This window comes from Brevibacterium luteolum (genome assembly GCF_013004595.1).
GTDB lineage: Bacteria > Actinomycetota > Actinomycetes > Actinomycetales > Brevibacteriaceae > Brevibacterium > Brevibacterium luteolum.
In genome coordinates, this window is record NZ_JABEMC010000013.1 from 1 (window position 1) to 46,988 (window position 46,988).

The following is a 46,988-nucleotide window of genomic DNA, read 5'->3' on the forward strand; positions in this document are numbered from 1 at the left end:
ATCACCGCAAGCGTCGGCAACGGCGTTTGGGTAAACTGACCCCGGTTGAATACGAGCTTGTTCATCACAAGGCCGTCGCTCTGGCGGCGTAAACCCCGGAGTCAACCAAACCTTCAGCAGTCCCAACGGCTGCATTCAGCGATTGACTACCGACCGCCTATCGAGGTCCATTCCGAATGGATCAACCAGTCTGCGACAGAGTCCGCTGCTGCTTAGGAAATCAAGAAAAGGAGCCTCTACAAAACCCGGGGCTTGACACCGTGGTTAGTACAGCTAGCCCGCATCCCGGTGCCAACCCCGACGCGACCGGCCGGTCCGTGCTGTATGGCGTCCTGCAACACGTTGTGGCCGAGCTGTCCGCGCACGAGACCATCACCGCCGAACAGGAGCACTGGGGCTCGATCGCCCAACTTGCCGCCGAGTACGAGACCATCGCCGCCGCAGCCCAACACGACCGCTGGGCCACCCTCATCCGGTCCTCCGGACTCACCGCCGAACAAGCCGACGCCGCGATCGAGTCTGACGCGTTCGGGGCGCTCACCGCCGAGCTGCGCCGGGCTGAGGCCAACCACCACGACGTAGACCGCTTGTTCCCGCGCCTGGTCGCCGCGCGCGGGTTCGCCGATGCTGACGAGATCGCCTCCGTCCTGCACTACCGCGTAGCCCGCGCCACCGCCCACCCGGCCGGCTCAGGCCGCACCCGCAAGACGCCACGGCTCATCGCCGGACTGATCCCATCCGTGGATGGTCCGATGGCAGGCGAGATGCGCAAGGCGCTCGATGAACGTCGCCAGCTCATCGAGCAGCGCACCAGCACCGTCCTGGATAGCGCCCTCACTGACCAAGAGCCCTGGACTGCCGCGCTCGGCCCGGTGCCCGAGGGCGAGAAAGAAGCGAAGGCGTGGCGGCGCGATGCCAGAGTGGTGGCGACCTACCGCGACCGCTATCAGGTCACCAGCAGCCGCGCTCTCGGTCCCGAACCAGAGAGCGCGGCGCAGAAGATTGACCATGCCCGCGCCGATGCCGCTCTCCTCCGCGCACAGGCCATCACCAAGCCTCAACAGGACGGACCGGGACGGCGTCCAATCGCAAATCAGCCGATCGGCCCGCGACTGTGAGCCCTTCAAGACGTCAGAACTCGGGCGTATCGTAGAAGCGAGGCAGGTTTCTCCTCACCACTCGGCCACACGCGGTCGGCCCGACTTCGGGCCCTTCTCAACGCACTGCCTCCTCAGGTGAAACGTGCGATTGAGAGGAGCCGAACATGTTCCGCCTCCTGATAGTGGTCAGCATCCACATCCGGAACTTCCTGCGCCGCTACATGCCCACCAACATCCTCGCTGACCTCATACGGACCAGACGCGGCATGAAGTGGGGGCTATCAGCGATGATGCTGGCCATCCCGTACTTTGCCGCCGCCGTCTGGCTCGTCGGCCTGATCGATCAGGGAGCGCCAGGCTGGCTGCACCTACTCGTCCTGCTGACGATCTGGAACGGGTTCAAGATGCTCTGGCTCGGACCTGCAAGCGTCGCTTGGCTCACCCGAGCCCGCCTCCGTGAGGCCGCTGCACGTCGACGACAGCAGCGAGCCGCCCCGCTGTCAGGCTCGACCGTCTAGCCAGACGATCCCGAGGACCTTCACGCTGCGTCGCTCAGACGCCCGAGAACCGCAGTCATGTCGGGCACCTGCCGTAGAATTTCACCTATGTCATCTGATCGACCGGCGCGGCAACCAGCACCGAGTTCTGCCGTGCCCGTCCTTCGGAGTCTCGGACCCGCGTACGAAGAGGACCTCCACGGACGCAACGCTGCTATCCTCCTCGACGTCCTAACTGACAAGTCCGCAACAGCTGCGAAGAACATCGCTCTTGCGGGTCACTACGGCAGTGGCAAGAGCAGCGTCATCCTTGGTGTCCAGGAGGGTTTAGACGAACGCAGTACCAAGTGGGTCAACTTGTCGTTGTCGAGCCTGGGAATCGATGACACGAAGCGGGCACGCATCCAGCAGGACGGGTCGCTTGCGCCCTTGACGAACCTCATCCAGAAGGAGATCGTCAAGCAGCTCCTCTATCGGAAGCCGCCTTCGGACATGCCGGGGTCAAGGTACTTTCGCATCGACTCATTCAAACCTTGGCCAGCCTTGATGTGGGGCGGTGTCGTAGCAGTCGGATTCTTCGTAGTGGCCGTTCTTCTTGGGCTGGTCAATCGCATCGAAGACGTGGCACCCGCGAGCGTGGTCAACAGTCATTCGTGGGTAGCTTGGGCCACTGTCGGCGCCCTCGGCGCGTTCGTGGGCGGAGTCTGGTTCTTAGGCCTCCGCGTCCTTCAGAACCGGATACGAGTGGAGAGCGTCTCCGCCGGCGGGGCAGCGGTCAAGCTGAGCGCGAAAGAAAACTCGTACTTCGACGAGTACCTGGACGAGATTGTCTACTTCTTCCAGCGGACGAAGACCAAGGTCGCGATCTTTGAGGATCTAGACCGGTTCAAGGACCCGCACATCTTCGAGACCCTGCGGGAGCTAAACACCGTCTTGAACAACTCCGAGCAGATCAAGTCACGGCCGATTCAGTTCGTCTACGCAGTCCGGGACAGCATCTTCGAGGAAATTCAAGTAGACACAGAATCCGACGGTGAAGATACCAAGACTTCGGCCCGCCATGCGTCTGCGTTGGAGTCTGCACCTTCGGCGAACAGGACGAAGTTTTTCGACCTGGTAGTGCCGATGGTTCCGTTCATCACCCACCGTTCGGCACGGGACCTGCTCGCGGCCGAGTTCTCCAAAGCGGACCACCAGCCGTCTACCGCATTGGTCAACCTTGTCGGCGCCCATCTGACCGACATGCGCGTAATCCGCAACATCAGAAACGAGTACGAGATCTATCGCGCATCCGTGCTCGGCGAGAATGGGCTCAAAGGACTTACCGCAGACCGCCTGTTCGCGATGATGGTTTACAAGAACCTCCACCTGGAAGACTTCGAAGCCATCCGGCTCGGCACAAGCAAGATCGACGAGGCACACCGGGCCTTCCACAAGATGGTCGAGTATCAAACTCGACGTCAAGCGGTGCGCAGCAAGACGGCGCAGAACCGAGTGAGGACAAAAGCTCTCTGGGACAAGCATGCGCAGACAGCCGGGGAGCGGCTACAAGAGGTGCTGCCGATCGTCTACCGAGCGACAGGGCGCGGAGGTAAGCCGGTCCTTCGATACCAGTCGCAGGACTACCAACTGTCAGACCTGACATCAGGTGACTTCTGGAGGTCATTGTACGAGAATCGCGACTCGGTACATCTCCTTCGCTCAGGATACAGCGGCATCGAACTGTCATTCGACGAACTGATCTCGCTGACCGGGACTGGCACGGATGGGTTGAACGACGCCGTGGACGCTGATGTTGCCCGCCTTCAGCGCGACTCCCGGGTGGCACTTGAGACTAAAGACTTCGTCACGAAGTCCACGATGGCGGACCTTATCGCTAGGACGGACCTCGTCATGCCAACCACGGATGGCGACGAACGCAATTTGGACTCCATCATCAGCGAACTTGTATCTCCTTTGGGGCGCGATCTGCTGGCTAAGGGCTACATCGACGAGAACTTCACTCTGTACTGCTCGGACTACCATGACATCGCGATCAGCGTGAGTGCGATGAACTTCATCCTTCACTGCGTCCAAGCCGATCGCGCAGCTCCCCACTTTCACTTCGATGAGGCTAGCTCGATCGAAGCAGTTGAGAAGGAGATGGGTTCCCGCTTCCTCGACGGCGAAAGTGTCTTTAACGTCGAAGTGTTTGACTACTACTTGCCTGCACGTCCCGAACACCTCGACAAGGCCATCGATAAGCTCGCCGCGCGTTCGGGGGATGACTCCTCTTTCCTCGACGCCTACCTGATAGACGGCGAATCTCGTGATGGGCTCATAAGTCGATTGGCGCCGCGCTGGGACGGTGTTTTCATTTATCTGGTCGAGAAGGCACCGCTAGAACTCGAAGTAGTCGTGGCCCTCGTTGATGCGGCTATCACGAGCGCCGCGCAGGACACAGACTACGAAGCGTCTGACCAGGTCGCGGAGTTCGTGTCGGAGCACTACGCCCAGATGCAGGCATTTGTTGGCGAGACGGACGCGGTGAAGGCGACCGACCTGATTGCTCTTCTGCGTCGTCTCGGCGCGCAGATAAGCGATCTCGGTGTGCTCGGAGAGACACAGCGCAAGGCAGCGGTGGCCGCAGGCCTTTACCCGGTCGCGCGGATGAACCTGTCGGTCGCTCTCGGCGAAAGCACCGGTCTAGCGCTTGACGTCATGAACGCTGCCGATGACTCGGTCTACAGGCATGTGCTCGCGAACCTGGACGACTACCTTGACATCCTCCAAGACGACGAGGTGACCGTCGAGAGTCCAGACGCATTCGTTGCTGTGCTCGGTGACGTCGCAGATGCAGCCGAGTTTGCGGTGCGCCTCGTCGCGGCACGTGCGGCGGACTCCTGCGAAGTTGCCGACCTGACGGACCTCGACGACGGAGCATGGGGACAAGTGGTGTCGGCAGGTCGGTTCGCGCCGACTGTCTGGAACGTGAGCCACTTCGTCAGCAAGTTCGGAGTCAACGATGAACTGATCGAGAACCTCGGCACGGTCAACCTCACCAAGGCCGAGGAAGTAGAAGAAGAGCCCAGGCTGGGGCTTGCATATGCACTGGCCAACTCCGGTGCGTTGGAGTCGACAGCAGCCGTCCGCCTACTCGGGCAGCTCGACCTGGCCGATGGCTTGGACCCCGAACACTTGTCCGATGTCGGCCTCGCCCTCCTTCCAGCGCTGCTAGAGAAGGACCTGGTGTTTGATACCGCCGACACGTACGCCCTCGTGAGTGACCGCCCGTTCGCATTCCGCGAGGAGTACTTCGCAGCGTCCAAGCAACTGGCGTCGTACGTATGCGAGTTGGAGTTGTCGAGCGACGATCTGGCTCAAGTGATGCGGAGTCGACGCCTGACACCAGCTGTGAAGCGCGCGATCGCCGACGACGTAGATTTCGTCACTGATCGTCTGTCCCGGCAGAGCGTGATCGCGTTTTGCCAGTGGGCAAGCAAAGGCAACAACGTCTCTATTGAACTACTAGTCAAGCTTGCCGAGGCTGGTGCGCCGGCCGAGCACGTTCTGGGTCTGCTAGAGCCGCATCTCCCCGACATAGAACTCGGGCTACTAGATCAAATCCTGCTCGGATTGGGCGACGACTATGAGCCTCTGACCAGAACCGGTTACCATCGTCCGCGCTTGAAGGACCGCGACGGAACTGAGGAACTGCTCAAAGCGTTGCAGAGTCGCAACAGAGTCAGTTCCTTCGGTCCAGCAAAACTACTCGGCGGAATCCGAGTCAACATGCGGCACTGATGATGACAGCCATTTTGACCGTAGTTTAGATAGACCCGGGTAGCTTGCTTGGCTAAAGACCTCGATGATGCCAGAGGGCTGAGAAGGATATCGGTATGCGCCTTGTTGATTTCACTGACCTGGCGCAACGATGTCGCGAGAGCGGTTACGGCATCACAGAGTTCCAACGACAAGACATGGTCGCCGACCTGCGCTGGCCGGCCGATGTCATCGAGCAGTGGATCTACGACCACGCAGGCAATGCTTCCTTCCTCCGAGATTATGAGAACGTCGATCTCGCACAGGTCGACTGGCAGGTTGAAGCGCTGCCAGTTGACACGTTCATGACGATGCAAACTGGACCATCCGACCGGAATGCTATTGAGGCCGTCGCGGACGATCCGGATCATTGGATCTCCGTGCGTAACCAAGGCCAGCACCTGGGCGTGGGACTCGCCTGGGAGGTTCACGGCACTTGGAAGCGTTGGCCGATCGTCATAGATCAGGCGCTGCTTCACCCCGCATCGAGCGGCGTTCAACTTGTGGAAGGACGCACTCGCGTCGGCATCCTGCGCGGTCGTCAGCGGCAAGGAAAGCTCGTCGCCAACATGCATCTGGCTTGGGTCGGTCGCCAACGTGGATGACATCGTCCCTCTCCGAACTTGACTAGAGAGACGGACGGCGGCCACGTTGGCGAATCGTCCCGCCAGAAGTGACGACCGCAGAGCGCACCGTCTCGTCACCGACACCCAACTTGGCAGCGACCTCTTCGAGCGTCATGCCCTTCTCGTACAGCCGCGCAGCTTCTCGACGCCCGCGCTCATCCAGACCACGACGACGCACCGCGACACCTGCCTGTGCGGCGAGCCGATGCACAGTCGTGCGATGTATCCCGAACCGCCGCACCAGCTCGTCGACCGGTACTCCCTTGGCGTACTGCTCCGCCAGCGCAGCCCGATTCGGGACGCTCAAACGGGTTTGAGGACGAGGCGAATTCTTCGTGACCGGGCCGCGCACATCCTCGACAGGCTGACGCTCAGGACGCGACACCGAGCGCCGCGTTCCCCTCAGAACCCGGCGAATCAGCGTCATGAGGGGCTTGCGCGGGTTTGAGAACCACCCAGCGAGGTGCACCAGCAATACCAGCACAAAACGCCTGGTCAGCCGCTCAAACCAGCACCGTGAACCGTCCTGGGTTTCATTCCTAGATAGTGGTCAAAGACGGCTCACCCCAGACAGCGCGCTACTTCATCCGTAGTAAGTGCGCTACTTCAATCTGTAGTAAGTGCGCTACTTCATCTGTAGCATAGGAACGAGACCCAGGACGGTTCAGGTCTGAAAGTCACCACACAACGATTGGAGATTCGCCATGAAGGCTGTTGTCTATCAGGGCCCCAGAGATGTCGCGGTCACGGATGTTCCGGACGCCAAGATCGAGCGGCCGACTGATGTGCTGGTCAAGGTGACAGCAACCAACATCTGCGGCTCGGACCTGCACATGTACGAGGGCCGGACCTCCTTCGAGCAGGGCCGGACCTTCGGTCACGAGAACATGGGAGAGGTGGTGGAGGTCGGCCAGGGAGTGGAGAAGGTCAAGGTGGGCGACCGGGTCGTGCTGCCGTTCAATATCTCGTGCGGTTTCTGCAAGAACTGCGAGCGCGGGCTCACGAACTACTGCCTGACGACGCAGCCTGACCCGTCGGCCGCCGGCGCGGCCTACGGTTTCGCCGAAATGGGCTCGTACGGCGGCGGGCAGGCAGAACTGCTCCGGGTGCCCTTCGGCGACCACAACGCGCTGCGCCTGGGTGAGGACGCGGAGGAGAAGGAGAACGACTACGTCATGCTCTCCGACATCTTCCCCACCGGCTACCATGCCACTGAGATGGCCGGCGTGGTTCCGGGCGACAGCGTCGTCATCGCCGGGGCCGGTCCCGTGGGACTGATGGCCGCCTTGTCCGCGACGATCAAGGGCGCCGCGAAGGTGATGGTGGTCGATCGCCACCCCGACCGGCTCGCGCTGGCCGAGCAGATCGGCGCGATTGCCATCGACGACTCCAAGACCGACCCTGTGCAGGCCGTGCTGGACGAGACAATGGGACTCGGAGCCGACCGCGGCTGCGAGTGCGTGGGCTACCAGGCTCACGATCCCCAGGGCAACGAAGATCCGGCTGCCACCCTGAACATGCTCATCAACTCGGTCCGTTTCACCGGCGGGATCGGAACCGTCGGCGTGTTCGTCCCTCAGGATCCTGGGGCCAAGGACGACCTGGCCAAACAGGGCAAGGCGGCTGTCGACTTCGGCTTGCACTGGTTCAAGGGGCAGACCATGGGCAACGGTCAATGCCCAGTCAAGAAGTACAACCGCCAGCTGCGCGACCTGATTGCGGCTGGGAAGGCGAAGCCGTCATGGATCGTCTCCCACGAGATTTCGCTGGAGCAGGCAGCCGACGCCTACAAGAACTTCGACTCCAGGGCCGAGGGCTGGACCAAGGTCGTCATCAAGCCCGGGATGTCGAGCGGAGAGAAGGCGAGCTGATATGGCCGCGGATCTGGCGGGCACGTTCACCGTCGACGGGGTGGACGCCGACGCCTCGGTGGGCGACCACGACGCCCTGCTGCTTCCCGGCGGCACGGTAAACCCCGACCAGCTCCGGGTCGATAAGGACGGCGTTTCCTTCGTCCGCGACTTCGTTCGGAGCGGCAGGCCAGTGGCGGCGATCTGTCACGGGCCGTGGACGCTGATCGAGGCTGGCGTGGCCGCCGGTCGCACCCTGACCTCGTTCCCGAACATCCGCACCGACCTGTGCAACGCCGGCGCCGACGTCGTCGACCAGGACGTGGTGGTCGACAAGAATCTCATCACCAGCCGCTCGCCGGAGGACCTACCGGCGTTCTCCGAGGCGATAGTGTCCCGACTCGCGGGCACCACGACAAAGGAAGAGGAGAAGCCATGAGTGTGACCAAGGGATTGCTGGTCAGGTTTGACGCGTTACCCGGGAAGGAGGACGACGTGAAGGAGTTCCTTGACAGCGGCCGTGCGCTTGTTGAAGACGAGCAGGCGACCACCGCGTGGTTCGCGATCCGCCTCGGGCCGACCTCGTTCGGGATCTTCGACGTGTTCCCGGATGACGCCGGACGTGATACCCACCTGTCCGGCCCTGTTGCGGCAGCTCTCGGCGAGCAGACCGGCACGTTGTTCTCCGAACCCACGATCGAAAAGCTCGACGTACTGGGCTCCAAACTCCCCGCCTGACACCACAGACCGGGAGTACTGGCCCAGAGAGGAGGGGTCGCTGCGCGCGGTGACTTCGGGCTTACACAGCCCGCTGACGTCGTTGCAGCGGCCCCTTCTCCTGCGGCCCACCGCTAATCACCAACAGATCAAGGAACCGCGATGACACGAACTGACGACGGCGTTGCCACGACGCGTTCACCCGAGGTAGCAGTGATCGGGGGCGGGATCGTCGGTCTGTCGACAGCGTACGCGCTGCGGGAGCAGGGCGTGCCGGTGCGCTTGTACGAGGCGGGTCTGCCCGGGACAGGTCAGTCCGCAGGCGAATCGCGGATCTTCCGGCATGCCCACGACGACCCGCGACTCGTCGCATTCGCGCGCGAAAGCCGCGGCGTATGGGATGAGTGGGCCGAACACTTCGGCGTTGAGCTGGTCTCATCAGACGGTGTCGTCGCGATCGGCGACAGCGCCCTGGCGCGGCTGCGGGTGCTCGACCAGGTCGGCGGCGTGGAAGCGCACGAGATCGACGCGGCCGACGTCGCCCAGCGGATGCCGCTGCTCGCTGGGTACTCGGGGCCAGCAGTGCTCGACGAGTCGGGCGGCGCGATCCGCACCCGCGCGGCGATCACGGCACTCACAGGTGCCCTGGCAGATGCGGTCACTACCGGTGAGGTCATCTCCATCGATCCCCGCGCCGACGGGACGGTCGAGGTGCGCAGCGTCACCGACCGGGCTGTCTACTCCAAGGTGGTCGTGTGCGCCGGCCGCGAAACCGCCCGCCTGGCACGCAGCGTCGGCCTGTCGCTGCCGGTTCGCCTTGCCGCACACGTTCGGCTGACCTTCGACGTGAAAGCCGCCGCCCCGGCACGAGTCGCGTGCCTGCAGGACAGCAGCGGCGTCTTCGGCGAAGTCGGCGTCTACGCGACGCCGCTACCGGGCAACAGCAGCTATTCGGTCGGACTCAGCGACACCGTCGGCGTCCGCGACGACGGAACGTTCATCGACCCGGCGGCGATTCGATCGCTGGACGAACGCGCACGCGATTACGTGACACGGGCGCTGCCCGGTCTCCGCCCAGAGCCGCGCGACTTCGTCCACTGCTGGGTGACCGACCTCCCGTGGAGTGAGGACGGCGTGGCCGTGTGGGAGGCAGGCTCGGTCTTCTTCGTGGCCGGTCACAATCTATTCAAGCAGGCACCATCGCTGGGTCGCGCCCTCGCCCGGGCTGCGACCGGCGGCGGTCTCCGCGCCGAGCTCAGGCCCGAAGCGCGCCTCGGCGAGGCTCAGGCCTAGCTGACGGTGGTCAACGGTTGCGGCCCTGCGCCAGCTGGGGTGAATTATATGATCTTTCAACGTGAACGGACCGACCACGCCCGGTTCGAATCCTGAACGCTGAACCACGCCGGGGATGTTCAGAAGACGAGCCTCCAGCGGGACCATGGGGTCAAGTCCCCGGACGTGGTGCAACGGACCATCCTTCGGTGTGGGGTTAGAAGGGCTGCGCGCCGTCGGTGGGCTGGGTGTCGTGGCTGTTGGGCCTCCAATCGCTGTCGGGGTCGAAGAAGTCCTCGGGGAAGGGTTCGGGCTGGCCCGCTGCGGTCAGCCCTTCCTGGCGCCCGAGGCCATCCGCGTGGCCCGCGCCTGGAGCTCAACGCTGTACTTCCTCGGTGCTGCCATGCTCCTCATCCGCCCGTGGGATCAGAGCCTCCACCAGACCCGGGGCGAATCAGGATGAACGACACAGAAGCCGTCCCAGGCAAAGCGGCGCCCGGACGAAAGCGGCATCACCTTTGAGTGATACCATCGTTCTATGGCGATGAAAGCTGACGTGATATCAATCGACGAAGCGGCCACGACCGCGTACGCCCATCTATTCCAGGCGCTGGCCGAACCGACCCGCCTGGCGATCGTCCAGCACCTGGCCTCCGGCCCGCACCGGGTGCGCGACCTGGTGGCGCACATGGGCCTGGCGCAGTCGACGGTGAGCAAGCACATCGCCTTCCTGCACGAATGCCGGCTGCTCACCGCCCGGCCCGAAGGCCGCGCCACCTGGTACGCACTGGCCGAACCCGAGCTGCTGCGCGGGCTCATCACCGCAGCCGAACGCGTACTGACTGCGACCGGCGCCCACGCGGTGCTCTGTCAGCACCTGCACGCAACCGAACCGCACCAGCCGGCCGCCGGCTGAACCGAGCGCCAGCCACAGCACCAAGGGAGGAGGAGACCATGGGAGCACACCACAACCACAGCCACGCACCCAGCGCCGCCGAAGCCTCACACGCTCCGGGCATGCGCCGCCGACTGCTCATCGCCTTCAGCTTCGTCGCCTCCATCGTCGTCGTCCAGCTCATCGGCGCCTGGCTGTCGGGCAGCCTTGCCCTGCTCGTCGACCTCGTCCACTCCTTCGTCGACTCCTCCGGTCTGCTCATCGCCGTCGTCGCCGTCACCCTCATCGCCCGCCCGCCGTCGAATGAGCGCACCTGGGGTTACCGGCGGCTTGAGAGCCTCGCGGCACTCGCCCAGGGCCTGCTGCTGGTCGGTGTGAGCATCTACGCAATCATCGACGGCATCCGCCGCTGGGCCGCCCCGCCCGAGGTCGCCGCCGGTCCGCTGCTCATCGTCGCCGCACTCAGCCTGGTCCTCAATGTCGCAGCGATGCTCGCCCTGGCAGCCGGGCGGAAGGCGAGCCTGAACATGCGGGCCGCGTTCCTCGAAGTCCTCGTCGACGCCCTCGGCACGCTGGCGGTCATGGTCTCGGCGATCCTCATCCTCACCACGGGCTACACCCGCGCCGACACGCTGGCCGCCTTCCTCATCGCCGCCCTCATCATCCCGCGCGCGGTCATCCTGCTGCGCGATGCCGTCCGGATCCTCATGGACTTCACCCCGGCAGGCCTCGACCTCGATGAGGTCCGCCGCCACATGCTCGCCGTCGATCACGTCATCGACGTCCACGACCTGCACGCCTCGACCGTCGCCTCCGGGCTGCCGACACTCAGCGCCCATGTCGTGCTCGACGACTCCTGCTTCAGCGACGGCCACGCGATCGAGATCCTCGACGGGCTGCGCCGCTGCATCGCTGAGGACTTCGAGGTCTCGATCGAGCACACGACGTTCCAGCTCGAAACCGAGGACATCCGCCGGCGTGAGAGCCACGACACAGTCCATCCGTAACGAGAAGGCCCCGCGCAGCATCACAATTCGGTAACGTCGGCCGAGCGGAGAAGTTGCGCACGCCACACTCAGTCCTCCTGCCAGCGGCGGGGCGTTGAGGGTATGTCTCAATCCCGTCATGTGCGGCACGAGACGATAACACCGGCTGATTCGCAGAGTTCACTCAGCTAGCCTTGTCACTGAAGCGGCATGCGAAACGCCGCACCAGGCCCACTGACTCCCATGCACAACTGCGAACCTGCCGAAGCCGAAAGAAGCACGATGCTCAAAGAGCTCATCATCCGGTTCCTTCTCGTGGCCGCCCCCGCCTGCGCCGTCCTCTGGATGTTCGCCTTCACCTCTGGGGAGCTGCGCACGCCCGCCGGACTCACCGACCACCTGACGATGACCGCCACCCTGCTCGGCATCATGGCAGCACTCTTCGGCATCATCTTCCTCATCGCAGCCCTCATGAGCCGTCTCGCACCACGCCCGGTGCGCGTCGAATCCCAGCCCCTTGAAGCCCCGGCGACCCCCGCCCCGGCGACCCCCGCCCCGGCGCCGGCACCGGCGGCCTCGGAGACCGCCGCACCCGCCGAACCGCGGCTCATGTCCGGCGCCCAGCAGTAGCCGACACGACCGCCGGCAGACGGCACGCACCCCCCTCGCACCTGCGCATATGCGACACTGACATCAGCATGAGCGAGGCGAGACAGACCACACAGACACGAGACACCGCGGTACCGCAGAGTCGCTACCAGCGGTGGCAGCAGCTGACCGAATGGCCTATGGCCATCGCCGCCGTCATCTTCTTAGCCGCCTACGCCTACGTCGTGATCGGCAACCTGCGGCCCTCGGAGATCATGTGGCCCGAACGCGTCATGCTCGCCATGTGGGTCGTCTTCGCCATCGACTACATCGTCAGCTTCATCCTCGTCCGGCGCCGCTTCCTGTGGTTCTGGACGCACCTGCACGAACTCGCCCTCGTCATTTTCCCGTTCCTCAGGCCGCTGTACCTGCTGCGCCTCATCACCCTCATCGGGTTCATCCACCGCACCGCCGGCGCCCGCCTGCGCGGCAAAGTCACCCTCTTCATCTGCACCGCCTCAGTCGTGCTCGTCTTCGTCGCAGCACTGGCCGTCCTCGACGCCGAGCAGAACTACCCGGGGGCGAACATCACAAGCTTCGTCGATGCGCTGTGGTGGGCGGTCGTGACGATCACGACGGTCGGCTACGGCGATCACTTCCCGATCACCGCACTCGGCCGGTTCATCGCCGTCGGGCTCATGATCTGCGGCATCGCCCTCATCGGCTCGGTGACCGCAACCCTGGCCTCGTGGATCGTCGACGTCGTCTCCGAAGACGAGGAGGCCGAGGCCCGGCACTTGAGCGAACAGACCGCCGAGCTGCACGAACGCCACCACGGCGCCCACGCAGGCGAGCTGGCCGATGAACCGGCCGGCGTGCTGCGCCCGCGTCGCGAACGCCTCGACTTATAAGAGTTCGACCCGAGTGGCAGGGGAAACAGCCACTCGGGTCGATGGGGGAAGGATCTGTGGGGACGCGTCAGCTGCGCGTCGTGCCGGCCGGGTCCTCCGGCTGCTACGGGCGGACCGTGACCGGGCGGGTGGTCTCCTCCGGCGCCGAGGCGGTACCCGCCTCGCGTGGGCCGCTCGCCTGGGTGGCCGGGTCGGGCAGCTCGCCGCGGTCGCTGCGGCGCTCGGCCTTCTTCTCAGCCTTGTTCCTGCGGCGTTCGTGGGAGCGCTCCTTGCGCTCAGCACGCCGGCAGCCGATGAACGACAGTGCGAGGATGAGCGCGGAGATGAGCAGCACGATCGCTGCTGCGGCGATGCCGGCGTCAACCCAGAACTGGCCGGGGAAGAGGCGGATGAGGGCGTCGTCGACGTAGAACTCCCAGGTGCCGGCGTCGAAGAACATCGCGTGGAACTGGGTGAAGAACCGGTCCCAGCCCAGCATCGCCAGCGCCCCGAGGGCGAGGAAGGCGATGATCGTCAGCAGTGCGCCGAAGCGCAGCGCGTGGCGCAGGCCCGGCCCGTTGGCCCGTGACATGTACAGGCCGAAGAGCAGCATGCCGATCGCGCCGATGACGGCGATCAGGTAGAGCAGGGACACGAGGTCCTTGACGTCTTCCATATGCGCGATCTCTTCGGGTTGGAAGAGCGGCACCCCGTTGGGCAGCACGACATCGGAGAGGTAGCGGCTGGAGTCGAAGTTGTTGAGATAGTCGACGACGTAGGAGCCGTAGTGCAGCCGGTCGTCGTTGGTGAAGCCGTAGGCATCGGCCGGGAAGCCGGGCCGCCAGAAGTATGCGAATTTCAGAAACAGGCCCGAGGCGATGAGTCTGACGGCCAGGCCCGCGAGCACGAAGGGGGTGGCCAGCGCAATCCAGATTCCGCCGATGATGTCGAGGGCGTTCACGCGCGTTCTGGCCGGCTCGTCGAGATCGTCATGGGCGTCGTGGTGGCCGCGGGTGCGGATCTGGTGGGAAGGGGCCACGGCCGCGCCCGAGGTGGTGGCACCGGCGGCAGCGCCGGTGCCGGTGGCTGTGCTGGTGCCGGCGTCGATGGGGCGGTGTTCGGCGGTGGCGTGAGGGTCGGGGGTGCTCTGGGCGAAGGCGCGGTCGCGCAGCTCCCGGTTGCGGTCGGCGATCGGGTCGAACTCGGCAGTCTCCTCACTCAGCGGCGAACCGGACGACTCATCAGTGGCGGACGCATCAATCGAGAAGGTCTGCTCATCTGCGACGTGCTCGCCGATGTGCGCCTCGCGGTCGTGGCGGCGGGAGCCGGAGGCACCGTCGCTCAACTCGGCCGATGAGTCCGGCTCGCTGCCGGAGCTCATCCGCCGCGAGAGCAGGTCGTCGGTGTTTGTCGAGTCGTCAATAGCCACTCTCCCATTGTTCGCCGGATGACCGCTGCGCCAGTGGAGCGACACGCACAAACCGGCAAGTCAGGCCGGGCTCGCGAAGTCTGCCGGCCCACGGCCAGCCATGGGGCTCAGCTCCTGGCCCTGGGATTCAGCTCCCGGCCTCGGGTCTCAGATCCGGGAGCCGGGCTCAGACTCCGAACAGCAGCGCTGCAACCACCACGGCAGGAACCGAGAGGATCGTGGTGATGAACACGGCGTCACGGGCCAGCTGAGCCGAGGCCTTGTACTCCATGGCGTAGATGTAGACGTTCTGCGCCGTCGGCAGGGTCGAGGTCACGACGATGCCCATGAGCATGAGACCGTCATAGCCGAGCAGCACCCCGCCGATGAGCCAGGCGATCAGCGGCTGGATGACGAGTTTGGTGACCGTGATGAGGACAAGCTGGCGGCGCGAACCGGCCGGCGGGAGCTTCCAGCCGTCCTTGAGTGAGATGCCGAAGGCCAGCAGCATGCCCGGCACCGACATCGCCGCGAGCATGCTCACCGGCTCGTGCACCACCTCGGGCAGCCGCCACCCGGTCAGCGAGCCGGCCACGCCGAGGGCAGCGCCGATGACGATCGGGTTGCGCAGCACCATGAGCAGCGGACGCCACCACTGACTGTCGGCCTGTGCCCGGGTGGAGTCGAGCAGCACCATGATGATGGGGCTGAGCAGGATGAGCTGGAAGAGCAGCACCGGGGCGACGAAGCTCAGGTCCTTCAGCACATAGGTGGCGATCGGGATGCCGAGATTGCCGATGTTGACATAGCCCGAGGCCATGGCGCTGATCGTCGCCTCACCCAAGCTGCGCCGCCGGGACCACAGCGTGAAGGCGAAGATCCCGGTGAACACGAGCACCGCCGAGCCGCCGGTGGCCAGCAGGGCAGGCGAGAAGATCGCATCGATGTCCGTCGAGGAGATCGTGACATAGAGCAGCGCGGGGGTGGCGACGTAGAAGACGACACGGGCGAGCACCTGCTGGCCGGTCGGGCCGAGCACCCCAGAACGGCCGAGCATGAGGCCGGCGAAGATGACAACGGCGATGACGCCGAAGCCTTCGAGCACATCGAGCACGGTGCGGCCATCTCCTTTACGTCTTCGCAGCGGTGACCGGGAATCCCGGCGGTGCCCACTTTAGACCTGAGGCTGAGCTGGTGGGCCGCCGGTGTCGCGAAGCGGACGGGTTAACCTGGTGGGGTTATGTCTGATTCCCGGCCCGGCCGCCGGCGCCGCGGCGCGCGCTCGCGCAGCGACCGCCCGCATCGCCCCTCCAAACGACAGCACGCCGAACGCGCTGCTGCCCGCCAGGCTGCCCGCGCCGGTCTCGACATCGCCATCACCTATCCGGCCGAACTGCCCGTCAGCGAACACCGCGACGAGATCGCCGAGGCGATCCGTGAGAATCAGGTTGTCATCATCGCCGGTGAGACCGGCTCGGGAAAGACCACCCAGATACCGAAGATCTGCCTCGAACTCGGGTACGGCATCACCGGGCTCATCGGCCACACCCAGCCCCGCCGCATCGCCGCTCGCGCAGTCGCCTCCCGCCTGGCCGACGAACTCGACCAGGAACTCGGCACCGGCATCGGCTACCAGGTCCGGTTCACCTCCCAGGTCGCCGACGCCACCCGCGTCAAAGTCATGACCGATGGCATCCTGCTCGCCGAACTCCAGCACGATCGGCAACTGCGCGACTACGAAGTCATCATCATCGACGAGGCCCACGAACGCAGCCTCAACATCGACTTCCTGCTCGGCTCGCTCGCCCGGCTGCTGCCGACCCGCCCGGATCTCAAGGTCATCATCACCTCGGCGACGATCGACCCGGAATCCTTCGCCGAGCACTTCGCCTCGCCGGACGGCCCGGCACCGATCATCAGCGTCTCCGGACGCACCTACCCCGTCGAGGTCCGCTACCGGCCGCTGGCCGATGACACCGCCAGCGACGACGATCCCGACGGGCCCGGCGCCGACGGCGACTACGAAGCAGGTGCTGCCGACCAGACGGAGGGGATCCTCACCGCCGTCGACGAACTCGCCCGCGAAGCCCCCGGCGACATCCTCGTCTTCCTCTCCGGCGAACGCGAGATCCGCGACACCGCAGACGCACTCGGCGCCCACCTGCAGAAGAAGGGTCCGAGGTTCGCTCAGTGGGAGGTCATCCCGCTGTTCGCCCGGCTGTCGTCTGCCGAACAGCAGCGGGTGTTCGCACCCCATGACCGGCCGCGGATCGTGCTGGCCACCAATGTCGCCGAGACCTCGCTGACGGTGCCCGGCATCAAATACGTCATCGACGCCGGCACTGCCCGCATCTCGCGGTATTCCAACCGCACGAAGGTCCAGCGGCTGCCGATCGAACGCGTCTCCCAGGCCTCAGCCAACCAGCGCATGGGCCGCTGCGGGCGCACGAGCGACGGCATCTGCATCCGCCTGTACTCCGAAGACGATTTCGAGGCCCGCCCCGAGTTCACCGACCCGGAGATCCTGCGCACCAACCTCGCCAGCGTCATCCTGCAGATGATCTCGCTGGGCTTCGCGTACACCGAAGCCGATATCACCTCATTCCCCTTCCTCACCCCACCCGAGTCGAAGGCCGTGCGCGACGGCCGCGTGCTGCTCGGCGAACTCGGGGCGACGCGCACCGATGAGACCGGGCGGATCCGGCTGACGAAGATCGGCCGGCTGCTCGCCAAACTGCCGATCGACCCGAGGCTTGCCCGCATGGTGCTCGCCGGCGCCGAGGCCGGGTGCGGCGGCGAAGTCGCCGTCATCGTCGCGGGCCTGTCCATCCAGGACCCGCGCGAACGCCCGGCTGAGGTGCGCGCCCAAGCCGATGAGCTCCACGCCCGCTTCACCGACCCGCACAGCGACTTCCTCACCCTGCTCAACCTGTGGAACCACCTGGCCGACAACGCCGCCGCCCTGTCGTCATCGAAGTTCCGCAAACTGTGCAAGGCCGAGTTCATCAACTTCGTGCGCGTGCGCGAATGGCAGGACCTCGTCACCCAGCTGCGCCACCTCCTCGGGGGTGTGGGCGTCAAGATCGACCGCTCCCGCTGGCGGCCCGGCAGTGGCGATGACACCAACACGCGTGCTGGCGGCCGGTCCCGAGGCGGCGGCCGCGACGGCAGGAAGGGCGCGCCGAGTGCCCCGGAGGGGATGGATCCGCATGCCGTGGCCATCCACCGGGCGCTGCTGACCGGCCTGCTGTCGATGATCGGGGCCCGGGCACCGGAACCCAAGCCCCGGCCCGGTGAGCGCCGGCCCAAGCGCCGCGGCTACGACTACCAGGGCGCACGCGGCACGAAGTTCCAGATCTTCCCCGGTTCCGGGCTGTTCAAGTCCGCGCCCGAGGTCGTCGTCGCCGCCGAACTGGTTGAAACCTCCCGGCTGTGGGCCCGGACGGTCGCCGCTGTCGAACCGGAGTGGATCGTCGAGGCCGCAGGCGAGCTCGTCACCCGCCAGCACTCCGAACCGCACTGGTCGAAGAAGGGCGGGCAGGCGATGGCCTATGAGCGGATCTCGCTCTACGGCGTCACCCTCATCTCCGATCAGCGCATCGGCTACGGGCGCATCGACCCGGAAGCCGCCCGCGACATGTTCATCCGGCGCGCCCTCATCGACGGGGAGTGGAATGACCGCCACCCGTTCCTGGGCCGCAACGCCCAGGCCATCGACGAGGCCGAGCGACTCGCCTCCCGGATGCGCGACCACCGCCTGCTGGCCGAAGACGATGTGCTCTTCGACTTCTACGACAACCGGCTGCCAACCACCATCATCTCCGGAGCTCACTTCAACTCCTGGTGGAAGAAGAAGCGCCGCAGCGAACCCGAGTTCCTCGACATCGACCCCGAGGCGCTGCTCGCCGACGATTCGGCCGATATGTCCGCCAGGGCCGCCAGCGACTTCCCGCTCACCTGGGCGCTGCCGGACGGTTCGGAGGCGAAGCTGCACTACGCCTACGCTCCTGGTCAGGCGACCGACGGCGTGACCGTCGAACTTCCCGCCGCTGCGCTCGCCGACGTCGACACCGACGTGTTCACCTGGCAGGTGCCGGGCCTGCGGCATGAGCTCGTCACCGCGCTCATCCGCTCCCTGCCGAAGGCCAAGCGCCGCTACTTCGTGCCCGCCCCCGATGTCGCCACCGACATTCTTAACGTGCTCGAACCCTACGCCGGCCGGCTGCCTGAGGTGCTCGCCGCCGAACTCACCGCCCGCGCCGGCGGGGGAGAGCTCACCGACCTCGTCCCGATCACCGTCAATGCCAGTGATTTCGATACCGGCCGGCTGCCGGCCCACCTCGTCATGGAGTTCACCACCCGTCACGGGGGGAAGACGAGCCAGCCGACCCGCGATCCCCGCCAGCTCACCGCCTCGGCCGCGGCACCGAAACCGGCCGAGAAGGCTGCACAGAAGACGACTTTCACAGAGCGAACCGGGATCCGCACCTGGGATTTCACCCTCGACACCCGGCCAGTGCCCACCGGAAAGGAGACCGAGGTCCACCCCGGCCTGCGCGATGATCGCGACGCCGTTGCCATCACCGCGTTCTCAACCGCTGAAGAGGCCGCCCGCCGCACCCGGGCCGGGCTCATCCGGCTGCTCGTCATCGCCTTGAAATCGCGCATCGACTACATCGCCGAGCACCTGTCGACGAACGAAAAGCTCGTGCTCGCCGGGCATGCGAAGACCGGATTCGGGGCAGCGACTCCACAGGCACGGCCCGACCTGCTCGGCTCGTGCGCCCGGATCGCCGCCGACCGGCTGCTCGGCTCCGATACGACCGTGCGCACCCGCGAGGAGTTCGACACCGTGTTCCGGCGGGTCGATGCCGGGTTTATCACCGAGGCAACCCGAGCTGTCGGCCTCGTCGTCGACATCCTCACCCGTGCGACCGCTGTCGACAAGGCGATCAGTGCGGCCTCCTCGCTCACGCTTGTCCAACAGCTGGCCGATGTGCGCAGTTGGCTCATCGACCTCATGACCGCCGATGTCTTCGAGATCACCGACGCGGCAGCACTCGCCCGCTTCCCGGTGTACCTGCAGGCAGCCGAACACCGGGTGGCGAAGATGCAGGAGAGTCCCGCCCGTGACCGGCAGCTCATGGACCGCATCAGCGTGGTGGCGGGCAAGGTCGAACAGGCGCTGACCAAGGCGTTCCCGAACCTGGCGGATCTGCCGGTTCCGGTCCAGGCGGCCGGCGTGCCCGCTGACTGGGCTGCGGTGCTGTGGTCAGTTGAGGAGCTGCGCATCTCCTACTTCGCCCAGCACCTGCCGACCGCCCACCCAGTCAGCGACACCCGGATCCACAAGGCGCTCGCGGCGCTGTAGGTCTGGACGGGGTCCGATCGCATCAGGCAGGATCAGACCGGCGGAATCAGACACGCGAGATCAGAGGGGCGGGCCGGAGGTGTAGCCGAGCAGCACCCAGCTCAGCGGCAGCGCACCAGCACAGGCGATCGCCCCGAGCGCCCAGCCGATCCGCCACTTCCAGGTGCGGTGTTTGAACCCGCGCCACAGGCACACGATCGCGCCGATGAGACCGGCTGCGCCCAGCAGCGTCATGATGCCCAGGCCCAGGATGTTCAGCGCCGAGGTGCCCATGAGGATGACGTAGTAGGCGATCTGGCCGACCATGAGCGAGAACCGCAGTGACAGCCACACGAGCGGAAATGAGACGATTGCAGCGATGAGAAGCGGGAGTGCTTTGATGAGTCTGTCCCGACGCTCGGGGTCGCGGGCGACCTGCGAGTACTCGGAGTGCTGGTTCATGGAGTCCTCAGCGTCATCGGGAGAGAAACAGGTCATTGGGAGAGACAAGGAGTGAGCGCCGACCGACGTGCCGGCATCATCCCCACGGTATCGGCGCCACCCTCAAGGTACTAGACTCTCTTGGGTGACTTCCACCGGTGACTACAGCTCGAAGACCATCCGCGAACAGGCCGCCCGCAGGCGCACCTTCGCGGTCATCTCCCACCCTGACGCCGGTAAGTCGACCCTGACTGAGGCGCTGGCCCTGCACGCCCGGGTCATCGGGCAGGCCGGCGCCACCCACGGCAAGGCCGGCCGCCGGGCGACCGTGTCGGACTGGCAGAAGATGGAGCAGGAGCGCGGCATCTCGATCTCCTCAGCCGCCCTGCAGTTCGAGTACCGCGACGCCGTCCTCAACCTCATCGACACCCCCGGCCACGCCGACTTCTCCGAAGACACCTACCGGGTGCTCTCCTCGGTCGACTGCACGATCATGCTCGTCGACGCCGCCAAGGGCCTGGAGACACAGACGATGAAGCTCTTCGAAGTCTGTGCGCACCGCAACATCCCGATCATCACCGTCATCAACAAGTGGGACCGGCCCGGTCTCGAACCGCTTGAGCTGATGGACGAGATCCGCGAACGCACCGGCATGCTGCCGACCCCGCTGACCTGGCCGGTCGGCGTCTCCGGTGACTTCCGCGGCGTGCTCAACCGGGAGGACGGCACCTACACGAAGTACACCCGCTCCGACGGCGGTGCCTCGATCGCCGGTGAGGAGACAATGGACGCCGAGGCCGCCGCAGCCCTCGAAGGCGAAGCCTTCACCACCGCCGTCGATGAGTCTGAGCTGCTGGAGATGGAGGAACAGAACCACGACCAGGCCTCCTTCCTCGCAGCGAAGTCGACACCGGTGATGTTCGCTGCCGCGGTGCTCAACTTCGGTGTGCACAAGATCCTCGACACCCTCGTCGACCTCGCTCCCGCTGCCGAGGCGCGGGCGGACAAGGATGGGACGGACCGGCCGGTCGACGCGCCGTTCTCCGGCTTTGTGTTCAAGGTGCAGGCCGGCATGGACGCCAACCACCGCGACCGGCTGGCCTATATCCGCGTGTGCTCCGGCGTGTTCGAACGCGGCATGGTCGTCACCCATGCCTCGACCGGCAAGCCGTTCGCCACAAAGTACGCCCAGCAGGTCTTCGGCCGCGACCGTGCCGTCATCGACGAAGCCTTCCCCGGTGACGTCGTCGGCCTCGTCAACGCCTCCGCCTTGCGGGTCGGCGACTCGCTGTACCTGGATCAGCCTGTCGAGTTCCCCGGCATCCCGACCTTCTCGCCAGAGCACTTCATGGTCATCCGCGCCAAGGACTCTTCGAAGTACAAACAGTTCCGCCGCGGCATCGAACAGCTTGACCACGAAGGCGTCGTCCAAGTGCTGCGCTCCGACCTGCGCGGCGACCAAGCGCCCGTGCTCGGCGCGGTCGGCCCGATGCAGTTCGAGGTCGCCGAAGACCGCATGGTCCAGGAGTTCAACGCCCCCTGCCGGCTCGAGCCGCTGCCCTACACGATCGCCCGCCGCACGACTGCGGAATGTGTGCCGACCCTGGCCCGGGAGCGCTCCGTCGAGGTGCTCTCGCGCTCCGACGGCGAACTGCTGGCACTGTTCTCCGACCGATGGCGGCTCCAGGGTGTCGAACGACAGCACCCCGAACTCGTCCTCGAACCCCTCGTCGTCTCCTGAACCACGACCTCGGCGCCGGCACGTCGCACACGCTGGTGAACATGTGACGATCTCGTCTCTCAGGAATAGAAGATCATGCAGCTTTGAACCGGTCCAGGAGAGGACTAAGATGGTCATCTGTGCCTTCACAAGGGCTGTCACATCATGAACCCGCTGGGCAGGCATACCTCTTCACAATACGAAGGCGATCATCAGGAAAGGTCGACAACAGTGACAACTCAACCGATTCGCGTCGCAATCGCCGGACTGGGCAACTGCGCAACGTCCCTCGTCGAAGGCGTCACGTACTACGCGGACGCTTCCCCCGAGGACACCATCCCCGGTCTCATGCACGTGAACTTCGGTGACTACCATGTCAGCGACCTCGAGTTCGTCGCCGCCTTCGACGTCGACGAGGCCAAGGTCGGCCTCGACATCGCCGAGGCGATGCGCGCCGGACAGAACAACACCATCAAGATCTGCGACGTCGAGAACACCGGTGTGAAGGTGCAGCGCGGCCCGACGCTCGACGGTCTCGGCCGCTACTACCGCGAAACGATCACCGAATCCGCCGCCGAACCCGTCGACGTCGCCCAGGCGCTGCGCGATGCTCAGGCCGATGTGCTCGTGTGCTACCTGCCGGTCGGCTCCCAGGAGGCCACCGAGTACTACGCCCAGGCCTCGATCGATGCCGGCGTCGCCTTCGTCAACGCCCTGCCGGTGTTCATCGCCGGCACCAAGGAATGGGACGACAAGTTCCGTGCGGCCGGGGTGCCGATCGTCGGTGACGACATCAAGAGCCAGATCGGCGCGACGATCACCCACCGCGTCATGGCCCGCCTGTTCGAAGACCGCGGCGTCGTCCTCGACCGCACCTATCAGCTCAACGTCGGCGGCAACATGGACTTCAAGAACATGCTCGAACGCGACCGGCTGGAATCGAAGAAGATCTCCAAGACCCAGGCGGTGACCTCGAATACGTCTGCCGAGCTGACCGACAAGGATGTCCACATCGGCCCCAGCGACTACGTGCAGTGGCTCGATGACCGCAAGTGGGCCTACGTCCGCCTCGAAGGTCGCAACTTCGGCGACGCACCCGTGTCGCTGGAGTACAAGCTGGAGGTGTGGGACTCCCCGAACTCCGCAGGCGTCATCATCGACGCGATCCGGGCCGCCAAGATCGGCCTCGACCGCGGTGTCGGCGGTGCGCTCATCTCCGCCTCGTCCTTCTTCATGAAGTCCCCACCCGAGCAGCAGAACGACGAACTGGCCCGCCAGGCCGTCGAGGACTTCATCGCCGGGCGCATCGAGCGCTGAACCGGGCGCATCGAACGCTGGAGCGGTCGCGCGACGCGCCGCTGACCGCCATCAACGGGCCCTGCTCGACGGCAGGGCCCGTCGTGGCATCCGGAGACCCGTCGGCTGGAGTGCGGACCCGGCAGTGGGGAGGGCATCGTCTGCGAATGCATCCCATGGCTGTCATTCCTGTGCTGTAGTAGGCTACAAGCCGCGCGTCGAACCGTCGTTGTCTCCGAGTGAAAGATCCCCGCTATGTCCACTGCAGCAGCACATCCGGGAAAGCAGAAGTCCGATGAGGACCTCAGCTGGCTGATGAAGTCGCTGGTCCTCATCGAGAAGGCCGGCAACAAGCTCCCGCACCCCTTCTGGCTGTTCCTCAGTCTTGCCGCCATCGTCATGCTGCTGTCCTGGTGGCTTGCCAGCGCCGGCGTCTCCGCCGTCAATCCGGCAGATGACGAGGAAGTCGCCGTCGTCAACCTGCTCTCGACCGAGAGCCTGCGCGAGATCGTCTCCGGCATCACCGAAAGCTACGTCACCTTCCCTGCGCTGGGACTCGTGCTCGTCGTGCTCTTCGGTGTGGCGGTCGCTGAGCAGTCGGGTCTGTTTCCCACCATGATGCGCGCGGCCCTGTCGAACGTCTCCCCGCGGCTGGTCACCCCGGTCGTCGCTCTCGTCGGTGCGGCCGCCTCGATCGCCTCCGACGCCTCCTACATGATCGTCATCCCGCTCGGCGGGCTGGCGTTCAAGGCCGTCGGCCGCAACCCGGTCATCGGCTGCGCGGTCGCCTACGCCGCAGTCTCCGGTGGCTACTCCGCCGCCCCGTTCGTCAACAGTCTCGATGCGATCCTCGGCGGCATCTCGACCTCTGCCTCCCACATCATCGACGAAAACTACACCGTCACCCCGGTGGCGAACCTGTACTTCAACTTCGTCTCCATGTTCGCCGTGGCGCTGGCGATCACGCTGGTGACCGAATTGCTGCTCAACAAGCGCGGTGAGCAGATGGAGCTCACCGAAGTGAACGGCACCAGCACCACCAGCGGAGGCAACGGCTCCGGCGCCGCCGCGACCGCCGCCTCGGCAACGGCCGGCAGCGACGACGGCACCGCCGGCCGCGACGTCCAGGACCAGGACCTCTCCGCACCGGTTACCGCGTTGGAGAAGCGCGGCATACTCATCACCCTCGTCGTCGCGATCATCGGTGTGGCCGCCTGTGTCGCGATCGCGTGGCCTGAGAACTCCTTCCTGCGCGATGCCGACGGCGGCTTCACGATGGAATCCGGGCTGATGGCCGGCATCGCCCCGATCATCGGCATGGGCTTCTTCGTCCTCGGCATCGTCTACGGCGTCGTCACCGGCAGCATCAAGCACCCCAACGATGTCCCGGAGATGATGGTCAAGGGTGTGGCCCCTTTTGTGCAGGTCCTTGTGCTGTTCTTCGCCGCCTCCCAGTTCCTGGCGCTGTTCGCGATGTCGAACCTGGGTGTCATCCTCGCGATCCGCGGTGCCGAGTTCTTCCAGAACATCGGCGCAACCACCTTCCTCATCCTCATCGGCGGCTACCTGCTCACCGCGCTCGGCGCGATGTTCATCACCTCCGGTTCAGGCCTGTGGACGCTCATGGCCCCGGTGCTTATCCCGATGTTCATGCTGCTGGGCATCGCCCCGGAGATCACCCAGGCCGTCTACCGCATCGGCGATTCGACGACGAACATCATCTCGCCGATGAGCCCGTACTTCGTCATGATCCTCGGGTTCATCCAGCGCTATAAGAAGGACGCCGGCATCGGCACGCTGCTGTCGCTGACGATCCCGCTGTCCTTTGCGATGTTCATCGTGTGGGGCATCCTGTTCTTCCTCTGGTGGGCCACCGGCATCCCGATGGGTCCCGGCGCGCAGACGCACTACCAGATGTGACCCAGCGCCCGGTCTGCGAGGCAGTCGGTACCCGGGCCGGGGTGCACCCGTTGCCGAGGCGTCGGTAACGGGTGCATAACGGCTGGCCAGAGCACACTCGGCCACAGCGGCCGTACAGCTTCCTTCGGTAGACTGGCAGACAGTCGCGGACCGTGACGACAAACCAGCGATACCCGGAGGTAACACGGATGTCCAACCCGCTCGTTCGACGCGGCCTTGAACAGGGAATCAAGGCTGGCCACCAGCCGGCCACCCCAAGCGCCGAAGAGCTCAACTCGATGTACATGCAGCCCTCGGCCGAGCCGCAGCGCCCGGTCGATGAGCGTGTCATGACCTATGACGACGTCCTCATCAAGACCGGCATCTGCTTCGCCGTGCTGCTCGCCGGTGCGGTGCTCGGCTGGTTCATGCCCGTCCTCGCCCTGCCGGCGATGCTGCTAGGTCTCGTCCTCGGCCTCGTCAACGCCATCAAACGCGAGCCGAACAAGGGACTCATCCTCCTCTATGCCGGTGTCGAGGGCGTGTTCCTTGGCGGCATCTCCGGTATGTTCAACGCCGCCTACGAGGGCATCGTCGTTCAGGCTGTGCTCGCCACGCTGTGCGTCTTCGGCCTGATGTTCGCTCTCTTCCGCTTCCGCATTGTGCGCATGAGCGGCAAGATGACGAAGTTCCTCATGCTCGCCGTTGGCGGGTATGCGATCTTCGCGCTCGTGAATTTCGCTTTCGCAATGTTCACCGGTGGTGCGATGAACGCCCGCAACGTCGAGATCACCATCATGGGCATGACGATGCCGCTCGGCGTCGTCATCGGCATCGTCGCTGTCATTCTCGCTTCGCTCACCCTCGTGGCTGACTTCCAGATGATCGAAGAGGGCGTCAAGCACCGCATCCCGGAGAAGTACTCCTGGACCTGCGCGTTCTCGCTCATGGTGACCCTCATCTGGCTCTACGTTGAGATCCTGCGCCTGCTGTCGTACTTCAGGCAGAACTGACCTAAGGGGCTTCCCCTGAGATGAATACCCACGCAGCGGCGGACCTCCACGAGGAGGTCCGCCGCCTTCGCATCCGCATCACATCCCTGGCCGCCTCACCGCACCGCGAACACTCCCTTGATGCTCTGAGTGCCGACGGCCGCACCCGCCGCCAGCACATCCGTGCCGCGCTTGCGCAGCTGGCCGACCTCAGCCTCCGCGGGCGCCGTGCCGGTGCTGTGTCCGCCGTGCCCGATCTGGGGGACCGGGTGCTCGCCGATCAGCTCGTCGTCCTGCTGCTCGACTGCGCACCCGAATACGGCGCCAGCGCCGCCGTCACCGAACAGGTCCACGACCTCGCCGTCGATCTGCGCCGCGCGCTGGCCTGAGAGGTCCAGATTTCACGAAAAACGTAGAATCTGCATATCTGGGTGTGCTACTGTCCAGATATGCTCTTCCTCAGCTTCACCGTACGCAATCACGGCAGCATCCGTGACGAGGTCACTCTCGACTTCACGAAGCCTGCGCTCAGAACCCTCTCGCCGAAAAGCGGCAGCTGGGAAGATGCGACCTACACGATGGCCGGTGTCTTCGGCGGAAACGCAACCGGAAAGTCCGCGCTCCTCGACGCCGTCATCTATTTCTTCAGTGCCATTGCTGAATCAGCGACGACCTGGCAGGCGTCGAAGCATATGCGTCGCAAGCCCTTCCGGCTTGATTCTCATTCGCGGGCCGCGTCCAGTCTGTATGAGATGCACTTCGTCTATGACGGCCGTCGCCACGTCTACGGTTTCGAAGTCGATGCCGACGGCATTCGCGCTGAGTGGCTGCGGGATGTGCCGCGAACCCGCTGGCGCACACTCCTGGATCGCCGACGCGAAGGACGCGCGCTGGCAGCTGGCGCCGGGTCGCGAGGCCAGGTGGCCGTCACCCCGCGGGAACTCGCCATCAGCCGCGCACGGCTCCTTCCCGAATCTCCCCTGCATGGCATTGCCGAAGCCCTTGTGTCGAGCTTTGATGCGGTCTCGGTGAAGGACTCCCACCGTGAAGCCCGGCTCATCGACATCGCCGATGCGCTTGCTGACGGCGCGATCAGCTTCGCAGACCTGCTCCTGCTGCTGCAGGCAGCCGATATCGGTGTCACCAACGTCGAGATCGAGGAGGCGGATCTTCCTGAGCACGTCCGCAGGGCCGTGATGCGCTTCATGTCAGACATCCGCGGCGATGAAACTGAGGAAGCAGTCGAAGACGGAGAGCTGGATCTTGACGAGGAGAACCTGGCGCAGGTCGTGCGGCGGCTCGTGTTCAGTCACCGCGGAGCTGAGCCCGAGAGTCCGCGCTTCACCATCCACGATGAGAGCGACGGAACCATAGCCTGGTTGGCGATCGCTGTGCCTGCGCTGGAGGTCCTGCGCCGCGGTGGGCTGCTGGTGGTCGACGAGATCGACGCCAGCCTCCACCCGCATCTCCTCGAGGTGATGCTGGGTGTCTTCGCCGACCCTGAGGTCAATGTCCACCATGCCCAGCTCATCTTCACCAGCCACGAGTCGTACATTCTCTCCTCGCTCAGCGATCTGAGCCTCGAACCTGAGCAGGTGTGGCTGACGGATAAGACGGATGAGGGCGTGACTGAGCTGACGTGCCTGGCGGACTTCCCCAAGCACCCAGATGCGAATGTCGCGCGCCGCTACCTCACCGGCAGATACGGCGGCATCCCGCGTCTGTCTCCCAGTTCCTTCGCGGCCCTCGTGACAGCTGGAGAGTCCTGACGTGGCTCGCCACCACAAGCGTACGAAGTCGCGCCGACCCCGACGGCAGGAAGCGCGGAGGATCCTCGTCGTCACGGAGGGCAGAGCGACAGAGCCGCAGTACGTGGAACGCCTCAACAGCCATCTGCGCAGCAGGAACGTGACGGCGTCAGTGCGAACCGTCGGCGTCGGCAAAGATCCGCTGCGGGTGGTGCAGAAGTGCATTGAGATCCGCGAGAAGGAAGCGGCGAAGCAAAAGGGTTTCGACTCCAGCGTCTGCCTTGTCGACGTGGATGAGCACGCGAGCCTTCCGTAGGGAATCAAGCTGGCAGACGATGAAGGCATCATGATTCTGGTGTCGAATGTGAAGTTTGAGATCTGGCTCTACTGGCACGTCGAGAACAAGCGCCCCAAGCTCTCTGCCAAGCAGCTCGATGAGCTCATGGCTAAGCATGGATTGGTGCAGAAGAAGGCCCTGGCGACCAGCTTCCCTTTCGAAAACGTCGACAGTGCCTGCGAGACGGCACGTGCAGCAGACCCGGACTTGAGCTCCGGCAGAATCGGGCCGGTGTCCTCATCGGCGCTTCCGCTGCTCGTCCGTCTTCTCGCCCCCGAGTAGGCGCTCGCCGCGCGCTGGCCTGAGCCCCGTCTCTCACATCAACACGCCCTGCCTCGGCCGCCGCACACATGACAGACTGGCCCCATGACACGGGTGCTGATCGTCGGAGCAGGAATCATCGGACTGGCCACGGCCTACCAGCTCGCCCAGCGCGGAGCCGAGGTCACCGTCCTCGAACGCAGCCACACTGCTGTCGGAGCCAGCTGGGGCAATGCCGGCTGGGTGTGTCCGGGGCTCGCGACACCGCTGGCCGTGCCCGGCGGCTGGAAGCACGGCATCGACGCGGTGACGAAGCCGCATGCCCCGCTCACCTTCTCCCGCATCACCCCAGCGCTGACGGTGTTCTTAGCGAAGTTCGCCTCCCAGATGACCGAAGGCCGCTACCAGGCAGCTCTGCGCGCCAACGCCCCGCTGGCCCGCGAGGCGCTGCCGGCCTTCGACCGCCTCGCCGAGGCCGGGGTCACGAGCCCCGTGAATCGTGCCGACTACACCATCGGCGCTGAGGACAATGACACGATCGTCAGCTTCGCCGGCGAGCTGGCGAAGATCTCCGACCTCGGCGTCGAGGTCGGCAGCTGCCGCCTCGACCCGCGCACCGTGCCGTACTTCACCGACCGCGTCACCGCGGCTCTCCGGGTCACCGGCCAGGCGTACATCGACCCGGGGGAGTACTGCCGGTCGCTGGCCGCGCTGGCCGAACGGGCCGGCGTGCAGATCATCACCGGCGCCGAGGTGGTGGCCGGGCATGCCGGTTCCGAATCCGTCAGCGTCGTTGACCAGTCCGGAGCCGCCCACACCGCCGATGAGCTCGTGGTCGCCGCTGGTGCCTGGTCCGATGATGTGCTGCGCGCTGTCGCCGGCCGCAGCGCCATGACCGGGCAGGCCGCCGGCCGCGGCTACTCCTTCACCGTCGATGCCGATCGCGGGCACTTGCCCGAAGGGCCGGTCTACCTGCCGGCACAGCGCGTCGTACTCACCCCGTATCAGGGTGCCATCCGGGTCGCCGGCACCATGGAGTTCGCCCACCCGGACGCACCGCCGCGGCACGGGCGCATCGAGGCGATCGTCTCCCAGATCGCGCCGCTGCTCGATGGGATCGAACTGTCAGACACCCGCGACCACTGGGTGGGCCCGCGACCGGTCAGCACCGACGGCCGGCCCGTCATGCGCCGCGTCGCCCAGCGCATCACCGCCGCCACCGGCCACGGCATGTGGGGCATCGTCTTCGGCCCCATCACCGGTGAGCGCATCGCCGAACAGCTGCTCCGTCACTGACGGCCACGACAACAGAAGCTCAAGGAGGAGTCCCCATGTCTCAGCGCAGCATCTCACGCGACGGCGGTCGCCTGTTCGCAGATCCAGGCCAGGACGGGCTGCTGCACCGCGCCTTCCTGCGCGGCGGCGGCTTCAGCGCCGAGGACGTGCGACGCTCACCGGTCATCGGCATCGCCAGCAGCGCCAGCGAGCTCAACCCGTGCAATGCAGGGCTCGGAGACCTGGCCGCCGAGGTGAAGGCAGGGGTGCGCGAGGCCGGTGGCCTGCCGCTGGAGTTCCCGACCATCTCGATCTCCGAACCCTACACTCGGCCTACGAGTCTGTACCTGCGCAACCTCATGTCCATGGACGTCGAGGAGATGATCCTCGCCTCACCGATCGACGGGGTCATCCTGCTCGGCGGCTGCGACAAGACGATCCCGGCCCAGCTCATGGGCGCCATCAGCGCAGACATCCCCGCGCTGGTGCTGGCCGCCGGCCCGCGCCCGGTGTCCTGCTTCCAGGACAATGACGCCTTCACCGTCGGCGATGTCTGGCCGGTCTGCGAGAAGCGGCGCCTCGGCCAGCTCGACGACGAGGAGTGGTTCGCCTTCGAAGGCCGCACGAACATCGGCGTGGGCACCTGCAATGTCATGGGCACCGCCACGACGATGGCGGCCATCGCCGAGGTGTTGGGCTTCGCTCCGCCCGGCTCCACCCTGCCGGCTGCCGCCAGCAGCGCCCGGCGCGAGATCGCTCGGCTCACCGGCGCGGTCCTCACCGCAGCAGACAATCCCTGGCCGCGACCGAGCGAGCTCGTGACGATGGCCTCCCTGGAGAACGCCTTCCGCGTCATCACGGCGCTCGGCGGCTCGACGAATGCGCTCATCCACCTGGAGGCGATCGCCGGCCGCGCCGGGCTGCGCATCGGCATCGAACGCTTCGAACAGTGGTCGCGCACCACCCCGGTGCTGGCAGATGTGCGACCAGCAGGCAGCTTCTTGCTCGACGACCTGGACGCCGCCGGCGGCATTCCCGAGGTGATGCGCCGGCTCAGCGATCGCATCGACACCGACGCGCTCGCCGGGGACGGCCGACGCTGGTCAGAGGTGCTGGCCGAACGCGCCCCGGCCGCAGCACATCCGGCGCTGCGGGACACTCAGAACCCGATCGCCGAGCGCGGCGCACTGCGGATGATGCGCGGCAGCCTCGCCCCGGGCGGCTGCGTCATGAAGCTCGCCGCCGGTGCACCAGCGGTCAGGCGCGCCCCTGTGGTCGTCTTCGACGGCCTCGACGATCTCTACGCCCGCATCGACGATCCCGATCTCGACGTCACCCCGGAGACGATCCTCGTCCTCCGCGGCCTCGGCGTCATCGGCGCGCCTGGGATGCCGGAGGTCGGGCACCTGCCGATACCCCGGAAGCTCATGGAGCAGGGTGTGGAGGACATGACCCGGATCTCCGATGCCCGCATGAGCGGCACCTCCACCGGCTCCGTCATCCTGCATGTCACGCCCGAATCCGCGGTCGGCGGCCCGCTGGCCAAGCTGCGCACAGGAGACATCGTCGAGATCGACGCCGATGCCGGGACGATCGACCACTGCGTGCCCGCCGCGGGGTTCGCCGCGCGCGAACCGATCATGCAGCCGATGACGGCCGAGCGCGGATACGCCCGCCTGCACCGCGAACATGTGCTCCAGCCCGATGCCGGCTGCGACTTCGACTTCCTCACCGCCGCCGAGCTCAGAACCGACGCGCGCTGACCCACCCCGCCGGCCCGGTCGCTCCTCCACGCCAGCCCGCACAATGACAGCCGGCCCGGTGCAGTCACCGGGCCGGCTGTCAGGCCGTCTCAGCAGCCGCTCACATCACCTCAGTCAGCGGCCGGAGCCGCCTTCTTCGACTTGGTGAAGTAGCGGGCGAGGGTCTCGTCCGAGGCCGGCTTCGTCAGCAGCGAGATGATGACGAAGCACGGGATGTTGACGGCGAAGCCCCAGATGCCGGCATGGATGCCGAGCGGGTGCACGAACACGAAGGAGAACAGGATCGTCACGATCGACCCGGCGGTGAGCCCGACGAGCGCACCGACCTTCGTCGCCCGCGGCCAGTAGAAGATGCCGATCATGATCGGGAACGCCTGTCCGGTGAACCCGTAGCCGATGAGCAGGATGTAGACGAGGCTCGCCGGCTCCATGATCGAGATCGGGGCGATGATGAGCGCCATGAGCGGGAAGATGAGCCACCGGGTCATCCGGCCGGTCCGCTCATTCGACAGCTTGAACAGCGGCTGCAGCACGTCCTTGCTGTAGGTCAGCGCGGTGGCGTGGATGTTCGGCTCACTCGACGACATCGAGGCCGCTAGCGTTCCCGCACCCAGCAGACCGGCGACGATGACCGGCATATTGTCGACAGCCAGCTGGATTGCAACCTTGTCGGAGGCGGCGATGTCCGGGTACTCGAAGATGCCGATGAAGCCGACGATGATCATCGGAATGAGCACCAGGTAGTACAGCGGCAGGTACGTCGTGGCGACCTTGAGGCTGCGCGCGGACTTCGCACCCATCCACGAGATCCAGTGGCTCTGCCAGATCGAGAAGAAGGAGATGAGGATCGACGTCGTCCAGAACGCGTACGACATATCGCCGAGCGCACCGGGCAGGGTGAGGAACTCAGGTGCGTCCTGCTGCAGCCGCTCGAAGATCGGCGTCGCATCGAAGCCGCCGGTGAACCAGTTGACCGCCCACAGCCCCACCATGAACGACACGATGAACATGAGCGCGCCCTGGAAGGCATTCGTGAAGCCGATCGCGCGCAGACCGCTGCGGAACAGGTAGATCGAGATGACCGCTAGGGTGAGGATGACGCCCAGCCACGTCGGGATGAGCCCGAAGCTCATGACATTGAGGATGTAGGCCGAGCCGATCGTCTGCAGCACGGCATAGGCGATGCCGCCGATCGACACGACGACCGCCGTCAGACCGCCGAGCAGCGGCGACTCGTACCGGTCGGTGATCGTCGTCGACTGGGTGGCATGCCCGAAGCGGCGGCCGAAGTTCCACACCTTCGGGCCGATGTGCCAGGCGACGAACGACATGAACGCCAGGTACACGACGACGTAGAGGGCCGGCACGCCCTTGTCGTGTGCCCAGCCGGGTGAGCCCATGAAGGTGTAGGCGCTCACGCCGCCGGCAGCGACGAGGAGGTAGATGACGAACGGGCCCATGCTGCGGCTGCCCACGCCCCACCCTTCGACAGTGCGCATATTGTGTCCGCGCCCGGCGCCTGCGCCGATGACGACGGCGATGACGAGATAGGCGGCGGTGATGATGAACGGGATGTACTGCGTCATCGTCCCTCACCTCCCGGCTGCCCGGCATCAACGCTCGTGCCGTCCGGACCGAGCGGGTCGACATCGCCCAGATCGCCGGTGATCCGGTTGATGATGACCATCGCAATGGTGGTGATGAAGAGGATCGCGATCGACCAGACCATGAGCAGCGGCATGCCGAGCACGAGCACGTTCCGGTCGAAGAGCACGACGACCGGCCAGATGCCGAGGACGATGACGACGGCGACGATGCCGAGGCTCACCCACCCTCCTGCGCTCGACGGAGTTCGGAAGCGCATGTCCATATGTGTTCCTTCCTTAGATGGCGGAGTTCGCCGCTGGCTCCGGCAGCGCCTGCAGCCGGTCAGCAGTGTGTGTCAGAGCCTCAGCGGCACCCGGGCCGGAGGCGATGAGAACGATCTGTGCCGGCGCAGCGTCGCCGCGCACGGCAGGGGAGAGGCGCACCCGCCCGCCGGCCAGCTGCACCTCATGCCACTGCCCGGCGGCATCCCGGGCGAATCCCTTGGCACGCACGAGCCCCGAGGCGCTGAGCGCCTGCGCAAGCCGGTCGAGTTCGACGGCGCCTGCCAGCCTCACCGTCGTCGTCTCGTGCACCTGTGCGTGCCGGTCCCGAGGCGCCAGCCGGCTTCCAGCCGTGCGCTCACGAGCGGCCTCGGCACCGGCGGCGGTCAGGGACTCTGGTGCCTGCAGCAGCACATCGACCCAGCCGCTCGCATCCTCATCAGTGAGGATCTGGGCGTGCGGGCTGATCGCCGCGGCAGCGCCGCGGGCCGCCTCGACCTGAGGCGGCGAGGCCAGGCCGGTCTTCGTGATGAGCAGAACATCGGCGGCCGCGATCTGCTGTGTGATGACATCGGCGATGAACTCATCGCGCAGCCGCTGCACTGTCACAAGCGCATCGAGGCAGACGATGACCGGGCCGCTGCAGAACCCGGGATAGGTGCGCCACGCACCCAGCTGACCCGGATCCCCGACCCCGCTGATCTCGCAGATGACATGCCGGATATCGGCGCGTGCTGCCAGCGCCGCCATGGTCTGCTGCACATCGTCGGTGATCTGGCAGCAGATGCAGCCATTGCTCAGCTCCAGGGTGTCCGCCCCGGCCGCAGCGATGAGATCGGCGTCGATGCTGATATCGCCGAAGTCATTGACGACCACGGCCACCGCATCGGCATGCGGGGACCGCAGCAGCCGGTTGACGAGCGTCGTCTTCCCGGTGCCCAGATATCCGCCGATGAGGGTGAGCGGGATGCTCACGTGCCGGCCTTCACATTGCTGGCGAAGTGCCGGCCGCCCACCACCGTGCCGTGCACGCGGATCGCGCCGATCTGCGCCGGCTCGACGGCCAGCGGATCCTCGGCGAGCACCGCCAGATCAGCGAACTTGCCCGGCTCGATCGAACCGATCTCGGCATCGCGCTTGAGCATATAGGCGCTGCCGATCGTCACCGCCGCCAGCGCAGCCGCAGCATCGATGCGCTCATGCTCGCCCATCACCCGCCCCGACAGCGTCCGGCGGGTGACCGCATGCATGACGGTCCTGAGCGGGCCCAGCGGCGTGACCGGGGAATCAGAGTGCAGGCTGAAGGGAACGCCGAGGCGCTGCGCCGTTGCCGCCGCATTGTTCCGGCGTGCTCGGTCCGGGCCCATTGTCAGGTCGAGGTGCTGATCGCCCCACTGGTGGATGTGGTTGGCGAAGATGTTCGCACACGCCCCAAGCGCCTTCATCCGCCGGTACTGGGCCGGTGTCGACATCTGCGAGTGCGTGCACGTGTGCCGGTGGTCCGGGCGCGGATGGTCGATGAGCACCCGCTCCAGGGTGTTGAGGAACAGCTCGGTGGCCTGATCGCCGTTGCAGTGGACGTGGATGAGCAGCCCGGCGGTGTGGAAGGCCTCGAACGCCCGGTGGAACTCTTCGGGGCTGACATTCCAGATCCCATTGGGCTCATCGCCGTAGTAGCCGGGCTGGCGCACGCGGGCGGTGAATCCCTGCAGGGTGCCGTCGAGCATGAGCTTGACGCTGCCGAATCCCAGCAGCGGTGTCGAGGAGGCCTTGAGCTCCTGCAGCCGCTGTGCATCCGCAGCCAGGGTCTGCGACACCGCGCCCACACCGGCGCCGAAGTGGAAGACCTCCAGCCGGGCCGGGAAGTCCCCGGTGACCGTCTGCTGGTACAGCTGCGTGCCCGCATCGTCCATGAGCAGCCGGGAGCCCAGATCGGTGAGCGTGGTGGTGCCGGTGTTGACGCCGTCCTGGCCGAAGTTCCGCAGCGCGTCGGCATCGATGCTCAGCAGGTCGTTGCCGCCGGCGACAGCGTTGACGAGCCCCATGGCCGCGAACTCGTGCAGCTCGCCGGTGAGCTCACCGGCGGCATCGCGGGACACGCCCTCGGTGCGCACGTCCTCGTCGACACCGCAGCGCTGCAGGGCCGCGGAGTTGACGGTCAGCGCGTGGCCGCTGGCGTGGTTGACGGCGATCGGCCGGGTGAGGGAGACCCGGTCGAGGTGCGCGCGGACGAGCTTCTCATGCTGGAAGTAGATGGGGTCGAGACCCCAGGCGATGAGCGGCGCCTCTGCATCCTCCAGCGCGGCGTCGGCCGCGGCGAGCCGGGAGATGACATCCTCGATCGAGGTGCAGCCGGGCCAGTGGGTGCCGTGCGGGTCGACGCGGTCGACATAGCCGACATACGTTCCCTTCCAAACATTGCCGGTGCCGGCATGGCTGTGCGCCTCGACGAAGCCCGGCAGCAGCACGGCATCGGCATAGCGCTCATCGAGGACGGCATGGGGATACTGCAGGAGCTCCTCGACGCTGCCGACGGCGCGGAACCGGTCGCCGCGGATCGCGACGGCCTCTGCCGTCGGCGCCGCAGGATCCATCGTCCGGACACGGCGTGCGGGATAGACGATCGTCGGTTCCATCGCGTCGGTGATCACTTCGGCCCCTTTGCCTATTCGTGCGAGATGACACTCACGTACAGAAAGCGACCCGAGCATGTCATGGAAGCGAAACCGGCGCTACGGACGAACCGTAGCTACCGCGCCCCTCGGCCTTGACACTTCGTCAACTGACCGGAAGCTGCGCCGAGAACCCGGAGGTTCCCGGCGCAGCCGCTGTCTCAGAGGAGTGCCCGCCGCAGCGTATCGAGTCCGACAGAGCCGACCGCCAGCGCTCGGGCGTGGAAGTCCTTGAGGCTGAACGACGCGCCGGCCTGTGCCTTCGCCTCGTCGCGGATCTCTTCCCACAGCCGCTGACCGATCTTGTAGCTCGGCGCCTGACCCGGCCAGCCGAGGTAGCGGTTGAGCTCGAAGGCGAGGAAGCTGCGGTCCATGGCGACATTGTCGGTGAGGAATTGCCAGGCCTTCTTCGCATCCCACGTGCCGCCGCCCACCGACTCAGGCGCATCCTGCTTCAGATGCACACCCAGGTCGACGCATACGCGGGCGGCACGCAGCCGCTGCGAGTCGAGCATGCCCATGTAGTCACCGGGGTCGTCGAGGAACCCGAGGTCGGCCATGAGCCGTTCGGCGTAGAGCGCCCAGCCCTCACCGTGTCCGGAGACCCAGCAGGCGTGCCGGCGCCAGTCGTTGAGCTGCTCCTTGAGATACGTCGCCTGCCCGATCTGCAGGTGATGGCCCGGCACACCCTCGTGATAGACGGTCGTCTTCTCCTGCCATGTTGAGAAGGTCTCCGTGCCGGCAGGCACCGACCACCACATGCGGCCAGGCCGTGAGAAGTCATCTGTCGGACCGGTGTAGTAGATCCCGCCGGTCCCATCGGGCAGCACCATGCACTCGATCGTGTGCAGCGGCTCGGGGATCTCGAAGTGCTCCTTCGACAGCTCGCGGGTTGCCTCATCAGCGGTGGCCTGCATCCACTCGCGCAGCGCATCAAGCCCGTGCAGCTGCCGGGAGGGATCCTCATCAAGCGCCTTCATCGCCGCGAACACGTCATCACCGGGGGAGACCTGGGCTGCGATCTTCTCCTGTTCGGAGTGGATCTGCGCCAGCTGGTCGAGACCCCACTGGTAGGTCTCCTCGAAGTCGATGTCTGCACCCAGGAACGTCCGGCTGTGCAGTTCGTACTCCTCTCGGCCGCACGCATCGTCGCTGCCGGCGTGCGGGGCGATCTCTGTGCGCAGGAACTGTGCGAGCTCGCCGTAGGCTGATCGTGCCTGCTCGGCACCTTCCTGCAGGGCGGCAGCAAGTGCTTCTGGGACCGAGGCGCCGGTGATAAGGGCATCGAAGTGCCCGCCGGGCTTGGCGGTCTCCTCAGCCTGCTTGGCGGCTTCGGTCACCTGGCGGATCGCAGCGACCCGGCCCTGTTCGCGACCGGCGGTCAGTGACTCGCGGTAACCGTCGAGCGCCTCGGGCACCGACGAGAGCTTCGCGGCGATGTGCTCCCAGTCTCCTTCCGAGCCGGTGGGCATGAGGTCGAAAACGTCGCGGATCTGCTGGACGGGGGAGGTGATGACGTTGATATCGCCTAGATGATAGCCGCGTTCGACGGTCTGGATGTCGAGCTCCAGGCGCTCGTGCATCGCATCAATGGTCACCCGGTCGGTGTCGTCGAGGGTCTCGGCGGCGGCCACGGCCTGGTCGAGGGCGGACAGGGTGTTCCTGGCGAGGTCCGCGCGGCGCTGGGCACCGGCGGGGGAGTAGTCATCGAGTTCGTCGATCCGGCCGTCGACTCCCAGCGAGACGCGGAACGAGGGGCTCATATCGAGCAGGCGGGCAACATAGTCATTCGCGACGGCGTCGATGCCGCTGGTGGGGCGTGAAAGCTCTGTCATGGCCACCACCTTAACGCCCAAATCGGCCACCGCCAGGTCAAGCTCCCCACAAGATCCGCCGCTGCTGAGGCGGTGATCGTGTCCGTATGGCGGGTGTCATGTGAATGACGCACCGAACGCTTGTTAGAGTCCTTTTACATCGGCTTCAAAGGAGATGCTCATGGTTTGCCCTCCACCGTTGGTGGCGGCCTCACCAGCGCAGGACTCGTCGTCCTCGCCGGCTGCGCGCCTGGGAGCACTTCCGTGCATCGTGGTGCTCAGTCTGGCGATCGTGCTGTTCTCAGTGTTCCCGCAGATCGTCACCTGGCTGCCCGAGGTGCTCTACAGTGAGTAGGCCGCCGAGCAGGAGTGCGGGCGCAGGCGGCAGATGAGACAGCAGTGATGGAAGGGAGGGAGGCGCGTGGCAGAGCCGAGGCTCTGGTCGAAGGACTTCACCGTCGCGATCATCGCCGCCGTGTTCCTGTCCTTCGTCTTCTATCTGCTCATCACCACGATGGCCGGCTACGCCGTCATCCGCTTCGCCGCCTCCGACTCCGCCGCCGGTCTGGCCTCCAGCTCGTTCGTCCTCGGCGCGGTCGCCGCCCGCATGTTCGTCGGCACCATGCTCGACACCCTCGGTCGTTACCGGGTGCTCATCACCGCCTTCACTCTCTCCGCTGTTGCCGGTGTTCTGTATCTGCCGGCTGACTCGCTGCCGCTGCTGCTGGCGGTCCGGTTCATCCACGGCGCGGTGTTCGGTGCCGGGCACACCGCCATCATGGCTGCTGTCCAGGACATCATCCCGCCGTCTCGCCGTGCAGAGGGCACCGGCTACTTCGGCACCTCGACGACCCTGGCGGCAGCGCTCGGCCCACTGATCGCGATCATCGTCGTACGCGACTTCGGCTACCACTGGCTGTTCATCATCTCCCTGGCCTTCACGGTGCTCGGGTTGGTCGCGATCCTGTTCCTGCGCGTACCCGAACGCGCCGCCGGTGAACGCGAGCTGCTGAGCTGGCGCTGCTTCCATCCGGTGCGCCTGTTCGACCCTTCTGGCATGCTCATCGGCTCGGCAGTGCTCACCGCTGGTGTCGCCTACTCCTCGGTCATGACCTTCCTGACCACCTACACGACGAGCATCGGCATCGCCGATGCCGCTCCTGCGTTCTTCCTCGCCTTCGCTGGTTCCTCCCTCATCGCCCGGCTCACCCTCGGCCGCATCCAGGATCGTTTCGGCGACAACGTCGTCGTCTACCCGCTGTACGCCTCGTTCTTCACCGCGATGGTGCTCATCGCCGTCGTTCCGCAGATGTGGACGATCATCCTCGCCGGCGTGCTCGGCGGGGTGGGCTTCGGCACGCTCATGTCCTCAACCCAGGCGATCACCATCCGCCGCGCCGGGCCCACCCGCGTGGGTGTGGCGACCTCGACGTACTTCTTCATGATCGACATCGGCTTCGGGCTGGGACCGGTCGCCCTCGGTGCGCTCATCGCCGCGACCTCGTTCACTACGATGTACGCTGTCGCGGCGCTGCTGGTGGGCGTCAGCGGAGTGCTCTACTGGCTGGTCCACGGACGGTTCGCCGCGCCCGAGGCAGGGGGAGTGCGTCCATGACAGCGCACCCTGGCGCTGGGGGGAGTGCCGCCGCACCGCAGCCGCTGTGGACCGGTCAGTTCCTGCTGGCCTTCGGGATCAACTTCGTCCTCTCGCTCTCCTTCTACGTGCTCATCACCTCGATGGCCGGTTACGCCGCCACCGAATTCGGGGCCGGCTCCTCGGTCGCCGGACTGACGGCCAGCGCTTTCATCATCGGTGCGACCGTAGCGCGCATCATCGCCGGGAAGTACCTCGACTTCATCGGCCGGAGGACCTCGACGATCGCCGCGCTCGTGTTATTCGTGATGTCCGCTGTGGCGTACGTATTCGCCGATCAGATCTGGCTGGTCATCGTCATCCGGCTCATCCATGGGGCGGCTTTCGGCTGGGGGTCGAACACCATCACGGCGGTCGCCCAATCGCTCATTCCGCAGTCGCGGCGGTCTGAGGGGACGGGTTATTTCGGCACCTCGACGACTCTGTCAGCCGGTCTGGGGCCGTTCCTTGCCGTGTGGCTGTCGGGGGCATACGGGTACACGGCCGTGTTCATCATGTGTGCCGGGTTCTCTGTCGTCGGCGTGGTCTTCAGCCTGCTGCTGCGCCCAGCTGAGCGGGCGGTGACGCCGGAGGAACGGGCGCTGAAGTGGCGGCTGAGCCTGGGTACGATCATCGACTACCGCAGTGTGCGAATCGCAACCGTCATGCTGCTGGCCGGGCTGTCGTATTCAGTTGTGCTGGCCTTCCTCCAGACCTTCGCGAACGAAGAGGACTTCGGTTCGGCGGCCAGCGTGTTCTTCATGGTGTTCTCGGTCGCGATGCTGCTCGGTCGGCTGTTCGTCGGACGGCTGCAGGACGCCTACGGCGACAATGTCGTCGTCTACCCGCTCATCGTCAGCTTCACCCTCAGCCTCGTCGTCATCGGTCTGGCTCCGGCCGGCTGGGTCGTCATCGCCGCTGCGATCCCGGCCGGACTGGGCTTCGGTTCGCTCTTTCCCAGTATCCAGGCCATCGCCGTCACCCTGGCCGGCCCCGCCCGGGCAGCGCTGGCGGTCTCGACCTTCTTCATCTTCCTCGACGTCGGCACCGGCCTGGGGCCGGTCATGCTCGGAGCGCTCACCCCGGCCATCGGGTTGCGCGGAGCCTACCTCGTCGCCGCAGGGCTGATGGTCGTAGCCCTTGTGCTGTACTGGCTGTTCCACGGGCGTCGCCAGCGCACATAGGCCAGCGGCCGTGGGCTAACAGGGCCCGATTCGACGCTGACGAGAACTTCTGTGATGACCGCACTGTCTGAGAACCGTCGAAGGCAGATTCGCGCACCACTCAACCACCGAGTCTCTCACCAGCAGATATGACAGATTCTTAGCAACACCGACCCTCGAAACTGTGAAGAGTGTCATAGGGTGCTGTATGGCTGATCCCGGGCATCGATGACCCGGGCGTGCTCAACGAAGAGAAAGTCACCCACGAAGAACACCTTGCATCGTTTTGGCGCCGGCACGGCCGTCGCCGCCCTTCTAGCCTCCGCCACCAGCGCGGGTGCTGCCTTCGCCGCTCCCGCCGGTGACGTGCTGCTGCTGACAGTTCCGGCCGATGACGTCGAGGCGGCCTCTGAGACGCTCGGCGATCTCGACATCGTCAGCGCTGAAGGCGACAATGTCATCGTCCTCGGCGATCAGGACCTCGCCGACGAACTGGAGAAGACCGGAGCCTCGGTCACCGCCGAAAACTACGCCGACTCCCTCGGCACCCGCCCTGCCAGCGCACAGCCGGCCGCACCCGCCCCGGTGCCGGCCAAGCTCAATGCCGCTGACTACGACACGTTCTTCAACGGCTATCGCACCACCAGTGCCTATGCCCAGTTCGCCCAGGACCTCGCATCCCAGTATCCAGAGCTCGTCCAGCACGTCGACTACGGAGACACCTTTCTCAAGCAGCAGGGCCAGGGCGGCCACGACCTCGTCGCTGTGCGCATTACCGCTGACGTCGCCGACCAACCTGAGTACGCCGGCGGGCAGGACGGCAAGCCGCGGTTCTTCCTCGGCGCGCAGACGCACTCGCGTGAGATCATCACCAGCGAGATGGCCTGGCGCTTCGCCACCGAGCTCATCGACGGCTACGGCACCGACGCGCAGGTCACCTCGCTGCTCGACTCGACCGAGGTGTGGGTGAGCTTCCAGCACAATCCCGACAGCATCGACGTCGTGGAGCAGGCCTTCGCCGACGGCGTCGACACGACACCGGCTGGTGACGGCAATCCGAACTCCGCCTCAAAGGCCTGGCAGCGCAAGAATCAGAACACCGCAGGGTTCGAAGACACCGGTGCGCCCTGGGCGCGCAGCCAGCCCGGCATCGACCTCAACCGGAACTGGCCCTACGGCTGGGGCGGCGCCTCAACGAGCTCCGATCCGAGCAGCGTCCTCTACAAGGGAACCGCACCGGCGTCCGAACCTGAAGTGGCAGCGCTTAAGGACCTGCTCGAAGATCTCTACGGCACCTACGACGTTGAGACGACGACCGCTGCGCCGGACGAGCGGGCCGGCACCTATATTCACCTGCATTCGTATTCGGACCTCATCCTCTATCCGTATGGTTTCGACAACACCGCAAACCTCCCCAACGCCGACGCATTGATCGCCGGTGCCTTCCGGCAGTCGTTCGGCAACAACTATGCCACCGGTGCACCTGGCGACGTGCTGTACAACGCCTCGGGCGGCGACTTCGACTACGCCTACGGCAAACTCGGCGTACCCGGCTACGTCTACGAGATCGGCACCGCCCGCGAAGGCGGTTTCTTCCCCGGTTTCCAGCGCGCCGATGACTACTGGCAGAAGGTTCAGCCTGGTCTGCGCTTCGCAGCCGAGGCCGCCTACGAGCCCTACACCGCCTCGCTTGGCGGTGTCGTGTCCGAACTGACAGCTGAGCGTCAGGACGACGGGTCCATCATCGTCACCGGCACAGCAACCGATGACGCCTATGGCCAGGACGCAGGGTCGGCTGAGCGCCGGCCGGCAGTCACACAGATCGACGATGTCGAGATCCAGGCCGCGGCCGACCGCACCGCCCTTGATGCCGGGGAGTCCACCGGCCCAGGCGAGGCTGCCGTTCCCGAGGCGGGGGAGACCGTCGACTTCGAGGCCACCATTGCTAAGGAAGGCTCGGAACAGGCCAGGTTCGTCTTCGCGCGGGCGCGGAACGGCTCCGGCGAGTACGGTCCGTGGCAGGCGGTCTTCGTCGATCCCGTAGAGGAGGATGAAGCACCAGAGCCGACCGACGCGCCGTCGCCGGATCCTGAGCCCACCGCGGACCCGACCGCCGACCCGACCGCAACTCCGACAGGCGAGCCATCCGCCGATCCCAGCGAGGGCCCGACGAGTGGGCCCACTGACGCACCGCGCGACGATGACGGCAAGCGCGACGATGACGATTCGTCACGCGATCAGGATCGCGACGACCGATCCCAGCTGCCGCGCACCGGCGCCGGGCTCTGGCCGCTGGCGGCAGGTGCAGCGCTGCTCGCCGCTGGAGGACTCGGCGTGTGGGCCTCGCGGAGGCGGAGCTGACACATACCGGCACCCACAGCTGACATGTGATCGGCACGTGGACTGAGCTGGCAGACAGAGACGCACGGGAGGGTGTGAAGAAGGCGAATCGTCTTCCTCACACCCTCCCGTGGCGTATCTGTCCTTCTATCAGCATGCCACGCCGTCTGATGGCGCCGGGTGCCAAGGATTTTGCGCCCGCATCAGTTGCGGAGTAAAGTGAAGCATCGCTTGACAGGTCAACTGATCGTGTGGATGGGGAGGCGAGGATGGATCGGCCACTGGGTCTGATGATCTGGCTGCGGATGGCTCGATTCGTTCAGCGCAGCAACTGCATCTCCAATGAGTACCTTTCACAGGCCGGAGTGACCATCGCGCAGTTCGAGGCGTTGAGCCACGTGCGCGCCTACCAGCCGGTGACGCAGACCGATCTCGCCGCAGGTTTGACTGTCAGCGTCGGCGGGGTCTCACGGATGCTCAGCCGACTCGAAGACGCCGGGCTCATCGAACGCACCCAGGAGTGGAAGACGAAGTACATCTCCCTCACTAAGGCAGGTGAGGCGCTGCTGAGCTCCGTCTACCCCGGGCAGGTGGCGCTGCAAGCTTCGATGTTCGACGACGTGCTCGATGCCGATGAACAACGACAGCTCTATGCGCTGATGCGCAAAGTCCACCGCAACAGCCTGCACAAGCAGACCCCGGTCGGATTCGACCCAGCCGAGGCGGCAGCGCCCGGCTCCACGCACGGCACCACGGAGAAGACGCAATGACCGACGACACCAGCACCAACGCTACCACTTTGATGAATGACACAGCCGGCGCTGCCGACACGATGGCCGAGTACGGCATCAACCCGAACGAAGGTCTCCAGTTCGGCATGTACTCCCTTGGCGACCACCTGCCCAACCCGTGGGCAGAGGGCCGACGCATCAGCGCCGGTGAGCGCGTGCGCGAGTTCGTCGCCTACGCTAAGGCCGCCGAACAGGCCGGCTTCGATGTGTTCAGCCTGGGGGAGAGCCACCAGGAGTTCTTCGCCTCGCAGGCCCACGCCGTCATCCTCGGCGCGATCGCGCAGGCGACAGAGACGATCAAGGTCTCCAGCTCCTCGACAATCCTCAGCACTTCGGACCCCGTCCGGGTCTACGAGAACTTCGCCACCATCGACCTGCTCTCTGAAGGCCGCGCTGAGATCATCGCCGGCCGCGCCTCACGGGTGGGCCTGTTCGAACTGCTCGGCTACGATCTGAAGGACTACGAGGAGCTGTTCGAAGAGAAATTCGATCTGCTGCGCCAGATCAACCGCGAACGGGTCGTCAACTGGTCAGGTCAGTTCCGTGCCGACCTCAGGGACGCCGAGGTGCTGCCGCGGCCGCAGGCAGGCTCGATGCCGATCTGGCGTGCCGTCGGCGGTACACCCGCCAGCGCCGTCAAGGCCGGCCTTTCCGGCGCCCCGATGGTGATGGCCCACCTCGGCGGGCCGATCGCAGCGTTCCAGCAGACGATCGACTCCTACCGAGCCGCAGCCGAGCACAACGGCTACGATGCGGCCACCCTCCCGGTGGCCACCGCCGGGTTCTTCTACATCGCTGAGACCTCACAGCAGGCGCTGCAGGAGTTCTACCCGCATGTGAACGAAGGCATGTTCCGCACCAATGGGCGGGGGATGGCCAAGCAGCTGTTCGCACAGAGCACCGACCCGCGCAGCATCATGAACATCGGCAGCCCGCAGCAGGTCATCGAGAAGATCCTCTACCAGCACGAAGCGTACGGGCATCAGCGCTTCCTCGGCCAGATCGACTTCGGCGGCGTGCCCTTCGACCGTGTGATGCGGAATCTGGAGGTCATCGGCTCTGAAATCATCCCGGCAGTCAAAAAGCACACCGCACGACAGGAGACCACCCAGGCATGAAGATCGTCGGACTCTCAGGCTCGACCGTCGGCGCGACCACGCGCACGGCGATGAACTACGCGATGGAGGCGCTTGGCCGGCTTGACCCGGAAATCGAAACGCAGCTCATCGACCTCGCCGACTATGACGTGCAGTTCTCCGACGGCCGCGACTACATCGAATACACAGGCGACACCCGCACCGTTGCTGAGGCGCTCATGAGTGCGGATGCGATCATTATCGGCAGCCCGATCTTCCAAGCCTCCATCCCAGGGGCGTTGAAGAACGTCTTCGATCTGCTGCCGGTCAGCGCCTTCGAGGACAAGGTGGTCGGGATCATCATGACGGCCGGATCGCCGAAGCACTACCTGGTAGCCGAACACCAGCTGCGTCCCATCCTGACGTATATGAAGGCACAAGTCGTGCAGAGCTACGTGTTCGTCGAAGCCAAGGACGTCTACCGCGGTGAGATCATCAGCGGCGACGTCACCTTGCGCATCGACCGCCTCGTCGAAGACACCGCCCAGCAGACTCGTGTGGCCTCCCAGGTGCGCGCCGAACGCGAAGCCGCCTACGCGTTCTAGCGCGAAGTGCCTTGCCCAGACGACCTGTCGCGTTGAACGACGAGCGGCGCATCGAAGAATGAAGGGCAGATGATGCAGCAGCCTGAGGATGTCGTACGGCGTTGGGAAGCTGCCTGGAACAGTGCCGACGCCGAGGCGCTGGCCGGGTTGTTTGCCGAAGACGCAGAGTTCGTCAACGTGGTCGGGCGGTGGTGGCATGATCGCGACCGGATCCGTGAGGCGCACGCCTACGGCTTCTCTACGATCTTCCCCGGATCGACGATCACGATGGGGACACCTCGGGTGCGGATGATCGGTGACCGCGCTGCCACTGTGCACAGCAAGTGGCGGCTGCGCGGGCAGGTCTCCCCAGCCGGTGAGCCGGCAGATGAGCGCGAAGGCATCTTCACCTTCGTGCTCGAACGCCGCGAGGACGGGTGGATCACTGTGGCTGCGCAGAACACCGACATCGTGCGCGGAGCTGAGACCCATATCAGCACGGGTGGGACGCGTGAAAGCATCTCGTACCGCCGCTGAGGCGGCGGGCACCGTACCGGCGCATGGCAGAGATCAGCGGCGGTGGGCAGACTGCACATTCTGCCCACCGCCGCTGAGTCTGGTCAATGACGTAAGTTCACGCGAAGGTGTCGATGTCCTTACCGTTCGTCTCAGGTGCCCACATCATTGAGGCGATGAGACCGATGATCGGGAAGATCGCTGCCAAGACCAGCGTGGTAGTCGTTCCCAGCTCCCCCATCGTTACCGGAAAGAAGAAGGCGGCGATCGCAGCACCAATGTGGCTGATAGCAGCGGCCATCCCAACACCTGTGCTGCGGAAGCGGGTCTCGTACATCTCAGGAGGGTAGACGTATTGGATGTTTGTCGATGCCGTGAAGACGAGGACGGACGCACCGAAGATGATGATGGCGGGAATCTCCGGGATGCCGTGCCACAGCCCGAGTACCAGCAGGAAGCCTGCAGAGGCGACAAATGTCCAGATCGCCATTGCCCGCCCCGGCATCAGCCACAGCAGCCACACGCCCAGTACGCGGTCGGCGATCTGCAGGCCGTTCATGAGCAGATCTGTCCCGAGGCCGTTGCCCAAGTCGATTCCGGAGAGGATCTGCGGGATGAAGGCGAATTTCGTGAACAGCGGTGCGACCTAGTAGGCCCAGAATAGTCCCGGGTGGACGATCCGTCGTCACGGAGGGGACTGCTGAAGGTTTGGTTGACTTCACGACTGGACAGATTCCAGGAAGGATAGAAGTCATGCCCAAGATCTACACAGATGAGTTCAAGCAATCAGCGCTCGATCTCGTCAATGACGGAATGACC

General features: G+C 65.5%; 40 protein-coding genes and 2 pseudogenes. 32 read left to right on the plus strand and 10 right to left on the minus strand.

Annotation, left to right across the window (positions count from 1 at the left end):
- Positions 1-272: 272 nt before the first annotated feature.
- From HLA91_RS12990 to HLA91_RS13005, 4 genes and pseudogenes are all read left to right on the plus strand, one after another.
- Positions 273-1,118 (plus strand): annotated as a pseudogene (locus HLA91_RS12990) (MobF family relaxase); the annotation flags it as partial.
- Between the two features lie 146 nt (positions 1,119-1,264).
- Positions 1,265-1,618, plus strand: a complete 354-nt coding sequence (locus HLA91_RS12995; protein WP_170275042.1) for a sulfate permease — start codon at positions 1,265-1,267, stop codon at positions 1,616-1,618.
- Positions 1,619-1,705: 87 nt separating this feature from the next.
- Positions 1,706-5,380, plus strand: a complete 3,675-nt coding sequence (locus tag HLA91_RS13000) for a YobI family P-loop NTPase (RefSeq protein ID WP_170275043.1) — start codon at positions 1,706-1,708, stop codon at positions 5,378-5,380.
- Positions 5,381-5,475: 95 nt separating this feature from the next.
- Positions 5,476-6,003 (plus strand): hypothetical protein, encoded by a 528-nt coding sequence (locus HLA91_RS13005; protein ID WP_170275044.1) that lies wholly within the window; start codon positions 5,476-5,478, stop codon positions 6,001-6,003.
- A 22-nt stretch (positions 6,004-6,025) separates the two neighbouring features.
- Here HLA91_RS13005 and HLA91_RS13010 read toward each other — a convergent pair whose 3' ends face one another.
- A complete protein-coding gene (locus HLA91_RS13010; protein WP_239557060.1) occupies positions 6,026-6,451 on the minus strand; it encodes a hypothetical protein in 426 nt (141 codons plus the stop codon).
- 277 nt (positions 6,452-6,728) lie between these two features.
- Here HLA91_RS13010 and HLA91_RS13015 point away from each other — a divergent pair.
- From HLA91_RS13015 to HLA91_RS13055, 9 genes and pseudogenes are all read left to right on the plus strand, one after another.
- A pseudogene (locus HLA91_RS13015) lies at positions 6,729-7,487 on the plus strand (alcohol dehydrogenase catalytic domain-containing protein); the annotation flags it as partial.
- 253 nt (positions 7,488-7,740) lie between these two features.
- A complete protein-coding gene (locus HLA91_RS13020; RefSeq protein ID WP_420867893.1) occupies positions 7,741-8,313 on the plus strand; it encodes a DJ-1/PfpI family protein in 573 nt (190 codons plus the stop codon).
- Positions 8,310-8,612, plus strand: coding sequence for a putative quinol monooxygenase (locus HLA91_RS13025; protein ID WP_170275047.1), 303 nt, complete (start codon positions 8,310-8,312; stop codon positions 8,610-8,612). The genes HLA91_RS13020 and HLA91_RS13025 overlap by 4 nt, the downstream gene beginning before the upstream one ends.
- A 141-nt stretch (positions 8,613-8,753) precedes the next feature.
- Complete coding sequence (locus HLA91_RS13030; protein ID WP_170275048.1) at positions 8,754-9,884, plus strand: NAD(P)/FAD-dependent oxidoreductase; 1,131 nt, start codon at positions 8,754-8,756, stop codon at positions 9,882-9,884.
- Between the two features lie 232 nt (positions 9,885-10,116).
- The gene (locus HLA91_RS13035; RefSeq protein WP_170275049.1) at positions 10,117-10,326 is read left to right on the plus strand and encodes a hypothetical protein; all 210 of its coding nucleotides are present in this window, start codon (positions 10,117-10,119) and stop codon (positions 10,324-10,326) included.
- A gap of 75 nt (positions 10,327-10,401) precedes the next feature.
- Positions 10,402-10,779, plus strand: a complete 378-nt coding sequence (locus tag HLA91_RS13040) for an ArsR/SmtB family transcription factor (protein ID WP_170275050.1) — start codon at positions 10,402-10,404, stop codon at positions 10,777-10,779.
- A 38-nt stretch (positions 10,780-10,817) separates the two neighbouring features.
- Positions 10,818-11,765, plus strand: coding sequence for a cation diffusion facilitator family transporter (locus tag HLA91_RS13045; protein ID WP_170275051.1), 948 nt, complete (start codon positions 10,818-10,820; stop codon positions 11,763-11,765).
- A gap of 222 nt (positions 11,766-11,987) precedes the next feature.
- Positions 11,988-12,374: a hypothetical protein gene (locus HLA91_RS13050; RefSeq protein ID WP_165882363.1), complete on the plus strand. Its 387-nt coding sequence runs from the start codon at positions 11,988-11,990 to the stop codon at positions 12,372-12,374.
- A gap of 68 nt (positions 12,375-12,442) precedes the next feature.
- The gene (locus HLA91_RS13055; RefSeq protein ID WP_170275052.1) at positions 12,443-13,243 is read left to right on the plus strand and encodes a potassium channel family protein; all 801 of its coding nucleotides are present in this window, start codon (positions 12,443-12,445) and stop codon (positions 13,241-13,243) included.
- Positions 13,244-13,346: 103 nt separating this feature from the next.
- Here the strand turns inward: HLA91_RS13055 and HLA91_RS13060 are convergent, their stop codons facing one another.
- Together HLA91_RS13060 and HLA91_RS13065 are read right to left on the minus strand one after the other, a co-directional pair.
- Positions 13,347-14,651: a TIGR01906 family membrane protein gene (locus tag HLA91_RS13060; RefSeq protein ID WP_338076752.1), complete on the minus strand. Its 1,305-nt coding sequence runs from the start codon at positions 14,649-14,651 to the stop codon at positions 13,347-13,349.
- A 166-nt stretch (positions 14,652-14,817) separates the two neighbouring features.
- Positions 14,818-15,744 carry an AEC family transporter gene (locus HLA91_RS13065; RefSeq protein WP_170275053.1) on the minus strand — a complete coding sequence of 309 codons (927 nt, stop codon included), beginning with the start codon at positions 15,742-15,744 and terminating at the stop codon, positions 14,818-14,820.
- Between the two features lie 126 nt (positions 15,745-15,870).
- On the opposite strand from HLA91_RS13065, the gene hrpA reads away from it, so the two are divergent.
- Entirely contained in the window at positions 15,871-20,001 is a 4,131-nt protein-coding gene (gene hrpA, locus HLA91_RS13070) for an ATP-dependent RNA helicase HrpA (protein WP_170275054.1), read from the plus strand.
- 60 nt (positions 20,002-20,061) lie between these two features.
- On the opposite strand, the gene HLA91_RS13075 is transcribed toward hrpA, so the two are convergent.
- A complete protein-coding gene (locus tag HLA91_RS13075; RefSeq protein WP_170275055.1) occupies positions 20,062-20,478 on the minus strand; it encodes a hypothetical protein in 417 nt (138 codons plus the stop codon).
- 88 nt (positions 20,479-20,566) lie between these two features.
- Here HLA91_RS13075 and HLA91_RS13080 point away from each other — a divergent pair, with 88 nt between their 5' ends.
- The 10 genes from HLA91_RS13080 to HLA91_RS13125 all read left to right on the plus strand — a co-directional run bounded on the left by HLA91_RS13080 (position 20,567) and on the right by HLA91_RS13125 (position 31,712).
- On the plus strand, positions 20,567-22,162 hold the full coding sequence (locus tag HLA91_RS13080; protein WP_170275056.1) for a peptide chain release factor 3: 1,596 nt from the start codon (positions 20,567-20,569) through the stop codon (positions 22,160-22,162).
- Between the two features lie 210 nt (positions 22,163-22,372).
- Positions 22,373-23,458 (plus strand): inositol-3-phosphate synthase, encoded by a 1,086-nt coding sequence (locus tag HLA91_RS13085; protein WP_170275057.1) that lies wholly within the window; start codon positions 22,373-22,375, stop codon positions 23,456-23,458.
- Positions 23,459-23,692: 234 nt separating this feature from the next.
- Positions 23,693-25,357 (plus strand): AbgT family transporter, encoded by a 1,665-nt coding sequence (locus tag HLA91_RS13090; protein WP_170275058.1) that lies wholly within the window; start codon positions 23,693-23,695, stop codon positions 25,355-25,357.
- A 188-nt stretch (positions 25,358-25,545) separates the two neighbouring features.
- Entirely contained in the window at positions 25,546-26,349 is an 804-nt protein-coding gene (locus HLA91_RS13095; protein ID WP_170275059.1) for a Bax inhibitor-1/YccA family protein, read from the plus strand.
- Positions 26,350-26,369: 20 nt separating this feature from the next.
- The gene (locus HLA91_RS13100) at positions 26,370-26,717 is read left to right on the plus strand and encodes a hypothetical protein (RefSeq protein WP_170275060.1); all 348 of its coding nucleotides are present in this window, start codon (positions 26,370-26,372) and stop codon (positions 26,715-26,717) included.
- A 60-nt stretch (positions 26,718-26,777) separates the two neighbouring features.
- Positions 26,778-28,097 carry an AAA family ATPase gene (locus HLA91_RS13105; RefSeq protein WP_170275061.1) on the plus strand — a complete coding sequence of 440 codons (1,320 nt, stop codon included), beginning with the start codon at positions 26,778-26,780 and terminating at the stop codon, positions 28,095-28,097.
- A gap of 1 nt (position 28,098) precedes the next feature.
- The gene (locus HLA91_RS13110) at positions 28,099-28,392 is read left to right on the plus strand and encodes an RloB domain-containing protein (protein ID WP_170275062.1); all 294 of its coding nucleotides are present in this window, start codon (positions 28,099-28,101) and stop codon (positions 28,390-28,392) included.
- Positions 28,393-28,431: 39 nt separating this feature from the next.
- Complete coding sequence (locus HLA91_RS13115; protein WP_170275063.1) at positions 28,432-28,695, plus strand: hypothetical protein; 264 nt, start codon at positions 28,432-28,434, stop codon at positions 28,693-28,695.
- Positions 28,696-28,779: 84 nt separating this feature from the next.
- Positions 28,780-29,970 carry an NAD(P)/FAD-dependent oxidoreductase gene (locus HLA91_RS13120; RefSeq protein WP_170275064.1) on the plus strand — a complete coding sequence of 397 codons (1,191 nt, stop codon included), beginning with the start codon at positions 28,780-28,782 and terminating at the stop codon, positions 29,968-29,970.
- Positions 29,971-30,005: 35 nt separating this feature from the next.
- Positions 30,006-31,712, plus strand: a complete 1,707-nt coding sequence (locus tag HLA91_RS13125) for a dihydroxy-acid dehydratase (RefSeq protein ID WP_170275065.1) — start codon at positions 30,006-30,008, stop codon at positions 31,710-31,712.
- 110 nt (positions 31,713-31,822) lie between these two features.
- On the opposite strand, the gene HLA91_RS13130 is transcribed toward HLA91_RS13125, so the two are convergent.
- The 5 genes from HLA91_RS13130 to HLA91_RS13150 form a co-directional block, all read right to left on the minus strand.
- The gene (locus HLA91_RS13130) at positions 31,823-33,298 is read right to left on the minus strand and encodes a sodium:solute symporter family protein (protein WP_170275066.1); all 1,476 of its coding nucleotides are present in this window, start codon (positions 33,296-33,298) and stop codon (positions 31,823-31,825) included.
- Complete coding sequence (locus HLA91_RS13135) at positions 33,295-33,582, minus strand: hypothetical protein (protein WP_170275040.1); 288 nt, start codon at positions 33,580-33,582, stop codon at positions 33,295-33,297. Before HLA91_RS13135 ends, HLA91_RS13130 begins: the two co-directional genes overlap by 4 nt.
- Positions 33,583-33,595: 13 nt before the next feature.
- On the minus strand, positions 33,596-34,555 hold the full coding sequence (locus HLA91_RS14245) for a GTP-binding protein (RefSeq protein WP_170275067.1): 960 nt from the start codon (positions 34,553-34,555) through the stop codon (positions 33,596-33,598).
- On the minus strand, positions 34,552-36,231 hold the full coding sequence (locus HLA91_RS13145; protein ID WP_338076751.1) for an amidohydrolase: 1,680 nt from the start codon (positions 36,229-36,231) through the stop codon (positions 34,552-34,554). The genes HLA91_RS14245 and HLA91_RS13145 overlap by 4 nt, the downstream gene beginning before the upstream one ends.
- Before the next feature lie 182 nt (positions 36,232-36,413).
- Positions 36,414-38,087, minus strand: a complete 1,674-nt coding sequence (locus tag HLA91_RS13150) for a DUF885 domain-containing protein (RefSeq protein WP_170275068.1) — start codon at positions 38,085-38,087, stop codon at positions 36,414-36,416.
- Between the two features lie 160 nt (positions 38,088-38,247).
- Between HLA91_RS13150 and HLA91_RS13155 the strand changes: the two genes are divergently transcribed.
- The 8 genes from HLA91_RS13155 (at position 38,248) to HLA91_RS13190 (ending at position 46,190) form a co-directional block, all read left to right on the plus strand.
- A complete protein-coding gene (locus HLA91_RS13155) occupies positions 38,248-38,421 on the plus strand; it encodes a hypothetical protein (RefSeq protein ID WP_170275041.1) in 174 nt (57 codons plus the stop codon).
- A gap of 66 nt (positions 38,422-38,487) precedes the next feature.
- Positions 38,488-39,681, plus strand: a complete 1,194-nt coding sequence (locus tag HLA91_RS13160) for an MFS transporter (RefSeq protein WP_170275069.1) — start codon at positions 38,488-38,490, stop codon at positions 39,679-39,681.
- Complete coding sequence (locus HLA91_RS13165) at positions 39,678-40,883, plus strand: MFS transporter (protein WP_170275070.1); 1,206 nt, start codon at positions 39,678-39,680, stop codon at positions 40,881-40,883. The genes HLA91_RS13160 and HLA91_RS13165 overlap by 4 nt, the downstream gene beginning before the upstream one ends.
- 255 nt (positions 40,884-41,138) lie before the next feature.
- Positions 41,139-43,223, plus strand: coding sequence for a M14 family zinc carboxypeptidase (locus tag HLA91_RS13700; protein WP_204514199.1), 2,085 nt, complete (start codon positions 41,139-41,141; stop codon positions 43,221-43,223).
- Between the two features lie 284 nt (positions 43,224-43,507).
- Positions 43,508-43,972: a MarR family winged helix-turn-helix transcriptional regulator gene (locus HLA91_RS13175; protein WP_239557059.1), complete on the plus strand. Its 465-nt coding sequence runs from the start codon at positions 43,508-43,510 to the stop codon at positions 43,970-43,972.
- A gap of 32 nt (positions 43,973-44,004) precedes the next feature.
- On the plus strand, positions 44,005-45,111 hold the full coding sequence (locus tag HLA91_RS13180; protein ID WP_239557058.1) for an LLM class flavin-dependent oxidoreductase: 1,107 nt from the start codon (positions 44,005-44,007) through the stop codon (positions 45,109-45,111).
- Positions 45,108-45,674 carry an NADPH-dependent FMN reductase gene (locus tag HLA91_RS13185; protein ID WP_170275072.1) on the plus strand — a complete coding sequence of 189 codons (567 nt, stop codon included), beginning with the start codon at positions 45,108-45,110 and terminating at the stop codon, positions 45,672-45,674. Before HLA91_RS13180 ends, HLA91_RS13185 begins: the two co-directional genes overlap by 4 nt.
- Before the next feature lie 69 nt (positions 45,675-45,743).
- Positions 45,744-46,190, plus strand: coding sequence for an SgcJ/EcaC family oxidoreductase (locus HLA91_RS13190; RefSeq protein WP_170275073.1), 447 nt, complete (start codon positions 45,744-45,746; stop codon positions 46,188-46,190).
- A 97-nt stretch (positions 46,191-46,287) separates the two neighbouring features.
- Here the strand turns inward: HLA91_RS13190 and HLA91_RS13195 are convergent, their stop codons facing one another.
- The gene (locus HLA91_RS13195) at positions 46,288-46,806 is read right to left on the minus strand and encodes an MFS transporter (protein ID WP_275587883.1); all 519 of its coding nucleotides are present in this window, start codon (positions 46,804-46,806) and stop codon (positions 46,288-46,290) included.
- Positions 46,807-46,988 lie beyond the last annotated feature (182 nt).

Coding starts and splice junctions, on each gene's coding strand:
- HLA91_RS12995 (WP_170275042.1), top strand. CDS start 1,265: ATGTTCCGCCTCCTGATAGTGGTCAGCATCCACATCCGGAACTTCCTG.
- HLA91_RS13000 (WP_170275043.1), top strand. CDS start 1,706: ATGTCATCTGATCGACCGGCGCGGCAACCAGCACCGAGTTCTGCCGTG.
- HLA91_RS13005 (WP_170275044.1), top strand. CDS start 5,476: ATGCGCCTTGTTGATTTCACTGACCTGGCGCAACGATGTCGCGAGAGC.
- HLA91_RS13010 (WP_239557060.1), bottom strand. CDS start 6,451: ATGACGCTGATTCGCCGGGTTCTGAGGGGAACGCGGCGCTCGGTGTCG.
- HLA91_RS13025 (WP_170275047.1), top strand. CDS start 8,310: ATGAGTGTGACCAAGGGATTGCTGGTCAGGTTTGACGCGTTACCCGGG.
- HLA91_RS13030 (WP_170275048.1), top strand. CDS start 8,754: ATGACACGAACTGACGACGGCGTTGCCACGACGCGTTCACCCGAGGTA.
- HLA91_RS13040 (WP_170275050.1), top strand. CDS start 10,402: ATGGCGATGAAAGCTGACGTGATATCAATCGACGAAGCGGCCACGACC.
- HLA91_RS13045 (WP_170275051.1), top strand. CDS start 10,818: ATGGGAGCACACCACAACCACAGCCACGCACCCAGCGCCGCCGAAGCC.
- HLA91_RS13050 (WP_165882363.1), top strand. CDS start 11,988: ATGCACAACTGCGAACCTGCCGAAGCCGAAAGAAGCACGATGCTCAAA.
- HLA91_RS13055 (WP_170275052.1), top strand. CDS start 12,443: ATGAGCGAGGCGAGACAGACCACACAGACACGAGACACCGCGGTACCG.
- hrpA (WP_170275054.1), top strand. CDS start 15,871: ATGTCTGATTCCCGGCCCGGCCGCCGGCGCCGCGGCGCGCGCTCGCGC.
- HLA91_RS13075 (WP_170275055.1), bottom strand. CDS start 20,478: ATGACCTGTTTCTCTCCCGATGACGCTGAGGACTCCATGAACCAGCAC.
- HLA91_RS13090 (WP_170275058.1), top strand. CDS start 23,693: ATGTCCACTGCAGCAGCACATCCGGGAAAGCAGAAGTCCGATGAGGAC.
- HLA91_RS13095 (WP_170275059.1), top strand. CDS start 25,546: ATGTCCAACCCGCTCGTTCGACGCGGCCTTGAACAGGGAATCAAGGCT.
- HLA91_RS13100 (WP_170275060.1), top strand. CDS start 26,370: ATGAATACCCACGCAGCGGCGGACCTCCACGAGGAGGTCCGCCGCCTT.
- HLA91_RS13105 (WP_170275061.1), top strand. CDS start 26,778: ATGCTCTTCCTCAGCTTCACCGTACGCAATCACGGCAGCATCCGTGAC.
- HLA91_RS13120 (WP_170275064.1), top strand. CDS start 28,780: ATGACACGGGTGCTGATCGTCGGAGCAGGAATCATCGGACTGGCCACG.
- HLA91_RS13125 (WP_170275065.1), top strand. CDS start 30,006: ATGTCTCAGCGCAGCATCTCACGCGACGGCGGTCGCCTGTTCGCAGAT.
- HLA91_RS13130 (WP_170275066.1), bottom strand. CDS start 33,298: ATGACGCAGTACATCCCGTTCATCATCACCGCCGCCTATCTCGTCATC.
- HLA91_RS13135 (WP_170275040.1), bottom strand. CDS start 33,582: ATGGACATGCGCTTCCGAACTCCGTCGAGCGCAGGAGGGTGGGTGAGC.
- HLA91_RS13150 (WP_170275068.1), bottom strand. CDS start 38,087: ATGACAGAGCTTTCACGCCCCACCAGCGGCATCGACGCCGTCGCGAAT.
- HLA91_RS13155 (WP_170275041.1), top strand. CDS start 38,248: ATGGTTTGCCCTCCACCGTTGGTGGCGGCCTCACCAGCGCAGGACTCG.
- HLA91_RS13165 (WP_170275070.1), top strand. CDS start 39,678: ATGACAGCGCACCCTGGCGCTGGGGGGAGTGCCGCCGCACCGCAGCCG.
- HLA91_RS13175 (WP_239557059.1), top strand. CDS start 43,508: ATGGCTCGATTCGTTCAGCGCAGCAACTGCATCTCCAATGAGTACCTT.
- HLA91_RS13180 (WP_239557058.1), top strand. CDS start 44,005: ATGAATGACACAGCCGGCGCTGCCGACACGATGGCCGAGTACGGCATC.
- HLA91_RS13185 (WP_170275072.1), top strand. CDS start 45,108: ATGAAGATCGTCGGACTCTCAGGCTCGACCGTCGGCGCGACCACGCGC.
- HLA91_RS13190 (WP_170275073.1), top strand. CDS start 45,744: ATGATGCAGCAGCCTGAGGATGTCGTACGGCGTTGGGAAGCTGCCTGG.